The organism is Pseudomonas sp. FG29, from assembly GCF_057809355.1.
Window position 1 is genome coordinate 284199 of the sequence record NZ_JBMDJU010000002.1, and the last position, 57671, is coordinate 341869.

A 57671-nucleotide genomic window follows, 5' to 3' on the forward strand; every position below is an offset into this window, starting at 1 on the left:
GCGATCACCGGCGACCGTATCGGCCTTGATGTCACGGTGAACGATGAGAACGGGGAACTTGAGGTCTTTGTACATGCTGACATCCTGAACGGGAGCAGGCGTTGCCTGCCTATCGACTCAGGTTAGAGGCTCCTTACTGCAGGCGGAACCCCCGATGCATCAGGCTGTACGAAAAGGTCGCAAAGAAGCAGCTACCCGCTTCAAGCGGCAAGCCCCAAGTGAGAGCAAGGACAAAAGGCGCCTTGCTGCTTGAGGCGTGCAACCGGGTTACTGCTGCTCTTCCAATTGCGCCCAGAGCGCCGAACCACCGGCGGATTTTGCGATGGCAGCCAGGCGCACAGCGTGCGCAGCCAATTCATCGGCACTGGCGCGGATCACCCGGGTGCGCGTCCGGTTCGGGTCGAGCCGGCGAATCGGCGTCGCCTGCTGGCGACCACTGCCATCTCCATCACCCTCTTCGCCCGCCAGCGATAGATGGGTCTGCCCACCAGTCATCGCCAGGTAGACGTCGGCCAGAATCTCCGAGTCGAGCAAGGCGCCGTGCAGTTCGCGGTTGGAGTTGTCGACGCCGTAACGCTTGCACAGCGCATCCAGGCTGTTGCGCTGCCCCGGATGACGCTCACGCGCCATCATCAGGGTATCGAGCACGCTGCAGTAGTCGTTGACGTCGGCTCGTTCACTCTGCCCCAGCAAAGCGAATTCGTTGTTGATGAAGCCAACGTCGAACGCCGCGTTATGGATGATCAGCTGCGCGTCCTTGATGAACTCGTAGAATTCATCGGCCACATCGCGGAAACGCGGCTTGTCGGCCACGTATTCATTGGTAATACCGTGAACCGCGATGGCGCCTTCGTCGATCTCGCGATCCGGATTGAGGTAGACATGAAAATGTCGGCCGGTCAGACGCCGGCCGAGCAGTTCGACGCAGCCGATCTCGATGATGCGGTGGCCGTCGGTGACTGGCATACCGGTGGTTTCGGTATCCAGCACGACCCGTCTGATGACGCCGTTTTCTGTACTCACGCTCACACTCTCTCTTGAAACTCGGGGGCCGCTGCCGGCGCCGGCATATTACCGCAGCCCGACACGCCGCCCCAATGACTCACTGCCCGCGGACTTCGTCGACGCCGCGGTTGGCCAGTTGATCGGCCCGTTCGTTACCGGGATGGCCGGTATGCCCGCGCACCCACTGCCAGGTGACCTGATGGCGATTCACCTCTTCGTCGAGCTTGCGCCACAGATCGGCATTCTTGACCGGTTCCTTGCTTGCGGTTTTCCAGCCGCGCTTCTTCCAGTTGGGCATCCACTCCTGGATTCCCTTCATGACATATTGCGAGTCGGTGACCAGCTTCACCGCGCAAGGCCGGGTCAGGGCGACCAGCCCGGCGATAGCCGCCATCAGCTCCATGCGGTTATTGGTGGTACTCGGATCGCCGCCCCACAACTCCTTCTCGGCGCCCTTGTAAACCAGCAAAGCGCCCCAGCCGCCAGGGCCGGGATTGCCCTTGCAGGCACCATCGGTATAGATCACGACTTGATCGGTTTCAGACATTCACAGGCTCTGTACACAATTGACCAGCGAGGGCGCAGCTGGATCAGCTATCGACATCACGCCGACTGATCTTCGCCACCGGCAGTGGCAGCAGCTTGCCCATGGGCTCGCGCCGCGCTTGCCGTAGCGGGCGCAGCCCCACCACCAGCTTGCGCGCGACCAGCAGATAAAAGCCGGCCCCCGGCAATTGCCAGGAATCGCCCCAGCGCTCGAGTCGGCGCAGGCGCGTTTGCCAGGCAAGCGACGCGAGCGGCGGACGATAGCACCCGAAGCGACGTTTCTCCAACGCGAAACCCAGCAGCGTCAGCCAGTCCCCCACCCGACTGGGAGCGATGCACCGCGCCTGACTGAGGCCATCCTGCGCGAACAGGCGACGCGCGCCCCAGGCACTCCAGGGATGGATGCCGAGAATCAGCAGGTGCCCACCAGGGCGGACACTGCGCGCGGCTTCACGCAGCAGGCCATGCGGTGAAAGACTGAAATCCAGCCCATGCTGCAGCACCACCACATCGGCGGCGTGCTCGCCCAACGGCCAGGATTGCTCTTCGCAAACGATCTGCACACCGGGCATGGGCGGCCCCAGACGTACGTTGTGTTGAATCTGTCCCGCTCTGGGCGGCCCCTCGGCACCCGGGCCATAGCTGACCAGATAACCGCCGAAGAAACGCGCCAGCTCGTCCTCCAGCAGACGCCGTTCCTCTTCCAGCAGGAGCTGACCCAGCGGCCCGGCCAGCCAGTCACGCGCATCGTCCATCAGCTTGAGCCATTGCGGGTCGGCCTGGACGCTTGGCTGATCGCTCATCGCGATTCCTCCCTTGCGGGCAATTGCATGATCGCCAGGGCGTAGCGACGCCGCCAGCGGAGGTGTTACAGCCTGAGGGGTTGCCGTCACGGGCTGCTCTTATAAGATGCACCTTTATTGCCGGCTTAGCGACCCACGATGATCCAGACAGATGCCCTGCCCGCCTTCAACGACAACTACCTCTGGCTGCTCCAGGATGCCGATAGCCGCCGCTGCGCGGTGGTCGACCCGGGCGACGCCGCGCCGGTTCTGGCCTGGCTGCAGGCACACCCCGGCTGGCAGTTGAGCGATATCCTCGTCACCCACCACCACTTCGACCATGTCGGTGGTGTCGCCGAACTCAAGCAGCTTACCGGGGCGCGAGTGTACGGCCCGGCCACGGAAAAGATTCCCGAGCGGGACATCGGCCTCGCCGGTGACGAAAACATCAAGGTGCTCGGACTGGATTTCCAGGTCATCGCGGTTCCCGGCCACACCCTGGGTCATATTGCCTATTACCAGGCCGAGCAGGGCTTGCTGTTCTGTGGCGATACGTTATTCGCTGCCGGCTGTGGCCGCTTGTTCGAAGGCACGCCGCAACAGATGCATGCCTCGCTACAGCGCCTGGCTGCACTGCCAGAAGTTACACAGGTGTATTGCACCCACGAATACACCCTGAGCAACCTGCGTTTCGCCCACGCCGTAGAGCCCGGCAACCCGCAGGTCGAGGCGCGCCTGCAACAGGTCAGCGCATGGCGCGAAACGGGCCGTATCAGCCTGCCTTCGACCATCGCACTGGAGAAAGCCAGTAACCCCTTCCTGCGCACGGCGGAGCCCGAAGTGGTCGCCAGCGCCGAGCGCAACGATGGCACGCGGTACGACGATGCACAGGACGTATTCGCCAGCTTGCGGGCCTGGAAGGATCGCTTCTGACAGCCGGTAGACGGCAGTAGCCGAACCGCGGCCCGCGCCCTTCTGGCCGGGCCAGCCAGAGGGAAACAGGTCACAAAAGCCTGGTGAAAACTTGACCGCCCCCGGTTCGCTTCCTAGAATCGCCCGAACTTTTTCCCGGGGAAAACCTCTCACCCAATGCCTTTACCTACGCGCAAGCCATTGAATCTTAAGGCATTGGCGCAGAGTGCACGGTTGTCCGCGCTGCTCTGCTGCGTAACCCTGGCCGGCTGTCAGAGCCTGTCGCCCTCCGCCACCGACGACAGCGTCGGCCCGCAGCGCGCGGTAGGGCTCGAGCGAGAGCCAGAATGGCTCAATACCGACGCCCTCGCTCGCGAATACGCTGACATCTGGGAACGCCTGCGCGACGGCTACAAGCTGCAGGATGAAATCGGCACCAACCCGCGCATCGAGCGACAGCGCCTCTGGTTCGCCAGCAATCCGCGTCATGTCGACACCGTCAGCGAACGAGCCGCCCCCTACATTCACTACATCGTCGAACGCCTGGCCGAACGCGACATGCCAATGGAGCTGGCGCTACTGCCAGTCATCGAGAGCGCCTACGACCCACAGGCCTACTCCCCTGCCCAGGCCGTTGGTCTTTGGCAATTCATCCCCTCCACCGGTCGCAACTACAACCTGCGCCAGACCAACTGGTACGACGGCCGACGCGACGTCACCGCCTCCACACGGGCCGCACTCGATTACCTGAGCCGCCTGCACGAGATGTTCAACGGCGACTGGCTGCTTGCGCTGGCGGCCTACAACGCAGGCGAAGGTCGCGTCAGCCGCGCCATCGAGCGCAACGAGAAGCTCGGCTTGCCCAGCGATTACTGGAACCTCTCGCTGCCCAAGGAAACCGAGGAATACGTACCCAAGCTGCTGGCGTTGTCCCAGGTGATCATGACCCCTGAGGCGTATGGCGTCACTCTGGCGCCCATTGCCAACGAACCCTATTTCGAACAGATCGCCATCAAACAACACATGGATCTGTCGCGCCTGGCGCAGATGGCCAATCTCGACGAGAGCGAGCTGTTGCAACTGAACCCGGCCTACAAGCGTGGCGTCACGCTCGATGGCCCGCAACACCTGTTGGTGCCCACCGAAAAGGCGGAGATGCTCAATGCCAGCCTGGCGATGATGAAGCCTCAGGATCTGGTCGACTGGCAGACTTATCAGGTACGCAGCGGCGACAGCCTGAACAGCATTGCCAACCGCTACCACCTGAGCGTAAGCATGCTGCGCGAAGTCAATCAGCTCAGCGGCAATCGACTCAGCATTGGCCAGGAGCTGACCATCCCGACCAAACCGGGCGACCCGCCCAGCGAGCCGCTACACCAGCGCATGGTCGCCCAGGCTGCGCCCGGCAGAAGCGGCAGCGGCGCTCGCACCTATCAGGTGAAAAATGGCGACAACCTTTGGCAGATCGCCCGCGCCCACCAGGTATCGGTGCAGGAACTGCAACGCTGGAACAAGCTGCAGAATCACCAGCTCACGGTCGGGCAGACCCTGCGCATGGAATCCGAGCCCGCGCAGGCCAGCAACGCGCCCGTTCGCACCTCTTCTCGCGATAGCCGTGACAAGGCCACCTACTACCGGGTGAAGAAAGGCGACTCGCTCTATGTCATCGCCAAGCGCTTCAATATCGACACCAAGACGCTGCAGACCTGGAACAGCCTGGAGAGCCACGCCCTGCAACCAGGCCAGATGCTGACGCTTTACCTTCCATAGCTCGGCTGGCGTCAGCGCTTGCTCAACGCCCCCAGGCAGCGCCCCGCCAGCAAGGTGAAGCGCTGAAACGCAACGAACTGCTCATGCCGTAGCGCGCGGCCCGATACGCGGCAATCAGCGTAAAGCACACCGACTTCTCGATTGCCCGCCATCAGCGGCGCGATGAAGAACATTCCGGTGCCCAGACTCTGACGAATGGGCAGCGTCACCAGTTCATTGAGGCTGTAGGTCGCCGGCACGCCCATCCAGATCGCCTCACGATGGCGCAGCGCATAACTGAAGATATGTGGCTGCTCGACCTGTATGGCCGGCAGCACGAATTCCCTCAACCACTGCTCGCTCTGTTCACCCAGCACTCGCTTGACCTTGAAACAACGCTGCTCGTCGGCCAGCACAGCCAGCATCACCCGCTCCAGCCCCGCGCCGCGGTGCAAACCCTTGAGCAGGGTATCGAGGATGAGGTCTACATTGCCACGCTGATTGGCCATCAAGCCCAGATCCTGCAGGGCCTGCTGCATCACCAGCAGATCTGGCTGCAGCAGGCTGGCCTTGCGTGCCTGCTGCTGACCGACAATCTGCTCGGGGTCGGTGCTGGGGATCAGCCGGCAGAGCTTTCCAGCACCAAAGGTCGAGGCCACCTTGACCGCTTCCTCGGCACTGGCAAGCACCTGCTGCAACGCCTCTTCGGCGTTGAGGCCGATGAACGGCGCAACCTTGCCCAACACGGCTTCCATCTCCGACGATCCCCAGCCCTGCAACGCTGCTTCGCTGATGCGAACGCCCAGTTGCACGGCCCTGAGTGCGGGATCGGCATGCGAAGAGCCGGCATGCGCGAGACTGACCAGTTCACCCAGCCCCCAGCTCTTGGCCAGCCCCTGAGTCAGTTGCCGAAAGCTGGTGCCCAGCACGCCGCGCACCGCCTCGTCCTCATCCACGCCAGGCACTTCCAGCGCCGCCGTCAATTCATCGACCTGAGCGCCACCGCAACTCCAGAACGCCAGTTCGCCGAGGTGATGGAGCAGCGCCGCGATGAATACCTCTTCGGCATGATTGCCGAGCACATAGCCGCCCAGGTTGCGCGCCTGGACAGCGGCATGGAACGAGCGCGCCAGCAACTCCAGTAGCTGCTGACGCGGGGCCTGGGTCAGCAGGCCATCGATCAGACTGACCGACAGACTGATCAGGCGCACGTTATCGAAGCCGATCAACACGATCGCCCGCGAGATGGTGCGGATGCTTTCTTGCGAAGGGTTGTAATAGACGCTGTTGGCGACGCGCAGCACCTTGGAGGTCAGGGTCGCATCACGCAACAGAATGTCGGCCAGTTGCTGCACTGACGCGTCAGAGCGCTGCGAGAGGTGCTGCAGATCTCGCACGACGGAGGTCAGTGCGGGCAATTCGGCCTGGCTCAGACGGTCGATCCATGACTGCACACCATGACTGCGTTCGACCAAGTTTGCATCCTCATCGTTTTCGTCAGTGTATGCCAAAGTGCCGCTATCGTGCGCCGCAGGTTGCAACCGGGTGCCGAGCCACCCGGCGTTGCAAGCACCGCTCTTTTTCCTGTACGGACAAGCTGTTACTGTACCCGGCCATATAAGCCCCACAGCAGCCAAGGATCGGATTTCACCGCCGATGCGTTTTCTCTCCCTACTGTTCCTCTGCCTGGTCTTTAGCGTTACCGCCTCTGCGGCCATCAGCGAAAGCCACGGCTATGCGCAGTTCGGAACGCTGAAGTATCCGGCCAGCTTCAGTCACTTCGACTGGGTCAACCCTGACGCCCCCAAGGGCGGCACGCTGCGCGTCATGGCATCGGGCACCTTCGACACGCTCAATCCCTACACCCTCAAGGGCAGCAGCCCCATATCCACTGCGCATTTCCTGCAGTACGGCGCCAACGAGCTGAACGAACCGCTGATGGTCGGCACGGGCGCCTACGACCCCTCCGGTGACGAGCCGGCATCGAGCTATGGCCTGATCGCCAAGAGCGTCGAGTACAGCGAGGATCGCAGTTGGGTGGTGTTCAACCTGCGCCCCGAAGCCCGCTTCCATGATGGCAAACCCATCACGGCCTACGACGTCGCCTTCTCCTACCGCCTGTTGCGTAACGAAGGCCATCCGCAGTACCGCACCAACCTGCAGGAAGTGAAGCGCGTAGACATCCTCAACCGTCACCGCATCCGCTTTGTCTTCAAGCGCGCCGACAACCCGCTGCTGATCCTGCGCCTGGGTGAAATGCCCGTACTGCCCCAGCATTACTGGAAAGGCCGCGATTTTCGCGCCACCACCTTCGAGCCGCCTCTGGGCAGTGGGCCCTATCGCATCGTGCAGGTCGTCCCCGGGCGACGCTTGGTGTTCGAACGGGTGAAGGACTGGTGGGGCAAGGATTTGCCTGTCAATCGCGGCAAGTACAATTTCGATCGAGTCGAAGTGGAGTTCTATCGCGATAGCAACGTCGCCTTCGAGGCGTTCAAGGCTGGCGAATTCGACTTCTACATCGAAAACCAGGCGAAGAACTGGGCCAACGGCTATCGCTTCCCGGCCGTGACACGGGGTGAGGTGATCCGCGCCGAGATCCCGCATCAAATTCCAACGCAGACCCAGGCGCTGTTCATGAACACGCGCCGCGCCCTGTTCAGCGACCGGCGTGTGCGTGAAGCCCTGGGGTTGATGTTCGACTTCGAATGGACCAACCGCACGCTGTTCAATAACTCCTACGTCCGCGCGGCCAGTTACTTCCCCAATAGCGAGTTTTCCGCGACGGGCAAACCGGAGGGCGCCGAGTGGCTGTTGCTCTCGCCCCATCGGGACACGCTACCTGCCAAGCTGTTTACCCAGGCTCCGGATCAACCGGTAACCGATGGCCGCGGCATCCCCCGCGAAACCCTGCGGCGGGCTCTCGGTCTATTGGCCGAAGCCGGCTGGAAGCCCGTCGGCCAGGAGCTGCGCAACGCCCGCGGCGAACGCCTCGAATTCGAAATCATGCTGGTCAACCCGAGCCTCGAACGCATTCTTCAGCCCTATACCGCCAACCTGGCGAGCATTGGCATCAACGCCAATCTGCGCACCGTTGACCGCGCGCAATACAAGCAGCGCCTCGACCAGTACGACTACGACATGATCCTGCTGACTCTGCCCCAGACCCTGAGCCCGGGCCTGGAGCAACGGCTGTATTTTCACTCCAGCCAGGTTGGCGTTCGCGGCGGCAAGAACTACGCCGGCGTCAACGACCCGGTGGTGGACGAGATGATCGATCGCCTGATGTCCGCCAAGACCCGTGACGAACAGATCGCAGCCACCCGCGCACTGGATCGAGTGCTGCTCTGGCAGTACTACAGCATTCCCAACTGGTACATCAATTATCACCGCCTGGCGTACCGCAACCGGTTCGCCTTCGTCACCACGCCGCCCTATACCCTGGGCCTGCGCACCTGGTGGCTGAAGCCCTCGGAGAACGCCCGATGACAAACCCGCTGCGCAGCTGGCTGCTTCATGGCAGCAGCCTCATCCTGCTCGGTCTGTCCAGCCTGACCTTCGCCGCGCCCCAGCATGCGGTCACGCTGTACGACGAAGCCCCCAAGTATCCGGCCAACTTCCAACATTTCGCCTATGCCAACCCCGATGCGCCCAAGGGCGGCACCTTCCGCCAGGCCGGCTTTGGCGGTTTCGACAGCCTCAACCCCTTCATCAACAAGGGCGTGCCAGCGGACGATGTCGGCCTGATCTACGACACCCTCACCGTGCAGAGCATGGATGAGCCCTTCACCGCTTACGGCCTGATCGCAGAAAAGATCGAGAAGGCGCCGGACAACGCCTGGGTGCGGTTCCACCTGCGTAAGATCGCTCGCTTCCACGATGGCACCCCCATCACCGCGGACGATGTGAAGTTCAGCTTCGACACGCTGATGAAGAAAGGCACGCCGATGTACCGCGGCTACTATGCCGACGTCGAGCGGGTCGAAGTGGAGTCGCCACACAGTGTGCGCTTCGTCTTCAAGCACGCCGGTAACCGCGAGCTGCCGCTGATCCTCGGGCAACTGCCGGTTCTGCCCGCGCACTGGTGGAATGCCCTCGATGACAGCCAGGCCGAGCAGCAGCCACTGCTTGGCGACGAGCGAATCAGTGCCGCGATCAAAGCCGAGGACGAAGGCCACTCCGTGATCGTGCGTCTGCAGGACGAACCACACCTCGAAGGCGGCAAAAGACTCGATCTGGACACCCTGCGCCGCAATCTGCAGGTCGCCATCGAAAAGACCAGCCAGGACAAATCTCCTCTGGCGGCGATCACGGCCCTCGACGAAGAAGACACCCACAGCCTGCGCCTGAAACTGCGCAGCAGCGCCGACGATTCGCTGCTCGAAGCACTGCGCCAATTGCGCGTGCTGCCCTTCAAGCGTGACTTCAGCAAAGGCAATCTGGACGCCCCCCTGGGCAGCGGCCCCTATCAGGTCGGCGAGGTTCAGGCCGGGCGCAGCATTCGCTACGAACGCGTCCCGGACTGGTGGGCCAGGGATCTCCCAGTCAGCCGCGGCTTCTACAACTTCGACAGCATTCAGATCGACTACTACCGCGACAACACCGTTGCCCTGGAAGCCCTGAAAGCCGGTCAGTTCGACTACTGGCTGGAAATCAGCGCGAAGAACTGGGCGACCGCCTACAGCACGCCAGCGGTTGCCAATGGCCAGTTGATCAAGGAAGAAATTCAGAACCACAACCCCACAGGCATGCAGGGTTTCATCTTCAACATCCGCAAACCGGTGTTCCAGGATCGTCGGGTACGCGAAGCCCTGGGCCTGCTGTTCGACTTCGAATGGGCCAACAAGCGCCTGTTCAACGGCGCCTACACGCGCACACGCAGCTACTTCGACAATTCCGAGCTGGCCTCCAGCGGCCTGCCGAACGAAGCCGAGCAGAGCATCCTCGAACCGCTGCGTGGCAAGATCCCCGCCGAGGTCTTTAGCGAAGAGTTTCGGGTACCGGTCACCGATGGCAGCGGCATCATCCGCGAGCAACAACGCCGCGCCTACCAGTTGCTGCAGCAGGCAGGCTGGCGCGTCGACGGCGACCGCATGCTCGACGCCAATGGCCAACCGGTAAGCTTCGAGTTCCTCCTGGCCCAGACCGAGTTCGAGCGCATACTGCTTCCCTTCAAGCGCAACCTGGCGGATTTGGGTATCGATATGGTCATCCGCCGCGTTGACGTTTCGCAGTACATCAACCGTCTGCGCTCACGCGACTACGACATGATCGTCGGCGGTTTCGGCCAATCGAATTCGCCCGGCAATGAACAACGCGAATACTGGCACTCCTCCAGCGCAGACAACCCGGGGAGCCGCAACTACATCGGCCTCAAGGATCCGGCCATCGACCAGTTGGTCGAAGGCCTGATCAACGCCGACTCACGGCAAAGCCTGATCGACCATACCCGCGCACTGGATCGCACCTTGCTGTGGGGCTATTACGTGATTCCCAACTGGCACATCAAGACTTGGCGCGTCGCCTACTGGAACCGTTTCGAACATCCGAAGGTGACGCCGCTCTACGACATCGGTGTGCACACCTGGTGGGTACGCAAGGATCTTCCCACAGAACCGGTGAGCACGGAGGCAGCGCAATAAGATGCTGGCCTATATCTTCCGCCGCCTGCTGCTGATCATCCCGACCCTGTTCGGCATCCTGCTGATCAACTTCATCATCATCCAGGCAGCTCCCGGCGGCCCGGTGGAGCAGATGATCGCCAAACTCGAGGGCTTCGATGGCGCCACCAGCCGCATCGCCGGCGGCGGCGCCGAGGTCTCGGTGGCAGGCTCCAACTACCGTGGCGCGCAAGGCCTGGATCCGAAGCTGATCGAGGAAATCGAGAAGATGTACGGCTTCGACAAGCCGGCACCGGAACGCTTCTGGATCATGCTCAACAACTACCTGCATCTGGATTTCGGCTCCAGCTTCTTCCGTGATGCCAAGGTACTCGACCTGATCATCGAGAAGATGCCGGTGTCCATCTCGCTGGGTCTGTGGAGCACCCTGATCATGTACCTGGTGTCGATCCCGCTGGGTATCGCCAAGGCGACCCGCCACGGCAGCGCCTTCGACGTCTGGACCAGTTCGGCCATCATCATCGGCTACGCCATCCCCGCCTTCCTCTTCGCCATCCTGCTCATCGTGCTGTTCGCCGGCGGCAGCTACTGGGACTGGTTTCCGCTACGCGGCCTGACCTCGAACAACTTCGATGACCTCAGCCTCGGCGGCAAGGTTCTCGACTATCTATGGCACCTGGTGCTGCCAGTCACGGCGCTGGTCATCGGCAACTTCGCCACCCTCACCCTGCTGACCAAGAACAGCTTCCTCGACGAGATCGGCAAGCAATACGTGACCACCGCCCGCGCCAAGGGCCTGAACAATCGGCGCGTGCTCTACGGGCACGTGTTCCGTAATGCCATGCTGCTGATCATCGCCGGCTTCCCGTCTGCCTTCATCGGCATCTTCTTTACCGGCTCCCTGCTGATCGAAGTGATCTTCTCCCTCGACGGCCTGGGTCTGATGAGTTTCGAGGCAGCGATCAACCGTGACTACCCCGTGGTGTTCGGCACCCTGTTCATCTTCACCTTGTTGGGACTGGTCGTGAAACTGATCGGCGACATCACCTACACCCTGGTCGATCCACGTATCGACTTCGAAAGCCGGGAGGGTTGAGCATGAAACTGTCTCCGCTCAACCAACGTCGCCTCGCCCGCTTCAAGGCCCACAAACGCGGCTGGTGGTCGCTGTGGCTGTTCCTCATCCTCTTTGGCCTGAGCCTCGGCGCCGAACTGATCGCCAACGACAAGCCCCTGGCGGTGCGTTACGACGGGCAGTGGTATTTCCCGGTGCTCAAACGCTATCCGGAAACCGTGTTCGGTGGCGAATTTCCGCTGCAGGCCAACTACAAGAGCCCCTACATCCAGGATCTGATCGCGGCAAAGGACGGCAAGATGATCTGGCCGCCGATCCCGTTCAGCTATTCGAGCATCAACTACGACCTGGCGGTGCCTGCCCCCGCGCCGCCCTCGTCGCAGAACTGGCTGGGCACCGACGATCAGGGCCGCGATGTACTGGCCCGGGTCATCTACGGTTTTCGCATTTCCGTGCTGTTCGCCCTGACCCTTACCCTGGCCAGCTCGGTGATCGGTGTGATCGCCGGTGCCCTGCAAGGCTTCTACGGCGGCTGGGTCGATCTGATCGGCCAGCGTTTCCTGGAAATCTGGTCAGGCCTGCCGGTGCTCTACCTGCTGATCATCCTCGCCAGCTTCGTGCAGCCGAACTTCTGGTGGCTGCTGGGCATAATGCTGCTGTTCTCCTGGATGAGCCTGGTCGATGTGGTACGTGCCGAGTTCCTGCGTGGTCGCAACCTGGAGTACGTGCGCGCCGCCCGCGCCCTGGGCATGAACAACGGCGCCATCATGTTCCGCCATATCCTGCCCAATGCCATGGTCTCGACCATGACCTTCATGCCCTTCATCCTCACCGGCGCCATCGGCACCCTGACCGCCCTGGACTTCCTCGGCTTCGGCCTGCCACCCGGCGCACCGTCGCTCGGTGAGCTGGTCGCCCAGGGCAAGAGCAACCTCCAGGCGCCCTGGCTGGGTATCAGCGCCTTCGCCGTACTGGCGATCATGCTAAGCCTGCTGGTGTTCATCGGCGAAGCCGCCCGCGATGCCTTCGACCCGAGGAAATGACATGAGCCAAGCTGAAATCCTGCTGCAGGTACGCGACCTGGCCGTCGAATTCGTTACCGGCGATCACGTCCAGCGCGTCGTGGAAAACGTCAGCTTCGACATCCGCAAGGGGGAAACCCTGGCCCTGGTCGGCGAAAGCGGCTCGGGCAAGTCGGTCACCGCACATTCCATCCTGCGACTGCTGCCCTACCCGCTCGCCCGCCACCCAGTCGGCAGCATCGACTATGCCGGCGAGAATCTGCTCAAGCTCGGCGAGGGCCGCCTGCGCGGCATCCGTGGCAACCGTATCGCCATGGTCTTCCAGGAGCCGATGACCTCGCTAAACCCGCTGCACAGCATCGAGAAGCAGATCAACGAGGTGCTCGCACTGCACAAAGGACTGCGCGGCAAGGCGGCCAGTGCGCGCACGCTGGAACTGCTGGAACTGGTCGGTATCCCAGAACCAAAGAAGCGCCTCAAGGCCTATCCGCATGAACTTTCCGGCGGCCAACGTCAGCGGGTGATGATCGCCATGGCGCTGGCCAATGAACCGCAACTGCTGATCGCGGACGAGCCAACTACCGCACTGGACGTCACCGTACAGCTGAAAATCCTCGAGTTGCTCAAGGATCTGCAGGCGCGTCTGGGCATGTCATTGCTGCTGATCAGCCACGATCTCAACCTGGTACGCAGAATTGCGCATCGCGTATGTGTCATGCAGCGCGGTCGCATCGTCGAACAGGCGTCGTGTGAACAATTGTTCCAGGCACCGCAGCATCCCTATACCCAGGAATTGCTCGGTGCCGAACCCAGCGGCGAACCTGCGGCCAACCCTGCAGGCGATACCATGCTGGCGGTCGACGATCTGCGTGTCTGGTTCCCGATCAAAAAGGGCCTGCTGCGCAAGACCGTGGATCATGTGAAAGCCGTGGACGGCATCAACTTCACCCTGCCTCAGGGTCAGACCCTGGGTATCGTCGGTGAAAGTGGTTCCGGCAAGTCCACACTGGGCATGGCGATCCTCAGGCTGCTCGGCAGTCAGGGCGATATCCGTTTCCAGGGCCAGTCGCTGCAGGGGCTTTCGCAGAAAGAGGTTCGCCCTCTGCGGCGGCAGATGCAGGTGGTGTTTCAGGATCCGTTCGGCAGTCTCAGCCCACGCATGTCGGTGGCTCAGATCGTCGGCGAAGGCCTGCGCATCCATGGCATCGGCACCGATGCGGAACAGGAACAGGCGATCATCGACGCACTTCTGGAGGTAGGGCTGGATCCGCAGACGCGGCACCGCTACCCCCATGAGTTTTCAGGCGGGCAACGGCAGCGGATTGCCATTGCTCGGGCACTGGTGTTGAAACCGGCGCTGATCCTGCTGGACGAGCCCACTTCGGCGCTCGACCGAACGGTTCAGCGTCAGGTGGTGGAACTGTTGCGCGGCTTGCAGGCCAAGTACAACCTGACCTATCTGTTTATCAGCCACGACCTGGCGGTAGTCAGAGCACTGAGTCACCAGTTGATGGTGGTCAAGCAGGGCAAGGTGGTCGAACAAGGCTCGGCGGACGCGATCTTCAAGTCACCGCAACACCCTTATACGCAGCAGTTGCTGGAAGCCGCCTTCATGGCTCCAACAACGGCTCACTGATCCTTGAAACAGGAAGAGGAATAGCACAATGGGTTTTCTAACCGGTAAGCGCGTACTCATCGTTGGCGTCGCCAGCAAACTGTCCATCGCCTCGGGTATCGCCGCCGCCATGCACCGCGAAGGTGCCGAGCTGGCTTTCACCTACCAGAACGAGAAGCTCAAGGGCCGCGTCGAAGAGTTCGCTGCAGGCTGGGGCTCCAGCGCCGACCTGTGCTTCCCCTGCGATGTAGCCAGCGACGAGGAAATCGCCGCTGTATTCGACGCACTGAGCAAGAAGTGGGACGGCCTGGACTGCATCGTCCACTCGGTCGGTTTCGCCCCGGGTGACCAGCTCAACGGCGACTTCACCGACGTCACCACCCGCGAAGGCTTCAAGATCGCTCACGACATCAGCGCTTATAGCTTCGTCGCCCTGGCCAAGGCTGGTCGCGAGATGATGAAAGGCCGCAACGGCAGCCTGCTCACCCTCTCCTACCTGGGTGCCGAGCGCACCATGCCCAACTACAACGTCATGGGCATGGCCAAGGCCAGCCTGGAAGCAGGCGTGCGCTACCTGGCCGGCAGCCTCGGCCCGGAAGGCACCCGCGTCAACGCCATCTCCGCCGGTCCGATCCGTACCCTGGCCGCCAGTGGCATCGCCAGCTTCCGCAAGATGCTGGCCGCCAACGAGCGCCAGACTCCGCTGCGTCGTAACGTCACCATCGAAGAAGTCGGCAACGCCGGTGCCTTCCTCTGCTCCGACCTGGCTTCAGGCATCAGCGGTGAAATCATGTACGTCGACGGCGGCTTCAACACCACCGCGATGGGCCCGATGGAAGAGTAATTTTCCCGAGCCAATAAAAAACCCGCACCTGGTGCGGGTTTTTTATTGCTTGCCGTTCGGCACGGCACCTCGAAAGGTGCCGCCTACAATCAGAAGCGATCGATGTCGGCCTTGGCTTCCAGCTGCTTGCGGTAAGCAGCAAAGTCCTGCTGGCCTTCGCGCGACGCCAGGAAGTTGCGATACATCCCCAACTCCTGCTCACTCAACGCAGCTTCCGGCACGCTGACGCCATCCAGACGCAGCACCACATAGTCACCATTGTTCAGCACGACACCTGCGAAGGACGGTGCATCCTTGGACTCCGGCTTGGGCATGCGGAACAGGGCCTGCAGCACCTTGGGCTCGACGCCCTCCTGACTGCGAGTGACCGCTTCCTGCACCGACCAATCCTTGCGCGGGTTCTCGCCGGCCTTGGCAGCCGCGAGCAAGCGCTCACCCTCTGCCTTGGCTGCAGCACTGGCGCGCTCTTGCTGCAGATGGCCACGAATGCTCTCGGCCACCTGCTCCAGAGGCAACTGCTCGGGCTTGAGGTGCTGCTTGGCACGAATGACAACCACGGTGCTCGGGTCGAGTTCGATGGTCGAGCTGTTGTTGCCGTCTTCCAGAACCTCGGGGCTGAACGCCGCCTGCAGTACCTGACGGTTGGCGGTGATGCCGCTGGCGCCACCTTCACGACCGAAGGGCTCGGTCACCTGAACCTTCAGCCCCAGCTCCTGAGCCGGTTGAGCCAGATCCGACGCCTCGAACGCGGCATCCTCGAGCTGCTTGCTCAGCTCTACGAAACGCTGCTCGACCTGCTGCGCCTTGTAATCACGCGCCAGCTTTTCCTTGAGGCTGTCGAAGCTAGGCACTTCTGCGCCCTGAACACCGAGCAGCTTGATCAAGTGCCAGCCGAACGCGGTGTGAACGGGCTGGGAAACCTGATCGGGCTTGAGCGCATACAGGGCTTCCTCGAACGCCGGATCGTAGACCCCCTGCCCGGCATAACCGAGGTCGCCACCGTTGGCAGCAGAGCCTGGATCCTGAGAAAACTCCTTGGCCAATGCCGCAAAGTCTTCACCGGCATCGATGCGCGCCTTGATCTCCTCGATCTTCTTCTTCGCCGCGTCGTCATCGCCCTCGATGAGGATGTGTGCGGCCTGACGCTGCTCGGAAAGATTGGCAATCTCGCTCTGATACAGCGGCTGCAGCTCTTCGTCGGTCACATCGACGGAGTCGAAGAGGCTGTCCTTGTCCAGCTGGACATACTCGAGCACGACTTGCTCAGGGCTCATGAACTCGGCGGCATGTTCGTCGTAGTAGGACTTCACGTCCTCGTCAGAAACCTTCGTCGCTGCGCTATCAGCCTTGATCACGAGGCTGGCGAAGTCACGCGTCTGACGCTCCAGGCTGGCGAAGGCGCGTGCCTGATCTTCGGTCACGAAACTGCTGGCACCCAGGCCTGCACGCAACTGACCAATCAGCATTTCCTCTTCAAGCATCTGACGGAACTGCAGACGCGTGTAGCCCATCTGGCGGATCACCTGATCGAAACGCGCAGGATCGAAGCGCCCTTCGGTCTGGAACTCGGGCGTCTTCAGGATGACCTGATCCAACGCAGGCTGCGAGAAGGCGAACCCGGCATCACGAGCGCCTTGCAGCAAAAGCTTGCGATCGATAAGGCCCTTGAGCGAAGCCTCACGCAGCAATTTTTCGTCGAGCAACGAGGCATCGAAGTCACGCCCCAGTTGCTGCAGCAGTTGACGACGCTGCATCTCGACTGCCTGGCCCAACTCGTTGAGCGTGATGGTGTCACCATTGACCTTGGCCGCGTTGTTGCGGTTGCTGGTGCCCGTGACGATGGCTTCGAAACCGGTAAAGGCCATCAGCATCACGATGAGGCCGATAATGGTTTTGGCAATCCAACCGCGTGAATTGTCCCTGATGTTTTGCAGCATGCTTCCCCCAGAACGACCGTACAGAGTCACCAGTCGCGCAGTGTGGGTAATGTCCAGATAGAAGAAAGGCGCATCCGTGGATGCGCCTTCTCGTAACGTGCCGGCAGGTCAGTGCAGAAGTGTCGGTGACGACTCGCTCCCTACTCCTCCCGGCGACCATCGAACCAATAGCCCGATGGCGAGGCAAACCCGGAAGACGCTTAGTTGACGGCGTCTTTCAGAGCCTTGCCAGCTTTGAAGCCCGGGATCTTGGCAGCAGCGATGTTGATCGGCTTGCCGGTCTGCGGGTTACGGCCGGTGCGAGCAGCACGCTCTTTGACAGCGAAGGTACCGAAACCAACCAGTACTACGGAATCACCAGCCTTCAGAGCGCCAGTGACGGATTCAATCACTGCATCCAGCGCGCGGCCAGCAACAGCTTTCGGGATATCAGCAGATGCAGCGATAGCATCGATCAGTTCCGACTTGTTCACTCTAAGTCCCCTTATTTCTGTTTAGTTTGTTTCTTGATTTTTAGTGTAAGCAAAGCGGGCGCTGGATGGCCTGCTGACACAATAAGAGCCGCTTTATATCAAGGGCTCAAAAATTGTGTCAAGGAAGCCATCTGGCTAATGCGTGCTGATTCGCTCCTTGGAATCAGACTCGCGTTTGTCATCCGTTGCAACCATCTCGGGAGCCGCATCGGGCAAGGGCTCCGGCGCGTATTGCAGCGCAATTTGCAGGACCTCGTCAATCCATTTAACCGGTTTAATCTGCAGGTCTTGCTTAATATTTTCCGGAATTTCCTTCAGGTCGCGCACATTTTCTTCGGGAATGATCACAGTTTTGATCCCCCCTCTGTGAGCAGCCAGAAGTTTCTCCTTGAGCCCGCCAATGGCCAGTACTTGGCCACGCAGGGTGATCTCGCCAGTCATTGCCACATCGGCGCGCACGGGAATCTGCGTCAGCGCAGAAACCAGAGCGGTGCACAAACCGATGCCTGCACTGGGCCCATCCTTGGGCGTGGCACCTTCCGGCATATGGATGTGAACGTCGCGCTTCTCGTTGAAATCAGCCGGGATCCCCAGACTCTTGGCGCGACTGCGCACCACGGTCATGGCGGCGGTCATGGACTCGGCCATCACGTCCCCCAGCGAACCGGTCTTGATCAACACACCCTTGCCGGGCACCACTGCGGTCTCGATGGTCAGCAACTCGCCGCCCACTTGAGTCCAGGCCAGCCCGGTCACCTGACCGATCTGATCCTGCTGTTCGGCAAGGCCATAACGGTGCTTGCGCACACCCAGAAAATGCTCGAGCGAGTCAGCGCTCACGGCCACCTGGAAACGCTTCTCGCCAATGTGCTCCTTGACCGCCTTGCGGCAGACCTTGGCAATCTGCCGCTCCAGGCTGCGCACACCTGCCTCGCGGGTGTAATAGCGGATGATGTCGCGAATAGCCGCCTCGTCGAACTCCAGCTCGCCCTTCTTCAGGCCGTTGGCCTTGATCTGCTTGGGCGCCAGGTACTTGATAGCGATATTGACCTTCTCGTCCTCGGTGTAGCCCGGCAGACGGATGATCTCCATCCGATCCAGCAAGGGGCCGGGGATGTTCATCGAGTTGGCGGTGCAGAGGAACATCACATCCGACAGGTCATAATCGACCTCGAGGTAGTGATCGTTGAAATTGTGGTTCTGCTCTGGATCGAGCACTTCCAGCAGCGCAGAGGCAGGGTCGCCACGCATGTCCTGCCCCATCTTGTCGATTTCATCGAGGAGGAACAGCGGGTTGCGCACACCGACCTTGGTCATCTTCTGAATCAGACGCCCCGGCATCGAGCCGATATAGGTACGACGATGTCCACGGATCTCGGCCTCGTCACGCACGCCGCCCAGCGCCATACGCACGAACTTGCGGTTGGTGGCAGTGGCGATGGACTCGGCCAGCGAGGTTTTGCCTACGCCGGGCGGGCCTACCAGGCACAGCACCGGCCCCTTGAGTTTCTTCACCCGCTTCTGCACGGCGAGATACTCGAGGATGCGCTCCTTGACCTCTTCCAGGCCGTAATGATCGGCATCGAGAATGCTCTCGGCGCGCGCCAGGTCGAGGCGCACCTTGCTCTCGGCCTTCCACGGCACGTTCACCAGCCAATCGATGTAGGAACGCACGACGGTGGCCTCGGCGGACATCGGCGACATCTGCTTGAGCTTGTTCAGCTCGGCATTGGCCTTGGTCAGCGCCTCCTTGGACAAACCTGCGTTATCGATGCGCTTGCGCAGCTCGTCGAGCTCGTTGTGGCCTTCGTCAATGTCGCCGAGCTCTTTCTGAATGGCCTTCATCTGCTCATTCAGGTAGTACTCGCGCTGACTGCGCTCCATCTGCTTCTTCACCCGGCCACGGATACGCTTCTCGACCTGCAGCAAGTCGATCTCGGCATCCAGCAGCGCCAGCACGTGCTCGACGCGGGCGGACAGCGAGGTGATTTCGAGAATTTCCTGCTTCTGCTCGATCTTCAGCGCCATGTGAGCGGCCATGGTATCCACCAGGCGGCTGGGCTCATCGATGCTGTTGAGCGAGGACAGCACTTCGGCCGGTACCTTCTTGCCCAACTGCACGTACTGCTCGAACTGACTGAGCAGACTGCGGGTAAAGACTTCCGACTCACGCTCGGCCGTTTCACCCTCTTCGATCAGTTGCACCTCTGCACGGCAGTGTTCTTCGATCTCGAAGATGCGCTCGATGGCACCGCGCTGCTCACCCTCGACCAGAACCTTGACCGTGCCATCGGGCAGCTTCAGCAGTTGCAGCACGGTGGCAACGGTACCCACGTGGTAAAGATCCTGATCGCTCGGATCGTCCACTGCCGGGTTTTTCTGGGCCACCAGCAGAATCTGCTTGTCGCCCGTCATCGCTGCCTCCAGGGCTTCGATGGATTTCTCGCGCCCGACGAAAAGCGGGATGACCATGTGCGGATAGACCACTACATCGCGCAATGGCAGGAGAGGCAATTCGATGGTTGTCTTCATGATTTCGGCTCAGCAGCGGCCATGAGGCCGTAAACAGGCGGGATTACCCTTGGCTTTTAAGATGGGGGTAGCTCCCGTAAAAAACAAGCGCAATGTCCAGAAAAGCGAAGGGGCCCAAAGGGGCCCCTTCTTTGCAACGTGTGACAGCCATCAGGCGTCTGGCGCGGCCTTGGCCTGAGGCTCGCTGTTCTCGTAGATCAGCAGCGGCTTGGAGGAACCTTCGATGACACTTTCGTCGATCACCACCTTGCTCACGTCTTGCTGGGACGGAATCTCGTACATGGTGTCCAACAAAATGCCTTCGAGAATCGAACGCAGACCACGCGCGCCGGTCTTGCGCTCCAGCGCCTTCTGCGCCACGGACTTCAGCGCGTCGGAGCGGAACTCCAGATCCACACCTTCCATTTCGAACAGCTTGGCGTACTGCTTGGTCAGCGCATTCTTCGGCTCGGTGAGAATCTGCACCAGCGCAGCCTCATCCAGCTCTTCCAGCGTTGCGATCACCGGCAGGCGACCGACGAACTCGGGAATCAGGCCGAACTTGACCAGGTCATCCGGCTCGACCTCACGCAGCGACTCACCGATCTTCTTGCCTTCCTGCTTGCTACGTACTTCCGCACCGAAACCGATGCCGCCCTTGGTAGAGCGCGCCTGGATGACTTTCTCCAGGCCGGCAAACGCGCCGCCGCAAATGAACAGGATGTTGCGCGTGTCGACCTGCAGGAACTCCTGCTGCGGATGCTTGCGCCCGCCCTGCGGCGGAACCGAGGCCACCGTGCCTTCGATCAACTTGAGCAATGCCTGCTGCACGCCCTCGCCCGATACGTCGCGAGTGATAGACGGGTTGTCGGATTTGCGCGAAATCTTGTCGATTTCGTCGATGTAGACAATGCCCATCTGGGCCTTCTCGACATCGTAATCGCACTTCTGCAGCAGCTTCTGGATGATGTTCTCGACGTCCTCACCCACATAACCGGCTTCGGTCAGGGTGGTGGCATCAGCGATGGTGAACGGCACATTGAGCAGGCGGGCCAGCGTTTCCGCCAGCAACGTCTTGCCGGAACCGGTTGGACCGATCAGCAGAATGTTGCTCTTGCCCAGCTCGACATCGTCTTTCTTGTCACGCTGATTGAGACGCTTGTAGTGGTTGTACACCGCCACCGACAGCACCTTCTTGGCGCGCTCCTGACCGATCACATACTGATCGAGGATGCCGCTGATTTCCTTGGGTGCCGGGAGTTTATGCGCGCTGCTCTCGGCCTGGGCTTCCTGCACCTCCTCACGGATGATGTCGTTGCACAGGTCGACGCATTCGTCGCAGATGAAGACGGAAGGACCGGCGATCAACTTGCGCACTTCATGCTGGCTTTTGCCGCAGAAGGAGCAATAAAGCAGTTTGCCGTTGTCCTCACCGTTACGGGTATCAGTCATTCGATCAATCCAATACGGTAGGCTTGAAACACAAGATGAAGGCAAATGCGGGCATTTTCAAGGGCGCAGCTAGCGTCAATGAAGAATGCCCGCACGCAGTGCCTTATCTAGACCGGCATTTGACGCTTTTCGTGCACGGCATCGACGAGACCATATTCCACGGCGCGCGAAGCGCTCATGAAATTATCGCGATTGGTATCACGCTCGATGGTTTCCAGACTCTGACCGGTGTGCTGAGCCAGCAGCTCGTTGAGGCGCTCACGAATGAACAGGATTTCCTTGGCATGGATCTCGATATCCGAGGCCTGCCCCTGGAAACCACCCAGCGGCTGGTGAATCATCACGCGCGAATTCGGCAGGCAGAAACGCTTGCCTTTGGCGCCGCCAGCCAGCAGGAACGCACCCATGCTGCAGGCTTGGCCGATGCAGGTGGTGGATACGTCGGCCTTGATGAACTGCATGGTGTCGTAGATCGCCATGCCAGCAGTCACCGAGCCACCTGGCGAGTTGATGTACAGGTGGATGTCCTTGTCCGGGTTTTCTGCCTCCAGGAACAGCAACTGGGCGCAGATCAGGTTGGCCATGTAGTCCTCGACCTGGCCAACCAGGAAGATGACGCGCTCCTTGAGCAGGCGCGAGTAGATGTCGTAGGCACGCTCGCCACGAGCGGATTGCTCGATGACCATCGGCACCAGGCCGCCAGCGGCCTGGATTTCAGGCATGTTTTGCATAAAAGGATTGCGGGACATGTCTTGCGCTCACTCCCTAACTGTCATGTCTCAAATACGCATAAGCCAGCACGGAGGCTGGCTTATGGTGGTGTGCTCGAACGAGGCTACCAGATCAGTCGGCTTTAGGAGCTTCCGCCGGCTTGACTGCGTCTTCGTAGGAAACCGCTTTATCGGTCACGTTGGCCTTCTGCAGAACAGTATCTACAACTTGCTCTTCCAGTACAACCGAACGCACTTCGTTCATCTGCTGGTCGTTCTTGTAGTACCAGGCAACCACTTGCTCAGGCTCCTGGTAAGCCGAGGCCATCTCTTCGATCAGCTCGCGCACGCGAGCATCGTCCGGCTTCAGCTCGAATTGCTTGACGACCTCGGCGACGATCAGACCCAGCACGACACGGCGCTTGGCTTGCTCTTCGAACAGCTCGGCCGGCAGTTGATCAGGCTTGATGTTGCCACCGAACTGCTGAACGGCCTGCACGCGCAGACGGTTCACTTCGTTACCGATCAGCGCCTTCGGCACTTCGACCGGATTGGCAGCCAGCAGGCCGTCCATTACCTGGTTCTTGACCTTGGATTTGATGGCCTGACGCAGTTCACGCTCCATGTTCTTGCGAACTTCGGCGCGGAAGCCTTCCAGACCGCCTTCCTTGATACCGAACAGGGCGAAGAACTCGTCGTTCAGATCAGGCAGTTGCGGGGCGGAAACACTGTTCACGGTAACGGTGAACTCGGCGGTCTTACCAGCCAGATCGAGATTCTGATAATCCTCGGGGAAGGTCGGGTTGATCACGCGTTCTTCGCCAGCCTTGGCACCCACCAGGGCATCTTCGAAGCCTGGGATCATGCGGCCGGAGCCCAGCACCAGCTGAGTGCCCTTGGCGCTACCGCCAGCGAAGGCTTCGCCATCGATCTTGCCAACGAAGTCGATGTTCAGTTGGTCGCCATTTTCGGCGGCGCGCTCGACAGCTTCGAAGCGGGTATTCTGCTTGCGCAGGATATCCAGCATGTTGTCGACGTCGCTGTCGACCACTTCAGCCTGCAGGCGCTCGATGGCGATGCTGTCGAGGCCAGTCACTTCGAACTCGGGGAAAACTTCGAAAGTGGCGACGTACTCCAGATCCTTGCCTTTCTCGAAGGACTTCGGCTCGACGGCCGGAGCACCAGCCGGATTCAGCTTCTGCTCGACCACGGCTTCGTAGAAGGTAGCCTGAATCAGGTCACCCAGCGCCTCTTGGCGAGCAGCGTCTTCGTAGCGCTGACGGATAACGCTCATCGGCACTTTACCAGGACGGAAGCCAGGAACCTTGGCACGACGGGCAGTCTGTTGCAGACGCTTGTTGACTTCGGTCTCGATGCGCTCGACGGGTACGCCGACGGTCATGCGGCGCTCAAGAGCAGAAGTGCTTTCAACAGAAACTTGCATGGATATTCCTCGTTGCACAGACAAAAGCCGGCTCGAGCCGGCCCCGAATTCAAGGCCAAGCATTCTAGAGGGTCAATATTAAGAAGTCACCCTAGAAGCAGGCGGCAATGCGGGGGGATTTGTAAGATGGTGCGGACGGAGAGACTCGAACTCTCACACCTTGCGGCGCCAGAACCTAAATCTGGTGTGTCTACCAATTTCACCACGTCCGCGTGGCTTTGCAGCTTAAAACAAAAACGCCAGGCTTTTGGCCTGGCGTTCTGGAATATGGGGTGGACGATGGGAATCGAACCCACGACACCAGGAGCCACAATCCTGTGCTCTACCAACTGAGCTACGCCCACCATATTGCATTGCTACTCAAATTGCCTGACCGCCAAGTGGCGCACCCGGCAGGACTCGAACCTGCGACCATCCGCTTAGAAGGCGGATGCTCTATCCAGCTGAGCTACGGGCGCTTATCCATCCGCCTGAGCAGACTTACAAGCTTTCGACTCCAGCTTTACCGCAAGGGCTTAGCTTTTGCCGTCTCACCCAGCGAGTGGCTGTTCCTGAGAAGCGGGGCGAATGTTATAGACGCCCCCCGAACCCGTCAACATAAATTTTCAAAAAAATTCAGCGATATAAAGGAGTTACGCGAAAACGACGGCAGGCGCCTTTGCCCACGTGAGCACCCATGCGAGAATGCGCGTCCTTTTTTCATCCCTATTAATGGTTACCCAGCGCAATGACCGCACAACTGATCGACGGCAAGGCAATCGCCGCCAGCCTCCGCCAGCAGATTGCCCAACGTGTCGCCGAGCGTCGCCAGCAAGGCCTGCGAGCACCGGGCCTGGCCGTGATCCTGGTTGGTACCGATCCCGCCTCCCAGGTCTATGTGTCCCACAAACGCAAGGATTGCGAAGAGGTCGGCTTTGTTTCCCGAGCCTATGATCTGCCGGCTGAAACCAGCCAGGCCGACCTGCTCGCGCTGATCGACGAACTCAATGAAGACCCGACCATCGACGGCATTCTGGTACAGCTACCGTTGCCGGAGCATCTGGACGCCTCGCTGCTGCTCGAACGCATTCGCCCGGATAAGGACGTGGACGGTTTCCACCCCTACAACATCGGTCGCTTGGCCCAGCGCATGCCGCTGCTGCGCCCCTGCACGCCCAAGGGCATCATGACCCTGCTGCACAGCACCGGGGTCGATCTGTATGGCCTGCACGCGGTGGTTGTCGGCGCCTCCAATATCGTCGGTCGCCCGATGGCCATGGAGCTGCTGCTGGCCGGCTGCACCGTCACCGTCACCCACCGCTTCACCAAGGATCTGGCCTCTCACGTCAGTCAGGCCGACATCGTCGTGGTTGCCGTCGGCAAGCCGGGGCTGGTCAAGGGTGAGTGGGTCAAGGAAGGTGCCATCGTCATCGATGTCGGCATCAATCGCCAGGAAGATGGCAAGCTGGTTGGTGACGTGGTGTACGAGACCGCCCTGCCCCGCGCTGGCTGGATCACTCCGGTTCCGGGTGGCGTAGGCCCGATGACTCGCGCCGGGTTGCTGGAGAACACCCTGCATGCGGCCGAGCACCTGCATAAATAAGCAAGACGCCTGAATGAAAAACGGCACCCTAGGGTGCCGTTTTTTTATCGCCGCTGAAGCGTAATGCCGCCAACCGCTCCTACATGGGACTTCCGCTCTTTATAGGAAGGGTTTTGGCCGCCAGTACGCCCGAGCGACTCACTTGCGTGCCTGCTCCCAGGATTTCAGCAGCTCGTCATAAGCGATGGTTTCACCCTTGGGTTTCTCGTTGGCCAGCTTGGGCTTGGGTGCGCCCGGCTGGTCGAACCAGTACTGCGGGTCACGCGGTTCATTCAGCTTCGGCCCGCACTCCCCCAGCACACCGGAGCGCTCCAGGCGACCGAGCATGGTGTCCTGCGCCGCAGCCAGGCCATCGAGCGCCTGTTGCGGGGTCTTGTCGCCACTGGCCGCCTCGGCGATGAACTGCCACCACAACTGGGCCAGGCGCGGGTAGTCCGGCACGTTGGTGCCGGTCGGCGTCCACTGCACGCGCGCCGGGCTGCGGTAGAACTCCACCAGCCCACCCAGCTTGGGTGCAACGTCGGTCATGGCCTGCGAGTTGATGTCCGAGTCGCGAATCGGCGTCAGGCCGACCAGAGTCTTCTTCAACGACACAGTCTTGGAGGTGACGAACTGCGCGTAGAGCCAGGCGGCCAGACGCTGTTTCTCCGGCGTGGATTTGAGGAAAGTCCAGGAACCGGTGTCCTGATAGCCGAGCTTCATGCCCTCCTCCCAGTACGGTCCCTTGGGCGACGGCGCCATGCGCCACTTCGGCGTGCCGTCCGCGTTGACCACCGGCAGGCCCGGCTTGGTCATGTCGGCGGTAAAGGCGGTGTACCAGAAGATCTGCTGGGCGATGGCGCCCTGCGCGGGCACTGGACCGGCCTCGGAGAAGGTCATGCCCTGGGCTTCCGGCGGCGCGTACTGACGCATCCAGTCGACGTATTTCTGTGTGGCAAACACTGCAGCCGGACCATTGGTATCGCCGCCACGGGCAACGCTGGAGCCCACCGGACGGCAGCCATCGACGCGAATGCCCCACTCGTCAACCGGCAGGCCGTTGGGCAGGCCCTTGTCGCCACCACCGGCCATGGAGAACCAGGCATCGGTGAAGCGCCAGCCGAGCGACGGATCCTTCTTGCCGTAATCCATATGACCGTAGACGCGCTGACCGTCGATTTCCTTGACGTGCTTGGAGAAGAACTCGGCGATGTCTTCATAGGCCGACCAGTTGACCGGCACGCCCAGCTCGTAGCCGTAGATTTCCTTGAACTTGGCCTTCAGCTCCGGGCGCTCGAACCAGTCGGCGCGGAACCAATAGAGGTTGGCGAACTGCTGATCGGGCAGTTGATAGAGCTTGCCGTCCGGCCCTGTGGTGAAGGAAATACCGATGAAGTCTTGGAGATCCAGGGTCGGCGACGTGAAGTCCTTGGCCTCACCCTTGATCATGTCGCTGATGGCCATGGCCTTGCCATAGCGCGCGTGCGTGCCGATCAGGTCGGAGTCGTTGACCCAGCCGTCGTAGATGTTCTTGTCCGACTGCATCTGCGTCTGCAGCTTCTCGACCACGTCGCCTTCCTGCAGCAGATCATGGCGCAGCTTGATGCCGGTGATCTCGCTGAAGGCCTTGGCCAGTACCTTGGACTCGTACTCGTGGGTGGTGATGGTTTCCGACACCACACTGATGTCCATGCCACGGAATGGTTCGGCGGCCTTGATGAACCATTTCAGCTCTTCGAGCTGCTGCTCGGGCGTCAGGGTCGAGGGGTTGAACTCATCAGCGATCCATTTCTTCGCGGCTTCTTCATAGGCATCCGCCCAGGCCGCACCGCTCAAACCGGACAACGCCAGCAAGGCAGCCAATGCCATGCTATGTCGGGTCTTGTTGTTATTGTCGAACATAGAGACCTCCATCTCAGGATATGGGGAGAGGCATACCGGCGGCAGCCCGGCTCAGCCCCAGCGCATGACTGCGCACAACCACAACAGCGATAGCAACGACGCTATCCACACGCTCCAGTCGGTCACGCCGATTACCAGCAAATGCAGGTAGGCGCTGCCGAGCAGACCGATGAACAGCCGATCACCCCGGGTGGTGGTGATCGGCAGAAAACCCTTGCGCTCGACGCACGGCCAGCGCAGCTCGACCAGCGTCATGCCGGCCAGCAGCACGGCGATGCCGGCGAAGAACAGCGCGGTCGGCAGAGTCCAGGCCATCCAGTTCATGACGAACCTCCCTTACACGCGACCAAGGGCGAAGCCCTTGGCCACATGGTTGCGAACGAACCAGATCACCAGCATCCCCGGCAGGATGGTCAGCACCCCGGCAGCGGCGAGCACGCCCCAGTCGATACCCGAGGCCGACACGGTACGGGTCATCACCGCCGCGATGGGCTTGGCGTCCACCGAGGTCAGGGTGCGCGCCAGCAGCAGCTCGACCCAGGAGAACATGAAGCAGAAGAAGGCTGTGACGCCGATGCCGGAGCGAATCAGCGGGATGAAGATCTTCACGAAGAATTTCGGGAAGCTGTAGCCGTCGATATAGGCCGTCTCGTCGATTTCCTTGGGCACGCTGGACATGAAGCCTTCGAGGATCCACACCGCCAGCGGCACGTTGAACAGGCAGTGCGCCAGCGCCACGGCGATATGGGTGTCGAACAGGCCGATGGACGAATAGAGCTGGAAGAACGGCAGCAGGAACACCGCCGGTGGTGCCATGCGGTTAGTCAGCAGCCAGAAGAACAGGTGCTTGTCGCCAAGAAAGCGATAGCGCGAGAAGGCATAGGCAGCCGGCAGCGCCACGCTGAGCGAGATCAGGGTATTGAGGCTGACGTAGTACAGCGAGTTGAGGTAACCCTCGTACCAACTACGGTCGGTGAAGATCACCCGGTAGTTGTCCAGGATGAAACTCTGCGGCCACAGGCTGAGGCCACCGAGAATCTCGGTATTGCTCTTGAACGACATGTTCAGCAGCCAGTAGATCGGCACCAGCATGAACAGGAAGTAGATCAGCAGTACCAGGCGTTTGCGTAGCGTCATGGTCGGCCTCAGCGGGTTTTGTCGTCGTGGGTCATGGCGGTGTAGAACAGCCAGGACACCAGCAGGATGATCAGGAAGTACACCAGCGAGAACGCCGCCGCCGGGCCCAGGTCGAACTGGCCGATGGCCATTTGCGTCAGGGTCTGGCTGAGGAAGGTGGTGGCGTTGCCCGGCCCGCCGCCGGTGAGCACGAAAGGCTCGGTGTAGATCATGAAGCTGTCCATGAAGCGCAGCATCACCGCGATCAACAGCACGCTTTTCAGCTTGGGCAACTGGATATGGCGGAACACCGCCCAGTTCGACGCGCGGTCGATGCGCGCCGCCTGGTAGTAAACATCGGGAATAGCGCGCAGCCCCGAGTAGCACAGCAGCGCCACCAGCGAGGTCCAGTGCCACACATCCATGACCAGCACCGTCACCCAGGCATCCATGGTGTTGGCGGCATAGTTGTAGCTGATACCCAGACTGTTCAGCGCCCAGCCCATCAGGCCGATGTCGGCCCGGCCGAAGATCTGCCAGATGGTGCCCACCACGTTCCACGGGATCAGCAGCGGAATGGCCATCAGGATCAGGCACAGCGAGGCCCAGCGCCCGCGTGTCGGCATGCACAGGGCGATGGCGATGCCCAAGGGAATCTCGATCAGCAGCACGCAGGCGGAGAAGATGAACTGGCGCAGCAACGAGTCATGCAGGCGTGGATCCTGCAGCACCTGGCGATACCAGTCGACGCCGACGAAGTAGCGCGTGGCCGGGTCGAAGATGTCCTGCACCGAATAGTTGACCACCGTCATCATCGGCACGATGGCGCTGAACGCCACCAGCAGGAACACCGGCAGCACCAGCCACCAGGCCTTGTTGTTCTGCACCTTCATGGCGCCACCTCCACCAGATAGTCGTCGACATAGAGCATCAGCCACTGCGCCGGGAAGCTCAGGTAGACCTGCTCGCGCGGCACGGGCTGATCCTCCTGCAGGCGCGCCTTGAGCACGTGGCCATCGAGGTCGAAGGTGAGGATCTTGTAGGTGCCAAGATCCTCGACGTGCAGCACCCGGCCACACAACGCATCTTCGTAGGCGCCGTCCCAGACGTGTACGAACTCGGGACGAATGCCCACCTGCAGGCGCTTGCCATCTAGTTCGGCCAGACGCTGGTTGAGCGCGTCGGAGAGCGGCAGCACCGTATCGGCGAAGCGCACCCCGCCCGCACAGCGCTGTACGTCGATCAGATTCATCCCTGGGCTTCCGATGAAATAGCCGACGAAGGTATGGCCGGGGCGCTCGAACAACTCGCGCGGGGTGCCGAACTGGACGATCTGTCCGCCGTACATAACCGCGATCTTGTCGGCGAAGGTGGAAGCCTCCAACTGGTCGTGGGTGACGTAGACCATGGTGATATTGAACTGCTCATGGATCTGCTTGAGCTTGCGCCGCAGCTTCCACTTCAGATGCGGATCAATCACCGTCAGCGGCTCGTCGAAGAGAATTGCCGATACGTCGTCGCGCACCAGGCCACGGCCCATGGACACTTTCTGCTTCTCGTCGGCGGTGAGGTTGCGCGCCTTCTTGTGCAGCAACGGATGCAACTCCAGCACCTCGGCGATCTCGTGCACCTTGCTCATCACCCGCGCCTCATCCATGCCCTGGTTGCGCAATGGGAAGGCCAGGTTGTCGAACACCGTCATGGTGTCGTAGACCACCGGAAACTGGAAAACCTGGGCGATGTTGCGCTCTTGCGGCGACAGCGTGTTGACCGCCTTGCCGTCAAACTGCACCTCACCCTGGGACGGGCTGAGCAGCCCGGAGATGATGTTGAGCAAGGTGGATTTGCCGCAGCCCGACGGCCCCAGCAGCGCATAGGCACCACCCTGCTGCCAGATGTGGTTCATCTCGCGGATTGCGTAATCTTCCGGCGCTTTCGGCGTGCCGCTGTAACTGTGCGCGAGGTTGTGCAAGCGAATCTCGGCCATCAGGCGGCCCTCCCCTGACGACGACTGGGCGCCTGCACCAGTTGCCCATCGGCGGCGAAGACGAAGAGTTTGTGGGTGGGGATGTAAATGAGGATCGGCGTGTCCACCGCGTACTCGTGCACCCCCGGCAGGTGCAGCACCAGCACGAACTGCTCGTTGCGCACATGGAGGAAGGTTTCCGAACCACTGATCTCGGCCAGCTCGACGGTCACGGCCAGCTCCAGATCATCGTCGTTGGATGGCACCAGGCCGATATGGCTGGGACGCACGCCAAAGCGGTACTCGCCCTCGGCGATACCGCGCAGATCGGGGTTGAGCGGAAAGTGCACGCAATCGGCGAAGCTCACCTCGGAGCCGCTGATGCGCCCCGGCATCAGGTTGATCGCAGGTTCCGAGAACAGCTCGGCGGCCAGCACCTGCTGCGGGCGGTGGTAGACCTCGGCGGTCTTGCCACTCTGCACCACCCGCCCCTCGTGCAGGATGGTGGTGGTGCCGCCCAGGGCCAGCGCCTCGTTGGGCTCGGTAGTGGCATAGATGGCGATGGTGTGGCGCGCCTGGAACAGCTCGCGCATTTCCTGGCGCAGCTCTTCGCGCAGCTTGTAGTCGAGGTTGACCAGCGGTTCGTCGAACAGGATCAGCGAGGCATCCTTGACCAGCGCCCGCGCCATGGCCGTGCGCTGCTGCTGGCCGCCGGACAGTTCCAGCGGATAACGCGACAGCAGTTTCTCGATGCGCAGCATGCGCGCCGTGGCCTCGACCTTCTCGACGATCTGCTCCTTGGCCACACCGGCCTGGCGCAGTGGCGAGGCGATGTTCTCGAACACCGTCAGGGTTGGGTAGTTGATGAACTGCTGATAGACCATCGACACATTGCGCTGGCGCACCGGCACGCCGGTGACATCGGCGCCGTTCATCAGCACCCGGCCACTATTGGGCCGATCCAGCCCGGCCATCAGGCGCATCAGGCTGGTCTTGCCGGCCAGGGTACGGCCGAGCAGAACGTTGAAGGAGCCGGGTTCGAAACTGAGGCAGGCATCGTCGATATGCACCTGGCCGTCGACGATACGGGTGACGTGTTCGAGCTTGAGCGACATGGCCTGTCCTTTTTCTTGTCGTGCCATTCGATTGCGAACATCGATAGCGACAAGCGTGCCAGCCCCACAAAAAACAACGTATCTCTTTGATCAGAATCGAAAAAGCCGCCAAAGAACGGTGCAGCAACGGTTTCTCACTGAACACTTTTGAACAGTCGAATGTGAACAACTGAACAATTCGTTCGTTGACTTTGAACAGGCTTGAACGAAACTGGATTGATCGCGGCGCAGATCGCGAACCAACAAGAAGAGATCGCACCATGACCGACGCTGCCCGCGCCCCGGCGCACGATGCCATCATCCAGGAGTCCTGGTCGCGCTGCCGTGACTACGGCCTGACCCACCAGAGCGCGCCTCGCTTCGACCCTCCGGCACCTGGCGATTTATCGGCGCTGCTGGAAAGCCGCCAGGCCCTGGTGCAGACCACGCACCAGGAAGTGCTGCCCTACTACGGCACCATCCTCTCCAACTCCAACTGCCTGATCATGCTCGCCGACGAGCAGGGCCGGCTGCTGCAATCCTGGGGCGACCAGCGCTTCATCGAGCCGCGCCAGGCCGCCGGTTTCGTCGCGGGCGCCAGCTGGCTGGAGCGCTACACCGGCACCAACGCCATCGGCACCGCGCTCAGTTGCGGCCAGGCCGTGCATATCCAACACGACGAGCACTTTCTCAAGGCCAACCGTTTCATGACCGGCTCAGCCTCGCCGATCTTCGACGAGCAACGGCGCATGATCGCCGTGCTCGACGTATCCAGCGACAGCTACCTGCCACCGGCGCACACTCTGGGCATGGTCAAGATGATGAGCCAGTCGGTGGAGAACCGCCTGATCCTCAAGCTGTTCGCCGACCAGTACCACCTGCTCAGCCTCAATACCAGCCTGGACAACCTCGACAGCCCCTGGGCCGGCCTGGTGGTGTTCGACGACCAGGGCCACGTGGTGTCGGCCAACCGCCGCGCCGACAATCTGCTCGGCCAGCCGCTGACCTACGGCGCCATCGAGCAACTGTTCGACGTACCGCTGCAGCAGTTGCTCAACCAGCCGGACGGCCAGCCGTTCAACCTGCGCACCAGCGGCCACTTTCGTTTTCACGCACGGGTACGCCGCCCTGCCCGACCAGCCCCCATCCAGCCTCGCGATTTCCGACCACAGAGCACTGCGAGCACGCCACAAGAGCCTCATCTGCATGCGCTGAGCCTGGGTGACGCACGCATGGACAAGGCCATCCGCCAGGCCGAACGCCTGCTGGAAAAGGACATCCCGATCCTGGTGCAGGGCGAAACCGGTGCCGGCAAGGAGGTTTTCGTCAGGGCACTGCATCGCGCCAGCTCACGCGCCGATCAACCCTTCATCGCGGTCAACTGCGCAGCCATTCCGGCGGAGCTGGTGGAGTCGGAATTGTTCGGCTACGAGAAAGGCGCCTTTACCGGCGCCAGCCAGAAAGGCCATATCGGGCTGATACGCAAGGCGCACAAGGGCACCCTGTTTCTCGATGAGATCGGTGATATGCCGCTGCGTGTGCAGGCGCGGCTGCTGCGCGTGTTGCAGGAGCGCTGCGTCCAGCCACTGGGCAGCAGCGAGCTGCATCCGGTGGATGTACGTCTGGTCTCTGCCACCAACCGCCCACTGCGCCAGGACGTCGACAGCGGCCAGTTCCGCGCCGACCTGTATTACCGCATCAGCGGCCTGAATCTGGAACTACCGCCACTGCGTGAGCGCAGTGACAAGCAGGCGCTGTTCCAGAAACTCTGGGAGCAGCATCGCGAACCCCAGCAGCTTGCAGGCATCAGCCGCGAGGTGCTGGAACTGTTCCAGCATCACCCCTGGCCGGGCAACCTGCGCCAGCTCAGCAGCTTGCTGCGCGTGGCGCTGGCCATGGCCGACGACCAGCCCATACGCGCCGAACACCTGCCGGACGACTTCTTTCTCGACCTGCCCACGGATGCCCACCTACCTGCGCATCCCGAGCCGGAAAGTGAAGACCTGGCCAGCCAGTACCAGGCCTGCGGCGGTAATATCTCCTACCTGGCCCGCCACCTGGGTCTGAGCCGCAACACCCTCTACAAGCGCCTGCGCGAGCAAGGCGTCCGCCCCTGAACCTTTGTTCGAAGAATTGGCCCAAGCCATACATTTGCCATCGCACTCGCCCATCGAGCAGCACAGGCGTCGTCTCGCCACGAAAGGAACTCAGCATGCGCCACCTTTACCGTCCACTTTTCGCAGCCCTGGCGCTGCTGGCCGCCAGCCACGCGCCGGCCGCGCCTTCACTGAAAACACAGGTGGACGCCGCTGCGAAGTCGATGATGCAGACCTATGCCATTCCCGGCATGGCCATCGCCATCAGCCACAAGGGGCAGTCGCATTTCTTCGAATACGGCGTCGCATCCCGTGAAAACGGCCAGGCAGTGGATCGCCATACCCTGTTCGAGCTGGGCTCGATCAGCAAACTGTTCACCGCAACCCTCGGCGCCTACGCCGAAGCGCGTGGCACGCTGAACCTCAGTGACAACGCCAGCCAGTATCTGCCGGCCCTGCAGGGCAGCGCCTTCGATCACATCAGTTTGCTGGATCTGGCCACTTACACCTCGGGTGGCCTGCCGCTGCAATTCCCCGATGCAGTCGGTAGCGAACAGCAAATGCTCGATTACTACCGCAACTGGCAGGCGGTGTATCCGCCGGGTACCCAGCGGCTGTATTCCAACCCCAGCATCGGCCTGTTCGGCCACCTGGCAGCGGCCATTCTGGCCGAGCCGTTTCAGCAGTTGATGGAGAAGGATTTGCTGCCGCAACTGGGCATGCAGGAAAGCCACGTCCGCATACCGACCGAGCAGATGGAGCACTATGCCTGGGGCTACCGCGACGACAAGGCGGTTCGCGTGACTCCCGGCGCACTGGATGCCGAAGCCTACGGGCTTAAATCCAGCGCCACCGACATGCTGCGCTTCATCGACGCCAACCTGCACCCGGATCAACTACCCGCACCACTGCGCCAGGCGATCAGCGCAACACATCGTGGCTACTACCAGGTCGGCGACATGACTCAGGCGCTGGGCTGGGAGCGCTACGCCTACCCCATCAGCCTGGAAAAACTACAGGCTGGCAACTCAGCAGAAATGGCGCTGCAACCGCAGCCCGTGGAGCGTTTCACTGCGCCCAGACCTGCCGAGGGCGACCTGCTGCTGAACAAGACCGGCTCGACCAACGGCTTCGGCGCCTACATCCTGCTACTACCGGCGCGCGATACCGGCCTGGTGATCCTCGCCAACCGCAACTACCCCAATGCCGAGCGTGTGCGCCTGGCGCTGCAGTTGCTCGAGGCCGTCGAGCCATAAGCGTACCGGTCAGTTAGGCAAACTCAGCACTTCGAGCCCCAGAAACGACAAAGGCCGCTTTCCAGCGGCCTTTGTCGTTGAGCCTCAGCCTTACTCGGCCAGACGCCAGGTAGTGCCGCCCTTGCCATCTTCCAGCACCACGCCCATGGCCGTGAGCTGGTCGCGGATGCGGTCGCTTTCTGCCCAGTTCTTGTCGGCGCGAGCCTGCAGGCGCGCAGCGATCAGCGCTTCGACTTCGGCGGCATCGACTTTGCCGGCAGCACCGGCCTGGAGGAATGCCTCGGGCTCAAGCTGCAGCACGCCGAGTACGCTGGCCAGTTGCTTGAGCTGCGCCGCCAGACCAGCAGCGGCCTGCACGTCCGACTCACGCAGGCGGTTGACCTCGCGAATCATCTCGAACAACACCGCGCAGGCTTCCGGCGAGTTGAAATCGTCGTCCATCGCTGCACCGAAGCGCTCGACGAAGGCTTCGCCACCGGCAGGCGCCGCTTCCGGCAGACCTTTGAGGCCGTTGTAGAAACGCTCCAGGGCGCCCTTGGCTTCCTTGAGGCTCTCTTCCGAGTAGTTGATCGGGCTGCGGTAGTGGCTGGACACCAGCAGGTAGCGCACCACCTCCGGCTGGTACTTCTCCAGCACCTCGCGAATGGTGAAGAAGTTGCCCAGGCTCTTGGACATCTTCTCGCCATCCACACGCACCGCGCCGGCATGCATCCAGGCATTGGCGTACTGCTTGCCGGTGGCCGCCTCGCTCTGCGCGATCTCGTTCTCGTGGTGCGGGAACACCAGATCCGGGCCACCGCCATGAATGTCGAAGGTCTCGCCCAGGCAGCAGGTGGACATCACCGAGCACTCGATATGCCAGCCCGGACGCCCCTTGCCCCAGGGCGACTCCCAGCTCGGCTCACCCGGCTTGGCGCCTTTCCACAGGACGAAGTCCAGCGGGTCTTCCTTGATTTCATCGACTTCGATGCGCGCGCCGATCTTCAACTCGTCGATCTTGCGGCGCGACAGCTTGCCGTAGGTCTCGAACTTGGTGACGCGGTAGTACACGTCGCCATTGCCCGGCGCGTAGGCGAAGCCCTTGTCGATCAGGGTCTGGATCATCTGGTGCATGCCGGCGATATGGCCGGTGGCGCGCGGTTCGATGTCCGGACGCAGCACGCTCAGACGCGCCTCGTCTTCGTGCATCGCAGCGATCATGCGCTCGACTAGCGCCTCGAACGGCTCGCCGTTCTCGTTGGCCCGGCGGATGATCTTGTCGTCGATGTCGGTGATATTGCGCACGTAGGTCACGTCATAGCCACGCTGACGCAGCCAACGGGTGACCACGTCGAAGGCGACCATCACCCGGGCATGACCGATATGGCAGAAGTCATAGACAGTCATGCCGCATACGTACATACGCACGCTGTTACCGATCAGCGGCTTGAACGGTTCCTTGACCTTGCTGAGCGTGTTGTAGATCGACAGTGCCATTACTGCCCCCAGGAATCGCGCAGGGTGACGGTGCGGTTGAACACCAGCGCCTCGGCGGTCGAGTCCTTGTCGAGGCAGAAGTAGCCTTCGCGCTCGAACTGGAAGCGGTCATCGGCAGCAGCCTTGGCCAGCGACGGCTCGGCGCGGCAACCGGTGAGCACCACCAGCGATTCCGGGTTGATGTTGTCGAGGAAGCTACCACCCTCTTCCGCTTTCTCGGGGTTGGCCGAGCGGAACAGGCGATCGTACAGACGCACTTCGCACTCGACGCTCTCGGCCGCCGGCACCCAGTGGATCACGCCCTTTACCTTGCGGCCTTCCGGATTCTTGCCCAGGGTGTTCTCGTCATAGCTGCAGCGCAGCTCGACGATATTGCCGGCGGCGTCCTTGATGGCTTCGTCAGCGCGGATCACGTAGCTGCCGCGCAGACGCACTTCGCCGCCGGGGATCAGGCGCTTGAAGCCGTCCGGCGGGGTTTCCTCGAAGTCGCTGGCGTCGATGTAGATCTCGCGGGAGAACGGCAGCACGCGCACGCCCATGTCCTGCTTGGGATGGCGCGGCAATTCGAGGTTCTCGACCTGGCCTTCCGGGTAATTGGTGATCACCACTTTCAGCGGCTTGAGCACGCACATGGCGCGCGAGGCGTTGGCGTCCAGATCGTCACGGATGGCGAACTCGAGCATGCCGATATCCACAAGACCGCCGGCGCGGTTGACGCCGATCATGTCGCAGAAGGCGCGGATCGAAGCCGGGGTATAGCCACGGCGACGGTAGCCGGACAGGGTCGACATGCGCGGATCGTCCCAGCCATTGACGTGCTTCTCGTCGACCAGCTGCTTGAGCTTGCGCTTGCTGGTGATGGTGTAGTTCAGGTTCAGGCGGGCGAATTCGTACTGACGCGGCTGCGCCGGCACCGGCAGGTTGGCCAGGAACCATTCGTACAGCGGGCGGTGATCTTCAAACTCCAGGGTGCAGATCGAGTGGGTGATACCCTCGATGGCGTCCGACTGACCGTGGGTGAAGTCGTAGCTCGGGTAGATACACCACTTGTCACCGGTCTGGTGGTGATGAGCGTGGCGAATGCGATAAAGGATCGGGTCGCGCAGGTTGATGTTCGGCGAAGCCATGTCGATCTTGGCGCGCAGCGAACGGGCGCCATCGGGGAACTCGCCGGCTTTCATACGGGCGAACAGGTCGAGGTTTTCCTCGACACTACGTTCGCGGAACGGACTGTTCTTGCCAGGCTCGGTCAGGTTGCCACGGTATTCGCGCATTTCCTCGGCATTGAGGTCGCAGACGAAGGCCTTGCCGGCCTTGATCAGCTCGATGGCCCAGGCATGCAGCTGGTCGAAATAATTGGAGGCGTAGCGTTCCTCACCGGCCCACTTGAAACCCAGCCACTCGACGTCGGCCTTGATCGCGTCGATGTATTCCTGGTCTTCCTTGGCCGGGTTGGTGTCGTCGAAACGCAGGTTGCACTGGCCGCCGAACTCTTCGGCCAGGCCGAAGTTCAGGCAGATGCTCTTGGCATGGCCGATGTGCAGGTAGCCGTTGGGCTCCGGCGGAAAGCGGGTCACGATCGTGGCGTGCTTGCCGCTGTCCAGGTCTGCCTGAACGATGGGACGCAGGAAGTTGGCAGCTTTTTCGACGGTAGGCTTGCTCATGGTGTCCTTAACAATACTGGCGCGGCACAGGGTAGGCCGCTTCGGGCAAAGTCCGTATCATAACCAACCTGTCAAGCCCCTGACAGGGTGCATGCCACCCTGTTAGCAGGCTGTTGAAAAACTACCTGCGTTGGCAATACTGCGTTAAAAACAGCCTCAAAATGCTCATTTACAGCACGTAAACTGCGCTTTTTCGGCTTTTTTTGCCTTGTCTTGCCTGCCTCGCCGACGTTTTTCAACGGCCTGCTAGGGCTGTTCACCTCGGGGCCACTGGCCTGAATCTGCCTCATCACGGATACGATCATGATCAAACTGCACACCAACCACGGCGTCATCACCCTGAACCTGTTCGCCGACAAGGCCCCGGAAACCGTGGCCAACTTCGAGCAATACGTGAAGGAAGGTCATTACGACGGCACCGTTTTCCACCGTGTGATCGGCAACTTCATGATCCAGGGCGGCGGTTTCGAGCCGGGCATGAAGCAGAAGCCGACCCGCGCACCGATCAAGAACGAGGCCAACAACGGCGTGGCCAACAAGGTCGGCACCATCGCCATGGCGCGCACCATGGAGCCGCATTCGGCCAGCGCACAGTTCTTCATCAACGTCGCCGACAACAGCTTCCTCAACCACAGCGCGCCGACCGTTCAGGGCTGGGGCTACGCCGTATTCGGTGAAGTGGTCGAAGGCATGGACGTGGTCGAGAAGATCAAAGGCGTCGCCACCACCATGAAATCCGGCCACCAGGACGTACCGGTGGAAGACGTGATCATCGAAAAGGCTGAAATCGTAGCCGAGTAAGTCGATGATCCTGCTGATCTCCGATCTGCACCTCGAAGAGAAACGCCCGGACATCACCCGGGCGTTTCTGCATTTTCTCGCCACCCGCGCGCGTCAGGCCGAGGCGCTGTACGTCCTCGGCGACTTCTTCGAAGTCTGGATCGGCGACGACGGCATGACGCCCTTCCAGCACGAGATCGCCCGCGCCCTGCGCGAGCTGAGTGATGCCGGCACGCGTATCTACCTGATGCACGGCAATCGCGACTTTCTCATCGGCAAGCGCTTCTGCCGCGAGGCGGGTTGCACCCTGCTGAAGGATCCGACCCTGGTGCATTTGGGTGGCGAGCCGGTGCTGCTGATGCACGGCGACAGTCTGTGCACCCTCGACGTCGGCTATATGAAACTGCGCCGCTGGCTGCGCAATCCGCTCAGCCTGCTGATCCTGCGCAACCTGCCGCTCGCCACCCGGCAGAAGCTGGCGCGCAAGCTGCGCAACGAAAGCCGCGCACAAACGCGGATGAAGGCCAGCGATATCGTCGACGTCACGCTCGAGGAAGTGGTCAGGGTAATGGCCGAGCACGGCGTGCGCACGCTGATCCATGGCCACACCCACAGGCCGGCGGTGCATGAACTGGAAGTCAACGGCCAAGCGGCGCGGCGCATCGTGCTGGGGGACTGGGATCGCCAGGGCTGGGCGCTGCAGATTGACGGCGCGGACTGGCAGCAGGCGCCCTTCCCGCTCAGTTGATCACGGCTAGGATCTGTTGACGCTTCGCTCGCGGTCGCGCCGAAACGTCAACAACCCCTAACCCACGCGATATTGCGGGCTTTCCTGGATGGTCTGTGCCAGGCGCCGGGCGGCCTCATTGACCTGATCGGCGACAAACAGGGTGATATCCGTCGCGGGCAGCCCAGGCAGGGTTTCGATCACCCGCAGATCCGGCTCCAGGGTCGAACGTGGCACGATGCCTACCCCTATCCCGGCACGCACCGCAGCCAATACCCCGGCGCGGCTTTGGCTGGCAAAGGCGATGCGGTAAGGAATGCCGGCTGCGGCGAGTGCCAGGCAGGCCGAGTCACGGTGCAGGCAACCCTCGACGAATACCGCCAGCGGCAAGGGCGTACGCTCGTGGAGCGCATGGGCATCGGTGCGCACCCAGACCAACTGATCGCGAAACAACCGGTTCCCGCCGCCGGAAGCCACGGACATCTCCGCCAACGCCAGATCCAGCTTGCCCTCTGCCACGCGTGCCGCCAGGTATTCGGGGCGATGATCACAGAGCACCTCCAGGCTGGCCTCGGGATAACTCAGCACGAAGGCTTCCAACAGCGGCGTGAGCGTGCGCGTGGCGTACTGGTCATGGGTGCCCAGGCGCACCCGCCCACCCACATCGGCATGGCGAAAGCTTCCCAGCACGCGGTCATGCAGGTTGAGCAATTGCTGGGCGTGGGCTTTCAACTGCTCCCCGGCATGCGTCAGCCGCACGCCGTACTGCCCACGCTGCAGCAACTCGGTCGCCACCAGGGCCTCCAGACGGCTGAGTTGCATGCTGATGGTCGACGGGGCGCGATGCAGGCGCAAGGCCGCACTGGTCAGGTTGAGCGTCTCGGCGACCACCACGAAGGTACGCAGCAGGGCTATGGGCAGGTCGCGCATCGCAGAATTCAGCTTTGTTGAAGGCGGCGATCAATATTTATCGTTTCCGCGAACTCTGGCAAGTCTCTATGTTAGGCACCATCCGCTGCCTGCGGATGCCCAGCCAACCTTCTCGGAGCCAGAATCCATGCGGATGCCCGCCACGTTCGCCTTGAACCAGATCGTCAGCCATGGATTCGGCATGTTCCTGTTCGCTGCCGTACTGCCCTTCATGGGGGCATCGATCGGCTTCAGTGCCTGGCAACTGGCGACCATCGGCGCCCTCACCCAGTTGGCCTATCTGGGCGGCGCCCTGCTGCTGGGCACGCTTGGCCATCACCTGGGCACCAGCCGCCTGGCACTGCTGACCGGCATCATCAGCAGTTGCCTGCTGTTCATGATGTCGCAACTGCGCGCCCCCATCGTCATCAGCTTGGTGCTGACCTGCCTGGCGGCCAGCGCTGCGATCAGCTGGGGCTGCATCGTCGAGATTCTGAGCCGCTGCGCCCGCCCCGAGGATCGCGCCACCTACCTCTCCTGCGCGTCCAGCGGTACGGCCTGGGGGTATGCCATCAACGGCCTGCTGATACTGCTGGTGGTACCGGCGCTCGGCTGGCAGATGAGCTGGCAGCTCGCCTCGCTGTTCGGCGCGCTGGTGGTGTGCCTGACCTGGCACCTGCTGCGGCACCTGCCGAAGATGCAGGGAGCGCAGCAGGACAATCACGAGGCGATGCTTGCGCCCCGCCGCCTGCTGGCTGCCATCCTCGGTGAGCGCACCGCCCTGATCGCCTGCCTGATCTGCCTGCTGGTCGGGTTCACCACCATGCCCTTCTCCTACTGGCTCAACACCTATCTGGATGAACTCGGCTTGCCAGCCACGCTGGGCGGTTATACCTGGGCGATGGTAGGCGGCACCGGCATGCTCGCCGGCCTGATCATTGGCAGACTGGCCGACCGCAAGGGCCATGGCATGGCACTGCTGGTGATCTTCAGCATTTTTGCACTGGGCCTCTGGGCCTTTGCCCAGGATCCAGGGCGCTGGGCACTGGCGGCGGGCTTTGGTTATGGCCTGATGTATTTCCCGATGTGGGGCATCGTCGCCGGCTGGGTCAATCGCCGCTACGCATCCACAGCCACCATGCAGATCAGTGGTATCTGCATGGTGACTTTCGGCCTGGGCGGAGCATTGGGCAATCTGCTGACCGGCTATGTGCGCGACACCACCGGTTCACTGGAAAGCGTGTTCTTCGCTCTGGCCGGCATTTCCTCGCTGCTGGTGCTACTGGCGTTGCTCATCCTGCGCGGGGACAAGGCCTCGCTGGCGCCGCCGACAGCGGCGGGTACCTGCTGATGTAGAGCGCTAAAGGGGTATGCCACTGTGGAAACGGAACTGCTCATCCGGCGAGGTGATCAGTTCCTGCTCCACCGCACGCACCACCTCGATACGCGCATCCACGTCAGCGGCGTCACCATACAGATAGGCAAGCTTGAGATAGCCGCGGTAGTGGCGCCCTTCACTCTCCAGCAAGCCGGCGTAGAACTTGGCCAGCTCGGCATCCAGACGCGGCACCAGCGCGGCGAAGCGCTCACAGGAACGCGCCTCGATGAAGGCACCGACCACCAGCACGTCCACCAGCCGCTCCACCTCGCCACCGCGCAACAAGGCCCGCAGGCCGGCGGCGTAGCGCGAGGCCGAAACATGGCGAACCTCGATACCACGCCCGCGAATGATCTTGCTCACCTGCTCGAAGTGCACCAGTTCCTCACGGGCCAAACGCGACATTCTCGCGGTCAATTCGGTCTTGGTCAGGTAACGCCCCATCAGACTCAGGGCCGTTTGCGCGGCCTTGTATTCCAGGTTGCGGTGGTCGAGCAGAAGGATTTCCTGCTGGCGCAGGGCCTCGTCCAGCCAGGCGTCGGGGGTAGCAACGCCACCGAGAAACGCGAGAATTTCCTGCAGAATAGTGACAGGTTCCTCGGTATTACTCGGAACATGCTGGGCATTTGACATCATGATTGAAGCGCTCTCGGTGCTGGCGAGGTTGAACATGGCGGGCCATTATACGAGTGGCAGGCCACACGACCAGCGCGCTTGATACAGGTCAAGAAGTCGCTGGCGACGACGCACCTATAGTTGAACGATCGATGTTCATTCTCAGGGAGACGATCATGCAAGCGATCCGTAGCATTCTGGTGGTGGTGGAGCCCCAGCATCCCGAAGGCCTCGCCCTGAAGCGGGCAAAACTGATAGCAGGCGTCACCCAGTCGCACCTGCACCTGCTGGTCTGTGACAAGAAGGGCGATCACAGTGCCCTGCTCAACGACCTGCGCAGCAACCTGGCCCAGGAAGGCTTCAGCGTCACCACCCAGCAAGCCTGGCATGACAACCTGCACCAGACCATCATCGCCATCCAGCAAGCCGAAGGCTGTGGCCTGGTGGTCAAGCAACACCTGCCGGACAACCCCTTGAAGAAGGCGATCCTCACCCCGGAGGACTGGAAACTGCTGCGCTACTGCCCGGGCCCGGTGCTGATGGTCAAGACCGACACGCCCTGGACCGGCGGCATCATTCTCGCCGCCGTCGACGTCGGCAACGCCGACAGCGAGCACCGCACGCTGCATGCCGGCATCATCAGTCATGGCTACGACATCGCCGGCCTGGCCAAGGGCGATCTGCATGTGATTGCCGCTCACCCATCGCCGATGCTCTCCGCTGCCGACCCAACCTTCCAGCTCAAGGAAACCATCGAGGCTCGCTACCGTGAGCAATGCAAAAGCTTCCAGGCCGAATACGACATCAGCGACGAACGCCTGCATGTCGTGGAAGGCCCGGCAGACGTCCTGATCCCGCAGGTCGCCCATCAACTCAAGGCGGCGGTCACGGTAATCGGTACGGTCGCTCGCACCGGCCTTTCCGGTGCGCTGATCGGCAACACGGCGGAAGTGGTGCTGGATTCGCTGGAAAGCGATGCCCTGGTGCTCAAGCCAGATGAAGTCATCGCTCACCTCGAAGAACTGGTGGCACAGCGCTGACCCATGCCGGAAACGAAAATGCCGCTCAGCAACGAGCGGCATTTTTCTTTATCCAGAAAGCGGACTAGACCCGCAGCTCCAGCCCTTCGCGGAGAAACTTTGGCGCGATATAGCGCTCATAATGCGCCTCGGACAACAGGAAGAACTCGCGGTCGATGGCATCGCGCAGCTCGGTTAGTGCCCAACCGCGAAACTCCGGCAGCAGCACCATGCCATAGGCCTCCAGTTGATTGATCATCCGCGCGCCGCGCGCAATCAACTGGTAAGCCCAGCAGTAAGGGGACTGCTGCGGCAGGAAGCGGATCTGCCGCTGCTCGAGCTGCGTCCGCAGGCGCCCCTCATCGAAGACCTCCAGCTTGGCCGTCATGACCTGCACAAGGAGCGCCTCGAGACGAGACCAGACCGCACGCTTCTCTTGCTCGTCATAGCTGTTCCAGTTGATCACTTCGTGATGGAAACGCTTGCATCCGCGGCAGACGACATCGCCGTAGACGGTCGAGCAAAGACCTACGCAAGGTGTCTTGATACGCTGATTGGACATGGCAGGGCGATACGAAAGGCAGAACGGCCCCGCATCTTAGCCCTTTGTCTAATCCAGTTCACCCCTGGCGAGCGCTGGACATCGGCTTAACTTTATCTGCGCTTTCCAGTAGAATCGGCCCGCCTTTTAAGGCGCCAATGTCCGTTGGAAGCTGTTTTCAAAGCGTCACGAGCACAGTCGATCCTTGTAGGTACGATGGCGATGCAGCCGTTTGGAGTCCCCCCGAACGTCTGCATCGACCAGCAACGCTACCGTCCTACAGGCGTAAAACTTTGAAAGCAGCTTCTGGAAGAAACTCGTGAAACCTCGGCTGCTCGGCCCATAAAGCCGAAATGCGCTTGGTTCATGGCTTTCTGGATCGCGTCCCGGACAACCCTTTGGGACCACTGATGAGGGTAATACTGTGCTTGAAGCCTATCGCAAACACGTAGAAGAGCGTGCCGCCCTGGGAATCGTTCCCCAGCCGCTGAACGCCGAGCAGACTGCTGGCCTGGTCGAACTGCTGAAGAACCCGCCGGCTGGCGAAGAAGAATTCCTGCTGGATCTGATCACCAATCGCGTGCCGCCAGGCGTCGACGAAGCCGCCTACGTCAAGGCCGGTTTCCTCTCCGCTGTCGCCAAGGGCGAAGCCTCCTCCCCGCTGATCAGCAAGGCCCGTGCCGTCGAACTGCTGGGCACCATGCAGGGCGGCTACAACATCGCCACCATGGTCGAACTGCTGGACAGCGCCGAACTGGCCACTGTTGCCGCCGAGCAACTCAAGCACACCCTGCTGATGTTCGACGCCTTCCACGACGTCGCCGAGAAAGCCAAGGCTGGCAATGCCAACGCCAAGGCCGTGATGCAATCCTGGGCTGACGGCGAGTGGTTCAAGGCCCGTCCGGCCATCGCCGAGAAGTACACCCTGACCGTGTTCAAGGTGCCTGGCGAAACCAACACCGACGACCTGTCCCCTGCCCCGGACGCCTGGTCGCGCCCTGACATCCCGCTGCATGCCCTGGCCATGCTGAAGATGGCCCGTGACGGCATCGAGCCCGAGCAGCCGGGTTCGGTTGGCCCGCTGAAGCAGATCGAAGCCGTTCGCGCCAAAGGCTTCCCGGTTGCCTACGTCGGTGACGTGGTCGGTACCGGTTCTTCCCGTAAGTCCGCCACCAACTCGGTGCTGTGGTTCTTCGGTGACGACATCCCCTACGTGCCGAACAAGCGCGCTGGTGGCTTCTGCTTCGGCACCAAGATCGCCCCGATCTTCTACAACACCATGGAAGATGCCGGCGCCCTGCCGATCGAATTCGACTGCACCAACCTGGCCATGGGCGATGTCATCGACGTCTACCCGTACAAGGGCGAAGTTCGCCGTCATGGCAGCGATGAGCTGGTCACCAACTTCGAACTGAAAACCGAAGTGCTGCTCGACGAAGTCCGCGCTGGCGGCCGTATCCCGCTGATCATCGGCCGTGGCCTGACCGAGAAGGCTCGTGCCGAACTGGGCCTGGGCGCTAGCGACCTGTTCAAGAAGCCGGAAGCACCGGCTGACAGCGGCAAAGGCTTCACCCTGGCACAGAAGATGGTTGGTCGCGCCTGCGGTCTGCCGGAAGGCCAAGGCGTACGTCCGGGCACCTACTGCGAACCGAAGATGACCACCGTCGGCTCGCAAGACACCACCGGCCCGATGACCCGCGACGAGCTGAAAGACCTGGCGTGCCTGGGCTTCTCCGCCGACCTGGTGATGCAGTCCTTCTGCCACACCGCCGCCTATCCGAAGCCGATCGACGTCACCACCCACCACACCCTGCCGGATTTCATCCGCACCCGTGGCGGCGTATCCCTGCGTCCGGGCGACGGCATCATCCACAGCTGGCTGAACCGCATGCTGCTGCCGGACACCGTCGGCACCGGCGGTGACTCGCACACCCGCTTCCCGATCGGCATTTCCTTCCCGGCCGGTTCCGGCCTGGTGGCCTTCGCCGCTGCTACCGGCGTCATGCCGCTGGACATGCCGGAATCGGTGCTGGTGCGCTTCAAAGGCAAGCTGCAACCAGGCATCACCCTGCGTGACCTGGTACATGCCATTCCTTACTACGCCATTCAGCAAGGCCTGCTGACTGTCGAGAAGAAAGGCAAGAAGAACATCTTCTCCGGCCGCATCCTGGAGATCGAAGGTCTCAACGAGCTGACCGTCGAGCAGGCTTTCGAGCTGTCCGACGCCTCCGCCGAGCGTTCCGCTGCCGGTTGCACCATCAAGCTGCCGGAAGAATCGATCGCCGAGTACCTGAAGTCCAACATCACCCTGCTGCGCTGGATGATCAGCGAAGGCTACGGTGATCCGCGCACCCTCGAGCGCCGCGCCCAAGCCATGGAAGCCTGGCTGGCCAAGCCAGAGCTGCTGGCTGCCGACGCCGATGCCGAGTACGCCGCCGTGATCGAGATCGATCTGGCCGACGTCAAGGAGCCGGTACTCTGCGCGCCGAACGACCCGGACGACGCCCGTCTGCTGTCCACCGTCGCTGGCGACAAGATCGACGAAGTGTTCATCGGTTCGTGCATGACCAACATCGGTCACTTCCGTGCTGCCGGTAAGTTGCTGGACAAGGTCAAGGGCGGCATTCCGACCCGTCTGTGGCTGGCCCCGCCAACCAAGATGGACGCTCACCAACTGACCGAAGAAGGCTACTACGGCATCTACGGCAAGGCTGGCGCGCGCATGGAAATGCCAGGCTGCTCGCTGTGCATGGGTAACCAGGCGCGCGTACAGACCGGTTCCACCGTGGTCTCCACCTCGACCCGTAACTTCCCGAACCGCCTGGGCGACGCCACCAACGTCTACCTGGCTTCGGCTGAGCTGGCCGCAGTGGCTTCGATTCTCGGCAAACTGCCGACCGTCGAGGAGTATCTGCAGTATGCCAAGGACATCGACAGCATGGCTGCCGACGTCTACCGCTACCTGAGCTTCGATCAGATCGCCGAGTTCCGCGAAGCCGCCGAAAGCGCCAAGATCCCGGTCGTTCAGGCCTGATCCTCTAGCGTTTGAAAAGAGCCCCGCCCCGTGCGGGGCTTTTCATTTGTGCCTGCCTTGCTCGACCTCTACGGCCTGGCATAGGCATTGCTTCGTTGCGAGACATACGCCCTTCCAACGGTGGAAGGCGCTTTCGACAATGGCGTCGTTCTGGTGCATGCCTGCGCTACAGGTAGGTGCCGGTACGACGTTTTTTTATGGCTGACGCTTGGCCAATGAGCGGCGGCGGCAAGCTTGCAAGGACACCCAATGAGCGAACTCGACACCCCACGCGACGCTGACCAGGCCTGGGCGCATGGCAGCGGCGCCCCGGAAAAGCGCGTGTTGAACATCGGTTTCATGGCTTTGAGCGATTCGGCATCCGTGGTCGTCGCGGCCACTCAGGGCTTTGCCGAAAAGCACGGCCTTAGCCTGCGCCTGCAGCGCCAGGCATCCTGGGCCGCCTTGCGCGATCGCCTGATCAGTGGCGAACTGGATGCCGCTCACTGCCTCTACGGCTTGATCTATGGCGTACAGTTGGGGCTCGACGGTGGAATGCCGAGCAACATGGCGGTACTCATGGGCCTCAATCAGAATGGGCAGAGCATCAACCTGTCGCGAGCCCTGCAACAGGCCGGCGTGACCAGCGGTGAGGCACTGGCACAGCGCACGCACCAAAGCAGCGCACGCATGAAGTTTGCCCAGACCTTCCCCACCGGCACCCATGCCATGTGGCTCTACTACTGGCTTGCCAGCCAAGGCATTCACCCGCTGCAGGATGTGGACAGCGTGGTGGTGCCGCCGCCACAGATGATCGAGCACCTGAAAGCGCAGCGTATCGATGGCTTCTGCGTTGGCGAACCCTGGACCGCCAAGGCCGTAGAGGACGATCTCGGCTGCATGCTCACCACTACCCAGGCGATCTGGCCGGATCATCCAGAGAAAGTACTTGGCAGCACCCGCGCCTTCGTTGAGCAGTACCCCAATACCGTGCGCGCCCTTATCATGGCCGTCCTGGAAGCCAGCCAATTCATCGATGCCAACGAGGAAAATCGACGCAGCACGGCGCAACTGCTCAGCGGCAGCGAGTATGTCGATGCGCCGTTGTCCGCGATCCTGCCGCGCTTTCTCGGCCATTATCAGGACGGTCTCGGCAACGCCTGGCAAGACGCCCATCGCCTGCGCTTTCACGGCGAGGGCGCAGTCAACCTGCCCTACCTGTCCGATGCCATGTGGTTCATGACCCAGTTCCGTCGCTGGGGATTGCTGCGCGAGGATCCGGACTACCTCGGCATCGCCCGGCAGGTGCAACAACTGGAACTCTACCGACAGGCTGCAGAGGCACTGGGCATCGCCTGCCCCGGACCGATGCGCAGCAGCATGCTCAAGGACGGTCCACGCTGGGATGGCAGCGATCCGGCAGGTTACGCGCGCAGCTTCGCCCTGCATGCCATGACCGACCACCCCGCGCTCAGCGCCTGACGTGCAGGAGAGCCCATCATGCTGCGCATCCTGCTGATCGATGACACCCCGAAAAAAGTCGGCCGCCTGAAGAACGCGCTGATCGAGGCGGGCTTCGAGGTAATCGACGAATCCGGCCTGACCATCGACCTGCCCGCTCGCGTCGAAGCCGTGCGCCCCGACGTGATCCTCATCGACACCGAATCCCCAGGCCGCGATGTCATGGAACAGGTGGTGCTGGTCACGCGTGACCAACCTCACCCCATCGTCATGTTCACCGACGAGCACGACCCCGGCGTGATGCGCCAGGCGATCAAGAGCGGCGTCAGCGCCTACATCGTCGAAGGTATCCATGCGCAACGCTTGCAACCGATCCTCGACGTCGCCATGGCCCGCTTCGAAAGCGACCAGGCGCTACGCGCCGAACTTCAGGCGCGTGATGCTCAGTTGGCCGAACGCAAACGCATCGAACTGGCCAAAGGCCTGTTGATGAAGATGAAAAGCTGCGACGAAGAAGAGGCCTACACCCTGATGCGCCGCCAGGCCATGAGCCGCCAGCAGAAGCTGATCCAGGTGGCCGAACAGATCATCGCCATGCACGACATGCTCGGGGGCTGACTGTTACGCCTGCGCAGCGCCTGACTGTACTGGACAGCCCTATTCATCGCGAAGTATTGTCGGCGGCGGCTACAGCAGTGGCCAACGTCGCTCGGACGGTTCCGGGCGCTTACGTCTCTCGAGGAAATCATGGCTGATAACGCCAAGCGCCGCTTTGCGCGCATCGATCGTCTCCCCCCCTACGTTTTCAACATCACCGCTGAACTGAAGATGGCCGCACGTCGTCGCGGTGAGGACATCATCGACTTCTCCATGGGCAACCCCGACGGTGCGACTCCGCCGCACATCGTCGAAAAGCTCGTGCAGGTTGCCCAGCGTGAAGACACCCACGGCTACTCCACCTCCCGCGGTATTCCGCGCCTGCGCCGCGCCATCTCGCGCTGGTATCAGGAGCGCTACGCGGTGGAGATCGACCCGGAAAGCGAGGCCATCGTCACCATCGGCTCCAAGGAAGGCCTGGCCCATTTGATGCTGGCTACCCTCGATCATGGCGACACCGTGCTGGTGCCCAACCCCAGCTATCCGATCCATATCTATGGTGCGGTGATCGCCGGCGCGCAGGTGCGCTCCGTGCCGCTGGTGCCGGGTGTGGATTTCTTCAACGAACTGGAACGCGCCATCCGCGAGTCGATCCCGAAGCCAAAGATGATGATCCTCGGCTTCCCCTCCAACCCTACCGCGCAGTGCGTGGAGCTGGACTTCTTCGAGCGCGTGGTCGCCCTGGCCAAGCAGTACGACGTGCTGGTGGTGCACGACCTGGCCTACGCCGACATCGTCTATGACGGCTGGAAAGCGCCATCGATCATGCAGGTGCCGGGCGCCAAGGACATCGCGGTGGAATTCTTCACCCTGTCCAAGAGCTACAACATGGCCGGCTGGCGCATCGGCTTCATGGTTGGTAACCCGGAACTGGTCAGCGCCCTGGCGCGGATCAAGAGCTACCACGACTACGGCACCTTCACCCCGCTGCAGGTAGCCGCCATTGCCGCTCTGGAAGGCGACCAGCAATGCGTGCGCGATATCGCCGAGCAGTATCGCCAGCGCCGCAACCTGCTGGTCAAGGGCCTGCACGAGATCGGCTGGATGGTCGAGAACCCCAAGGCCTCGATGTACATCTGGGCCAAGATTCCCGAGGCCTATGCTCACCTGGGCTCGCTGGAGTTCGCCAAGAAGCTGCTGGCCGAGGCCAAGGTCTGCGTATCACCAGGCCTGGGCTTCGGCGATTACGGTGACGACCATGTGCGCTTCGCCCTGATCGAGAACCAGGATCGTACTCGTCAGGCACTGCGGGGCATCAAGGCCATGTTCAGAGCAGATGGATTGTTGCCGGCGAAAAAAGTCAAAGCCGATAACGAGTGAAACGAGGGCGCCGCACACAGACCGTGTGAAAACGTAGCGAGCGAAGGTCAGGCAAGGCAAAAAACGGCGAAAAAGCGCAGTTTACGAGCTGTAAATGAGCATTTTGAGCCGTTTTTTAACGCAGCATGGCCAAGCGTAGTAGTTTTCACACAGTCTGGCACAGGCGCCCTTTTCATTTCAGCCGGAATAATCCAAAGCCGTCCAATTGCGACTCAGCGCCTGAGACAACACGCACTGCGGGCTCTCCAGTGCCTCATTGAACACCAGGGTCGTTTCACCCTCGGCCTCGCCATGGCGCTCGGTGAGCCACTGCAACTTGCCGCAGTTAGGGGTCTCGATTACATAGCTGGCCGCCACGGCCGAGTGGTACCCAGGCAAGTGGATGACATCCAGCACCTTGCCCGCCTCTTCTATGCGCCGACCGTCGGAAACCAGGACGGCCCAGGCCTGCTCGCCGTCGATGACCAAATAGGCACCATTGGCCTGGGGGCGCTCGACCTGGGGTTGCGCGCACCCACCCAGCATCGCCAATAGCACAATCGTCATGAGCATCTGTTGCATTGCCTGTCACTCCTCTCATCAGGGCGCCCTTCAGGGATCGGGCGGGTCGATGTTGCTGCAGTGACCCAACTATTACTCGATACTGTTTATTTGTACAGTACTTTTAGTTTAGGCTTGAACGACAGATCAATGACCGTTTGCACAGGAGCATCAACATGCTGGACGTATTGCAGGTGAAGCATCAGGTGAACCGCATGCCGCTGGAACGAGTGCGTGGCATGGTCGAGGAACTGCAGCGAGAGGGCCTGGTAATGGAAGGCCGCACGCCCTTCAATCGCCTGCACTTCAATACCTGCTTCGCCGAGATCGAGGCCCTGCTGCAACGTGCCGGCTACCACCGGCAACTCGATGTGGTCGGCTATCAGGGGCAGGCCTATGCCTTGTTCGATCCCGCCCGCTGGGAGGCGGTCGAGGTGCTGCGATGGCTACGCGACTTCGTCGACGAGGCGCGCAGCGTGCCTGCTTCCTGAAAGCATCTGGAACCCGTCCGCAGCCAGAGGCGAACGCGAGCGTCCATCGCTTGCGCCTTCGAGCAGCTATTGGCCACTATCGAAGCGCTCTAAATCGGGCATGAGCAGCGGAACCAATCGCTTCGCTGAGACACGAAAGGGAGTTTCCGATCCTCAAGAAAGGCCCTCAGCGTGCTCGATCTCACCACCTGGAACCTGTCGATTCCAACCGACTCAACACCGACCACCATTAGCACCGAACGCCTGAACAATGGCTATCAAAGCCAGTATTTCAGGCGCAATGACGACGGTAGCGTCACCTTCTGGGCGCCGGTAACCGGCTCGACCAGCGAGGATGCCATCTACCCACGCAGCGAATTGCGCGAAACGCAAAGCGACGGTGCCCTGGACAACTGGCTCTACGCCGGTGCCGACAACTATCTCAGCGCCGTACTCACGGTCAATCAGATACCCAGCCGCAGCAAGGTCGTGGTGGGGCAAATCCATAGCACCGACGCTGCAGGGAGCCAGAACGATCCACTCGTCAAGCTGCAGTACTACCGCAACAGCGCCGGAGTCGGCCGCCTGGAAGCATTGCTGCGCCTACACCCGGGCGACACCGAGGTGAAGAACATCCTGATCGCAGACGGTATCGACCTGAACGAGCGCTTCAGCTACGAATTGCGCCTGACATCGAGCGGTCGCCTGGGCATTCGGGTCGAGAGCGCCGACGGCGACAAAGGCTCGTACTACCGCCAACTGAGCAGCGCCTGGAGCAATGATTTGCTGTATTTCAAGGCTGGCGCCTACATTCAGGACAACAGCGGCCCGAGCAACGAGGGTGGCCGCGTCACGTTTTATCACCTGAACACCTTGCACCGTTGAGCGTAGCGGCAGCTTACAATCGCCACTTTGCCCCGGATAAACCTGAACATGGCCCGTCTGACGCTGGACTTCCCCGAAGATCAATACTGCTACAGCACTCACCTCACCGTGCGGGTTACCGATATCAACGGCGCCAACCACCTGGGCAATGATTCGATGATCTCGATGATTTCCGAGGCGCGGGCGCGCTTTCTCTTCGAATTCGGCATCCGTGAGACCGATGGCAGCGGTACCGGCATCATCGTCACCGACCTGGCCACCACCTACCGCGCCGAAGCCCATGCCCGTGACCAGTTGCTGTTCGAGGTCGGCGTGATGGACTTCAACAAGTACGGCGGCGACATCACGTTTCGCATCAGTCGGCCAGCCGACGGCGCACTGGTGGCAATGGCCAAGTCGGGATTCGTCTTCTTCGATTACCAAGCCTCGAAGGTGGTGCCGATGCCGGAAACCTTCAGCGCCAAGTTCCCCAAGGTCAATCGCATAACGGGCTAAGCCACCGCTTGGCCTGACACTTGCTCCGGGGTGCCTGAACACATCAGCACAATGCTCGCCTGACAGGGGCGGGCTCCCTGGGAGCGACAGCAATGCCAGCCATGCGCAAACGAGCTCAACGTGCTGCCCTGATCGCCAGCCTGTCGGCCTGGCCGCTTCTCGTCCTGCCCCAGCCCACGCACGCAACCGCGACCGCCACCGGCAGCGCAACGGTGCAAGCGCAGCGCTGAGCGCCCCAATGCGGAGCAGAAGGCACCGCACATCGACGGCCTGCACATCCAGGAAACCCGCGCCAGCGGCGCTAGCATCTTCTGGCGCGCCTCTTGCTAGATTGGTTCCAAGGTAGCCAACGGCGGCCACCTTCCGCACGACAACGACGTCGCCTCACCCAGCCTCAGGGCTTGTGGTGGAGCGGCGTTTTTTGTGCCCGCCCCAATGCTCGGGGCTGGCGTCGGTCTCCTGATACGAGCCCTCGCCATTCGTTCGAACCTGCTGTGGCCCTGGCCACGAACTGCGCCAATACGCGTAGCTCAGCAGGCAAGGCCGCCGTGTCCACTCTCACGCGTCCCTGTCTGTCGGGCTCATCAAGCTGACGAGGTGATCGATGAACACGAGTTTCTGGAAGGCCGGCCATGCCCCAACCCTGTTTGCAGCATTTCTCTATTTCGACCTGAGCTTCATGGTCTGGTACCTGCTCGGCCCGCTTGCCGTGCAGATTGCCACCGACCTGCAACTGAACGCCCAGCAACGCGGCCTGATGGTGGCCACGCCGATTCTCGCCGGGGCGGTACTGCGCCTGCTCATGGGTTTTCTCGCGGATCGACTTTCGCCCAAAACCGCCGGGCTGATCGGCCAGGTGATGGTCATCGTGGCGCTGTTCGGTGCCTGGCGAATCGGCATCGGCAGCTATGAACAGGCCTTGCTGCTGGGGCTGTTCCTCGGCTTCGCGGGGGCTTCCTTCGCCGTGGCCTTGCCACTGGCTTCGCAGTGGTACCCGCCACAGCACCAGGGCAAGGCCATGGGCATCGCCGGCGCGGGCAATTCCGGCACCGTGCTGGCGGCGCTGTTCGCCCCGGGCCTGGCGACCCTGTTCGGCTGGCAGAACGTTTTCGGCTGGGCACTGCTACCGCTGCTGGTGACGCTGGTGGTCTTTGCCTTACTGGCACGCAACGCCCCCAACCGCCCCAAACCCAAAGCGCTCGCTGACTACCTCAAAGCCCTGGGTGATCGGGATAGCTGGTGGTTCATGTTCTTCTACAGCATCACCTTTGGCGGCTTCATCGGCCTGGCCAGTGCCCTGCCCGGCTACTTCAGCGACCAATACCAGCTCAACCCGGTGACTGCCGGCTACTACACGGCGGCTTGCGTCTTCGCTGGCAGCCTGCTGCGCCCACTGGGCGGCGCGCTGGCCGATCGCATCGGCGGCATCCGCAGTCTACTGATGATGTATGCCATCGCCTCGTCGTGCATTGCCATCGTTGGCTTCAACCTGCCCAGTTCAAACGCGGCACTGGCCTTGTTCGTCGTCGCCATGCTCGGCCTCGGCGCCGGTAATGGTGCAGTGTTCCAGTTGGTGCCACAGCGTTTCAGCAAGGAAATTGGCGTAATGACCGGCCTGATCGGCATGGCGGGCGGCATTGGCGGTTTCTTGCTGGCGGCCGGCCTGGGCGCCATCAAGCAGCATAGCGGTGACTATCAGCTCGGTCTGTGGCTGTTCGCCAGCCTGGGCGTGCTGGCCTGGGTCGGCCTGCATGGCGTCAAACAGCGCTGGCGCACCACCTGGGGCAGTGCCGCCCTCACCGCTGCGCGGGTGTGATGAGCAGCCTGCAACTGGCCACGGGCGAAGCCAGCGCCAGTGGCCCGCGCAGTGATAACCAGGACGCCCTGCGTGTGGTCACCCCGGCTCCCGCGCTGGCCGCCAGCAAGGGCTACCTCTGCGCACTGGCTGACGGCGTCAGTCAGTGCGCAGACGGTGCACTCGCCTCGCGCGCAACGCTGCAGGCGCTGGCGCTGGATTACTACGCCACGCCGGAAACCTGGCCGGTGCAGCACAGCCTGGATCGCCTGCTGCTGGCGCAGAATCGCTGGCTGCAAGCCAACGGCGGCGGCCAGCCGCTACTGACCACACTCACGGCACTGGTGCTGCGCGGACGGCATTACTTTCTTGCCCATGTCGGTGATTGCCGCGCTTACCTGTGGCGCGACGGCCAGTTGCTGCGCCTGACCGAAGAGCATGTGTGGGAGCAACCCGGCATGCAGCACGTGCTGACCCGCGCGCTCGGCCTGGATCAGCATTTGGTGGTGGACTACCGGGACGGCGAGCTGCAGCCTGGTGATGCCTTCCTGCTGCTCAGCGACGGCATCTGGGCCACACTCGGCGAACCGGCACTGACACGCGCACTGCAGCGCGAGGACGCGCCAGAGGCCATCTGCGCCAGCCTGGTCGAAGAGGCGCACCATGCAGGTAGTCAGGACAACGCCAGCGCTCTGCTGGTCAGGGTCGAACGACTGCCAGACGCCTCTCTCGCCGATACCCTGGCACAACTGGAACACTGGCCGCTGCCGCCCCCCCTGCGCGCTGGCCAGCGCTTCGAAGGCTGGCACATCGCGGGCCTGCTCAACGCCTCACGCCAATCGCTCATGTACCGGGTACGCGATGATCAAGGCCAGTCATGGCTGCTGAAGACGCTGCCCGTGGAACGCCACGAGGAGGCCGAAGCCGGGCCCGCCCTGCTGCAGGAGGAATGGTTTCTGCGGCGCATCGCGGGGCCGCATTTTCCACAGCTGCACGCCTTGCCACAGCGTCAGCACCTGTACTACGTGCAGCGTGAGTATCCAGGCCAAACCCTGGCGGCACGCCTGCACAGCCAGGGGCCTATGCAACTGGAGGACTGGCGCCTGCTGGCAGCGGATCTGATCAAGGCCATCGGGCTGCTGCACCGGCGCAACATCCTGCACCGCGACATCAAGCCGGAAAACCTGCTGCTCGGCGATGACGGCGTGCTGCGCGTGCTGGACTTCGGCCTGGCCTATTGCCCCGGCCTGTCGGCAGAAGACACTCATGGCGTGCCTGGCACGCCCAGCTATATCGCCCCGGAGGCATACGCAGGGGCGCCGCCGAGCATGGCCCAGGATCTCTACGCTACCGGCGTGACGCTCTATCAAGCGCTGACCGGACACTATCCACACGGTGAAGTGGAAGCCTTTCAGCGCCCGCGCTTCGGCCAGGCCGCGGCCGCCAGCCGCTACCGCCCGGATCTGCCCGCCTGGCTCGACGAAATCCTCGCCCGCGCCCTGGCCAATGACCCGGCCCAGCGCTTCGAAACCGCAGAGCAATGGCTGCTGGCCCTGGAGCAAGGCGAGCGCCTGTCGTTATCCGTGCGCCCGCGCCCATTGCTCGAACGCGAGCCGCTACTGGTCTGGCGCACACTGGCGCTCGTCTCGCTGCTGCTGAACATCATCCTGATCGTCACGCTGTTGCTTTAACCCTGGCGCCATTTCCGCGCACCAACTTAAAGCCAGAAGATCCGAAACGGTGCGCAGGTACCGCCAGAAAAATCTGCCAAAAGCATTCAAGGCCCGAAACAACCTGCTTTCGAAAACTTGGCACAAGCGCTGCATCACGACTGCTACAACCGATTAAAGCGCGCTTTCAACGAAGAGAGCGCACTGCCCGATAGTTCGGGATTTGGACAAAGGCGTCCTCGCTAGGCAACTGGCGGGACGCCTTTTTTGTTCCCGGCGGTTCCTGGCGGCAACCCTTTCTGGCTCGTCATTACGGCGACCAGGTTTCCGTGATTTTTCCTCCAGGAGACAGCCGGCATGCAAAAACTCAAGCTGGTGATGATTGGCAACGGCATGGCGGGTGTACGCACCCTCGAAGAGCTGCTCAAGCTTGCCCCCGATCTTTACGACATCACCGTGTTCGGTGCCGAACCGCATCCCAACTACAACCGCATCCTGCTCTCCCCCGTACTGGCTGGCGAGCAGACCTTCGAAGAGATCGTACTCAACGATCTGAACTGGTACGCCGATAACGGCATCAAGCTGCTGCTCGGACGCAAGGTGGTCAAGATCGACCGCAAGGCGCGCCGGGTGATCGCCGACGATGGCAGCGAGGCCGAGTACGACCGCCTGCTGATCGCCACCGGTTCCAACCCCTTCATCCTGCCGATTCCGGGCAAGGATCTGCAGGGCGTGATCGGCTACCGCGACATCGCCGACACGCGCATGATGATGGACACCGCCAAGACCCATAAGCATGCCGTGGTCATCGGCGGCGGCCTGCTCGGCCTGGAAGCGGCCAACGGCCTCAAGCTGCGCGGCATGGACGTCACCGTAGTGCATATCGGTGACTGGTTGCTGGAGCGTCAGCTCGACAGCACCGCCGGCAAGCTGCTGCAGAAATCCCTGGAAGATCGCGGCCTGAAGTTCCTCCTGCCCAAGCACACTGCCGAACTGCTGGACAATGGCGAAGGCCGCGTCTGTGCAGTGAAGTTCAAGGACGGTGAGGTCATTCCGGCCGATCTGGTGGTGATGGCCGCCGGCATCCGACCCAACAGCGAACTGGCTGAAAGCGCCGGCATCGCCTGCAACCGTGGCATCCTGGTCAACGACACCCTGCAGACCTTCGACCCACGCGTCTACGCCATCGGCGAATGCGCCAGCCACCGTGGTATCGCCTACGGCCTGGTGGCGCCGCTGTTCGAGCAGGCCAAGGTCTGCGCCAACCACCTGGCCCAGTTCGGCTACTCGCGCTACCAGGGCTCGGTGACCTCGACCAAGCTCAAGGTCACCGGCATCGACCTGTTCTCCGCCGGCGAATTCATGGGCGGCGAAGGCACCGAGACCATCACCCTCTCCGACCCCATCGGCGGCGTGTACAAGAAGCTGGTGATCAAGGACGACGTGCTGGTCGGCGCCTGCCTGTATGGCGACACCGCCGATGGCGGCTGGTACTTCCGCCAGATCCGCGAGGGCCACAATGTCAGCGAAATTCGCGACCACCTGATGTTCGGCGAGGGCGCCATCGGCG

48 protein-coding genes and 3 tRNA genes (2 of these 51 cut by a window edge) are annotated in these 57671 nt (G+C 61.8%); 25 read left to right on the forward strand and 26 right to left on the reverse strand.

Features of this window, described 5'->3' with window-relative positions:
- From ACODS1_RS04680 to ACODS1_RS04695, 4 genes are all read right to left on the reverse strand, one after another.
- Window positions 1–75, reverse strand: partial view of an Orn/Lys/Arg family decarboxylase gene (locus tag ACODS1_RS04680; RefSeq protein WP_489084732.1) — the start only. It extends 2169 nt beyond the left edge of the window; only the first 75 of its 2244 coding nucleotides appear in the window; it begins with the start codon at window positions 73–75; its stop codon lies beyond the left edge, outside the window.
- Between the two features lie 192 nt (window positions 76–267).
- On the reverse strand, window positions 268–1002 hold the full coding sequence (dnaQ, locus tag ACODS1_RS04685) for a DNA polymerase III subunit epsilon (RefSeq protein WP_489084810.1): 735 nt from the start codon (window positions 1000–1002) through the stop codon (window positions 268–270).
- A 100-nt stretch (window positions 1003–1102) separates the two neighbouring features.
- Entirely contained in the window at window positions 1103–1552 is a 450-nt protein-coding gene (gene rnhA / locus ACODS1_RS04690; protein ID WP_322977705.1) for a ribonuclease HI, read from the reverse strand.
- A 43-nt stretch (window positions 1553–1595) separates the two neighbouring features.
- Complete coding sequence (locus ACODS1_RS04695) at window positions 1596–2354, reverse strand: class I SAM-dependent methyltransferase (RefSeq protein WP_489084733.1); 759 nt, start codon at window positions 2352–2354, stop codon at window positions 1596–1598.
- 138 nt (window positions 2355–2492) lie between these two features.
- On the opposite strand from ACODS1_RS04695, the gene gloB reads away from it, so the two are divergent.
- Complete coding sequence (gloB, locus tag ACODS1_RS04700; protein ID WP_489084734.1) at window positions 2493–3266, forward strand: hydroxyacylglutathione hydrolase; 774 nt, start codon at window positions 2493–2495, stop codon at window positions 3264–3266.
- Window positions 3267–3422: 156 nt separating this feature from the next.
- Window positions 3423–5015, forward strand: coding sequence for a lytic transglycosylase domain-containing protein (locus ACODS1_RS04705; protein ID WP_489084735.1), 1593 nt, complete (start codon window positions 3423–3425; stop codon window positions 5013–5015).
- A gap of 11 nt (window positions 5016–5026) precedes the next feature.
- Here the strand turns inward: ACODS1_RS04705 and ACODS1_RS04710 are convergent, their stop codons facing one another.
- The gene (locus ACODS1_RS04710; RefSeq protein ID WP_489084736.1) at window positions 5027–6469 is read right to left on the reverse strand and encodes an HDOD domain-containing protein; all 1443 of its coding nucleotides are present in this window, start codon (window positions 6467–6469) and stop codon (window positions 5027–5029) included.
- Between the two features lie 181 nt (window positions 6470–6650).
- On the opposite strand from ACODS1_RS04710, the gene ACODS1_RS04715 reads away from it, so the two are divergent.
- The 6 genes from ACODS1_RS04715 to fabI are packed head-to-tail and all read left to right on the forward strand — an operon-like array spanning window position 6651 to window position 15168.
- A complete protein-coding gene (locus ACODS1_RS04715) occupies window positions 6651–8480 on the forward strand; it encodes an extracellular solute-binding protein (RefSeq protein WP_489084737.1) in 1830 nt (609 codons plus the stop codon).
- A gap of 8 nt (window positions 8481–8488) precedes the next feature.
- Window positions 8489–10633, forward strand: a complete 2145-nt coding sequence (locus tag ACODS1_RS04720) for an extracellular solute-binding protein (RefSeq protein WP_489084811.1) — start codon at window positions 8489–8491, stop codon at window positions 10631–10633.
- A gap of 1 nt (window position 10634) precedes the next feature.
- On the forward strand, window positions 10635–11708 hold the full coding sequence (locus tag ACODS1_RS04725; RefSeq protein WP_322977699.1) for a microcin C ABC transporter permease YejB: 1074 nt from the start codon (window positions 10635–10637) through the stop codon (window positions 11706–11708).
- 2 nt (window positions 11709–11710) lie between these two features.
- Window positions 11711–12730 carry an ABC transporter permease gene (locus tag ACODS1_RS04730; protein WP_489084738.1) on the forward strand — a complete coding sequence of 340 codons (1020 nt, stop codon included), beginning with the start codon at window positions 11711–11713 and terminating at the stop codon, window positions 12728–12730.
- A gap of 1 nt (window position 12731) precedes the next feature.
- Window positions 12732–14345, forward strand: a complete 1614-nt coding sequence (locus ACODS1_RS04735; protein ID WP_489084739.1) for an ABC transporter ATP-binding protein — start codon at window positions 12732–12734, stop codon at window positions 14343–14345.
- 28 nt (window positions 14346–14373) lie between these two features.
- Window positions 14374–15168, forward strand: a complete 795-nt coding sequence (gene fabI, locus ACODS1_RS04740; protein WP_322977696.1) for an enoyl-ACP reductase FabI — start codon at window positions 14374–14376, stop codon at window positions 15166–15168.
- Between the two features lie 89 nt (window positions 15169–15257).
- On the opposite strand, the gene ACODS1_RS04745 is transcribed toward fabI, so the two are convergent.
- The 9 genes from ACODS1_RS04745 to ACODS1_RS04785 all read right to left on the reverse strand — a co-directional run bounded on the left by ACODS1_RS04745 (window position 15258) and on the right by ACODS1_RS04785 (window position 24153).
- Complete coding sequence (locus tag ACODS1_RS04745) at window positions 15258–17105, reverse strand: SurA N-terminal domain-containing protein (protein WP_489084740.1); 1848 nt, start codon at window positions 17103–17105, stop codon at window positions 15258–15260.
- Between the two features lie 200 nt (window positions 17106–17305).
- Entirely contained in the window at window positions 17306–17578 is a 273-nt protein-coding gene (gene hupB, locus ACODS1_RS04750; RefSeq protein WP_003282502.1) for a nucleoid-associated protein HU-beta, read from the reverse strand.
- A gap of 135 nt (window positions 17579–17713) precedes the next feature.
- A complete protein-coding gene (gene lon, locus ACODS1_RS04755) occupies window positions 17714–20110 on the reverse strand; it encodes an endopeptidase La (protein ID WP_489084741.1) in 2397 nt (798 codons plus the stop codon).
- 150 nt (window positions 20111–20260) lie between these two features.
- On the reverse strand, window positions 20261–21541 hold the full coding sequence (clpX, locus tag ACODS1_RS04760; RefSeq protein ID WP_159971142.1) for an ATP-dependent Clp protease ATP-binding subunit ClpX: 1281 nt from the start codon (window positions 21539–21541) through the stop codon (window positions 20261–20263).
- 107 nt (window positions 21542–21648) lie between these two features.
- Entirely contained in the window at window positions 21649–22290 is a 642-nt protein-coding gene (gene clpP, locus ACODS1_RS04765) for an ATP-dependent Clp endopeptidase proteolytic subunit ClpP (RefSeq protein ID WP_024308001.1), read from the reverse strand.
- A gap of 94 nt (window positions 22291–22384) precedes the next feature.
- Entirely contained in the window at window positions 22385–23695 is a 1311-nt protein-coding gene (tig, locus tag ACODS1_RS04770) for a trigger factor (protein ID WP_489084742.1), read from the reverse strand.
- A 127-nt stretch (window positions 23696–23822) separates the two neighbouring features.
- A tRNA-Leu gene (locus ACODS1_RS04775) sits at window positions 23823–23907 on the reverse strand.
- A gap of 56 nt (window positions 23908–23963) precedes the next feature.
- Window positions 23964–24039 (reverse strand) — tRNA-His (locus ACODS1_RS04780).
- A 37-nt stretch (window positions 24040–24076) separates the two neighbouring features.
- A tRNA-Arg gene (locus tag ACODS1_RS04785) sits at window positions 24077–24153 on the reverse strand.
- A gap of 269 nt (window positions 24154–24422) precedes the next feature.
- Here ACODS1_RS04785 and folD point away from each other — a divergent pair.
- Window positions 24423–25277, forward strand: a complete 855-nt coding sequence (gene folD, locus ACODS1_RS04790) for a bifunctional methylenetetrahydrofolate dehydrogenase/methenyltetrahydrofolate cyclohydrolase FolD (protein ID WP_322977692.1) — start codon at window positions 24423–24425, stop codon at window positions 25275–25277.
- Between the two features lie 138 nt (window positions 25278–25415).
- Here the strand turns inward: folD and ACODS1_RS04795 are convergent, their stop codons facing one another.
- From ACODS1_RS04795 to ACODS1_RS04820, 6 genes are read right to left on the reverse strand one after another with little or no spacing between them, the layout of a single operon-like run.
- Window positions 25416–27158 (reverse strand): ABC transporter substrate-binding protein, encoded by a 1743-nt coding sequence (locus ACODS1_RS04795; RefSeq protein ID WP_489084743.1) that lies wholly within the window; start codon window positions 27156–27158, stop codon window positions 25416–25418.
- Between the two features lie 51 nt (window positions 27159–27209).
- Window positions 27210–27482 (reverse strand): DUF2160 domain-containing protein, encoded by a 273-nt coding sequence (locus ACODS1_RS04800; RefSeq protein WP_439748211.1) that lies wholly within the window; start codon window positions 27480–27482, stop codon window positions 27210–27212.
- A 12-nt stretch (window positions 27483–27494) separates the two neighbouring features.
- The gene (locus ACODS1_RS04805; RefSeq protein ID WP_489084744.1) at window positions 27495–28295 is read right to left on the reverse strand and encodes a carbohydrate ABC transporter permease; all 801 of its coding nucleotides are present in this window, start codon (window positions 28293–28295) and stop codon (window positions 27495–27497) included.
- Between the two features lie 8 nt (window positions 28296–28303).
- The gene (locus tag ACODS1_RS04810; protein ID WP_489084745.1) at window positions 28304–29167 is read right to left on the reverse strand and encodes a carbohydrate ABC transporter permease; all 864 of its coding nucleotides are present in this window, start codon (window positions 29165–29167) and stop codon (window positions 28304–28306) included.
- On the reverse strand, window positions 29164–30261 hold the full coding sequence (locus tag ACODS1_RS04815) for an ABC transporter ATP-binding protein (RefSeq protein WP_489084746.1): 1098 nt from the start codon (window positions 30259–30261) through the stop codon (window positions 29164–29166). Before ACODS1_RS04815 ends, ACODS1_RS04810 begins: the two co-directional genes overlap by 4 nt.
- Complete coding sequence (locus ACODS1_RS04820; RefSeq protein WP_179544747.1) at window positions 30261–31355, reverse strand: ABC transporter ATP-binding protein; 1095 nt, start codon at window positions 31353–31355, stop codon at window positions 30261–30263. Before ACODS1_RS04820 ends, ACODS1_RS04815 begins: the two co-directional genes overlap by 1 nt.
- A gap of 260 nt (window positions 31356–31615) precedes the next feature.
- Between ACODS1_RS04820 and ACODS1_RS04825 the strand changes: the two genes are divergently transcribed.
- Window positions 31616–33451 carry a sigma-54-dependent Fis family transcriptional regulator gene (locus ACODS1_RS04825; RefSeq protein WP_489084747.1) on the forward strand — a complete coding sequence of 612 codons (1836 nt, stop codon included), beginning with the start codon at window positions 31616–31618 and terminating at the stop codon, window positions 33449–33451.
- Window positions 33452–33546: 95 nt separating this feature from the next.
- The gene (gene blaPRC, locus ACODS1_RS04830) at window positions 33547–34686 is read left to right on the forward strand and encodes a PRC family class C beta-lactamase (RefSeq protein ID WP_489084748.1); all 1140 of its coding nucleotides are present in this window, start codon (window positions 33547–33549) and stop codon (window positions 34684–34686) included.
- Window positions 34687–34776: 90 nt separating this feature from the next.
- On the opposite strand, the gene cysS is transcribed toward blaPRC, so the two are convergent.
- Together cysS and ACODS1_RS04840 are read right to left on the reverse strand one after the other, a co-directional pair.
- Complete coding sequence (gene cysS, locus ACODS1_RS04835; RefSeq protein ID WP_489084749.1) at window positions 34777–36162, reverse strand: cysteine--tRNA ligase; 1386 nt, start codon at window positions 36160–36162, stop codon at window positions 34777–34779.
- Window positions 36162–37826: a glutamine--tRNA ligase/YqeY domain fusion protein gene (locus ACODS1_RS04840; protein ID WP_322977684.1), complete on the reverse strand. Its 1665-nt coding sequence runs from the start codon at window positions 37824–37826 to the stop codon at window positions 36162–36164. The genes cysS and ACODS1_RS04840 overlap by 1 nt, the downstream gene beginning before the upstream one ends.
- 303 nt (window positions 37827–38129) lie before the next feature.
- Here ACODS1_RS04840 and ACODS1_RS04845 point away from each other — a divergent pair, with 303 nt between their 5' ends.
- Complete coding sequence (locus tag ACODS1_RS04845) at window positions 38130–38627, forward strand: peptidylprolyl isomerase (protein ID WP_489084750.1); 498 nt, start codon at window positions 38130–38132, stop codon at window positions 38625–38627.
- 4 nt (window positions 38628–38631) lie between these two features.
- Complete coding sequence (gene lpxH / locus ACODS1_RS04850; protein ID WP_489084751.1) at window positions 38632–39354, forward strand: UDP-2,3-diacylglucosamine diphosphatase; 723 nt, start codon at window positions 38632–38634, stop codon at window positions 39352–39354.
- 57 nt (window positions 39355–39411) lie between these two features.
- Here the strand turns inward: lpxH and ACODS1_RS04855 are convergent, their stop codons facing one another.
- On the reverse strand, window positions 39412–40263 hold the full coding sequence (locus ACODS1_RS04855; RefSeq protein WP_489084752.1) for a LysR substrate-binding domain-containing protein: 852 nt from the start codon (window positions 40261–40263) through the stop codon (window positions 39412–39414).
- A 133-nt stretch (window positions 40264–40396) separates the two neighbouring features.
- Here ACODS1_RS04855 and ACODS1_RS04860 point away from each other — a divergent pair, with 133 nt between their 5' ends.
- On the forward strand, window positions 40397–41593 hold the full coding sequence (locus ACODS1_RS04860) for an MFS transporter (protein WP_489084753.1): 1197 nt from the start codon (window positions 40397–40399) through the stop codon (window positions 41591–41593).
- 9 nt (window positions 41594–41602) lie between these two features.
- Here ACODS1_RS04860 and ACODS1_RS04865 read toward each other — a convergent pair whose 3' ends face one another.
- Window positions 41603–42256, reverse strand: a complete 654-nt coding sequence (locus tag ACODS1_RS04865; protein WP_489084754.1) for a MiaE family protein — start codon at window positions 42254–42256, stop codon at window positions 41603–41605.
- Window positions 42257–42411: 155 nt separating this feature from the next.
- On the opposite strand from ACODS1_RS04865, the gene ACODS1_RS04870 reads away from it, so the two are divergent.
- Window positions 42412–43275, forward strand: a complete 864-nt coding sequence (locus ACODS1_RS04870; RefSeq protein ID WP_322977678.1) for a universal stress protein — start codon at window positions 42412–42414, stop codon at window positions 43273–43275.
- A 64-nt stretch (window positions 43276–43339) separates the two neighbouring features.
- Here ACODS1_RS04870 and ACODS1_RS04875 read toward each other — a convergent pair whose 3' ends face one another.
- Entirely contained in the window at window positions 43340–43816 is a 477-nt protein-coding gene (locus ACODS1_RS04875; protein WP_489084755.1) for a DUF1289 domain-containing protein, read from the reverse strand.
- A gap of 403 nt (window positions 43817–44219) precedes the next feature.
- Here ACODS1_RS04875 and acnB point away from each other — a divergent pair, with 403 nt between their 5' ends.
- The 4 genes from acnB to alaC all read left to right on the forward strand — a co-directional run bounded on the left by acnB (window position 44220) and on the right by alaC (window position 50246).
- On the forward strand, window positions 44220–46829 hold the full coding sequence (gene acnB, locus ACODS1_RS04880; protein ID WP_322977676.1) for a bifunctional aconitate hydratase 2/2-methylisocitrate dehydratase: 2610 nt from the start codon (window positions 44220–44222) through the stop codon (window positions 46827–46829).
- A gap of 249 nt (window positions 46830–47078) precedes the next feature.
- A complete protein-coding gene (locus ACODS1_RS04885; protein ID WP_489084756.1) occupies window positions 47079–48290 on the forward strand; it encodes a CmpA/NrtA family ABC transporter substrate-binding protein in 1212 nt (403 codons plus the stop codon).
- 18 nt (window positions 48291–48308) lie between these two features.
- Window positions 48309–48887, forward strand: coding sequence for an ANTAR domain-containing response regulator (locus ACODS1_RS04890; protein ID WP_322977674.1), 579 nt, complete (start codon window positions 48309–48311; stop codon window positions 48885–48887).
- Between the two features lie 129 nt (window positions 48888–49016).
- A complete protein-coding gene (gene alaC / locus ACODS1_RS04895; protein WP_489084757.1) occupies window positions 49017–50246 on the forward strand; it encodes an alanine transaminase in 1230 nt (409 codons plus the stop codon).
- Window positions 50247–50423: 177 nt separating this feature from the next.
- On the opposite strand, the gene ACODS1_RS04900 is transcribed toward alaC, so the two are convergent.
- Complete coding sequence (locus ACODS1_RS04900) at window positions 50424–50807, reverse strand: hypothetical protein (RefSeq protein WP_322977672.1); 384 nt, start codon at window positions 50805–50807, stop codon at window positions 50424–50426.
- A 155-nt stretch (window positions 50808–50962) separates the two neighbouring features.
- On the opposite strand from ACODS1_RS04900, the gene ACODS1_RS04905 reads away from it, so the two are divergent.
- From ACODS1_RS04905 to nirB, 6 genes are all read left to right on the forward strand, one after another.
- The gene (locus ACODS1_RS04905; protein ID WP_322977671.1) at window positions 50963–51277 is read left to right on the forward strand and encodes a transcriptional regulator; all 315 of its coding nucleotides are present in this window, start codon (window positions 50963–50965) and stop codon (window positions 51275–51277) included.
- 171 nt (window positions 51278–51448) lie between these two features.
- Complete coding sequence (locus tag ACODS1_RS04910) at window positions 51449–52141, forward strand: polysaccharide lyase family 7 protein (RefSeq protein WP_489084758.1); 693 nt, start codon at window positions 51449–51451, stop codon at window positions 52139–52141.
- Between the two features lie 48 nt (window positions 52142–52189).
- Window positions 52190–52636, forward strand: coding sequence for a thioesterase family protein (locus ACODS1_RS04915; protein ID WP_322977669.1), 447 nt, complete (start codon window positions 52190–52192; stop codon window positions 52634–52636).
- A 604-nt stretch (window positions 52637–53240) separates the two neighbouring features.
- Window positions 53241–54452 carry a nitrate/nitrite transporter gene (locus ACODS1_RS04920; protein ID WP_489084759.1) on the forward strand — a complete coding sequence of 404 codons (1212 nt, stop codon included), beginning with the start codon at window positions 53241–53243 and terminating at the stop codon, window positions 54450–54452.
- Window positions 54452–56122, forward strand: coding sequence for a bifunctional protein-serine/threonine kinase/phosphatase (locus ACODS1_RS04925; RefSeq protein ID WP_489084760.1), 1671 nt, complete (start codon window positions 54452–54454; stop codon window positions 56120–56122). Before ACODS1_RS04920 ends, ACODS1_RS04925 begins: the two co-directional genes overlap by 1 nt.
- A gap of 336 nt (window positions 56123–56458) precedes the next feature.
- On the forward strand, window positions 56459–57671 hold the start of the coding sequence (gene nirB / locus ACODS1_RS04930) for a nitrite reductase large subunit NirB (protein ID WP_489084761.1). It continues 1244 nt past the right edge of the window; only the first 1213 of its 2457 coding nucleotides appear in the window; the start codon lies at window positions 56459–56461; its stop codon lies off the right edge, out of view.

What these genes read in the sequence shown, in the direction of transcription:
- rnhA (WP_322977705.1), bottom strand. Translation starts at nt 1,552, where the DNA reads ATGTCTGAAACCGATCAAGTCGTGATCTATACCGATGGTGCCTGCAAG.
- ACODS1_RS04695 (WP_489084733.1), bottom strand. Translation starts at nt 2,354, where the DNA reads ATGAGCGATCAGCCAAGCGTCCAGGCCGACCCGCAATGGCTCAAGCTG.
- gloB (WP_489084734.1), top strand. Translation starts at nt 2,493, where the DNA reads ATGATCCAGACAGATGCCCTGCCCGCCTTCAACGACAACTACCTCTGG.
- ACODS1_RS04705 (WP_489084735.1), top strand. Translation starts at nt 3,423, where the DNA reads ATGCCTTTACCTACGCGCAAGCCATTGAATCTTAAGGCATTGGCGCAG.
- ACODS1_RS04715 (WP_489084737.1), top strand. Translation starts at nt 6,651, where the DNA reads ATGCGTTTTCTCTCCCTACTGTTCCTCTGCCTGGTCTTTAGCGTTACC.
- ACODS1_RS04725 (WP_322977699.1), top strand. Translation starts at nt 10,635, where the DNA reads ATGCTGGCCTATATCTTCCGCCGCCTGCTGCTGATCATCCCGACCCTG.
- ACODS1_RS04730 (WP_489084738.1), top strand. Translation starts at nt 11,711, where the DNA reads ATGAAACTGTCTCCGCTCAACCAACGTCGCCTCGCCCGCTTCAAGGCC.
- ACODS1_RS04735 (WP_489084739.1), top strand. Translation starts at nt 12,732, where the DNA reads ATGAGCCAAGCTGAAATCCTGCTGCAGGTACGCGACCTGGCCGTCGAA.
- fabI (WP_322977696.1), top strand. Translation starts at nt 14,374, where the DNA reads ATGGGTTTTCTAACCGGTAAGCGCGTACTCATCGTTGGCGTCGCCAGC.
- ACODS1_RS04745 (WP_489084740.1), bottom strand. Translation starts at nt 17,105, where the DNA reads ATGCTGCAAAACATCAGGGACAATTCACGCGGTTGGATTGCCAAAACC.
- lon (WP_489084741.1), bottom strand. Translation starts at nt 20,110, where the DNA reads ATGAAGACAACCATCGAATTGCCTCTCCTGCCATTGCGCGATGTAGTG.
- clpX (WP_159971142.1), bottom strand. Translation starts at nt 21,541, where the DNA reads ATGACTGATACCCGTAACGGTGAGGACAACGGCAAACTGCTTTATTGC.
- clpP (WP_024308001.1), bottom strand. Translation starts at nt 22,290, where the DNA reads ATGTCCCGCAATCCTTTTATGCAAAACATGCCTGAAATCCAGGCCGCT.
- tig (WP_489084742.1), bottom strand. Translation starts at nt 23,695, where the DNA reads ATGCAAGTTTCTGTTGAAAGCACTTCTGCTCTTGAGCGCCGCATGACC.
- folD (WP_322977692.1), top strand. Translation starts at nt 24,423, where the DNA reads ATGACCGCACAACTGATCGACGGCAAGGCAATCGCCGCCAGCCTCCGC.
- ACODS1_RS04795 (WP_489084743.1), bottom strand. Translation starts at nt 27,158, where the DNA reads ATGTTCGACAATAACAACAAGACCCGACATAGCATGGCATTGGCTGCC.
- ACODS1_RS04800 (WP_439748211.1), bottom strand. Translation starts at nt 27,482, where the DNA reads ATGAACTGGATGGCCTGGACTCTGCCGACCGCGCTGTTCTTCGCCGGC.
- ACODS1_RS04805 (WP_489084744.1), bottom strand. Translation starts at nt 28,295, where the DNA reads ATGACGCTACGCAAACGCCTGGTACTGCTGATCTACTTCCTGTTCATG.
- ACODS1_RS04810 (WP_489084745.1), bottom strand. Translation starts at nt 29,167, where the DNA reads ATGAAGGTGCAGAACAACAAGGCCTGGTGGCTGGTGCTGCCGGTGTTC.
- ACODS1_RS04815 (WP_489084746.1), bottom strand. Translation starts at nt 30,261, where the DNA reads ATGGCCGAGATTCGCTTGCACAACCTCGCGCACAGTTACAGCGGCACG.
- ACODS1_RS04820 (WP_179544747.1), bottom strand. Translation starts at nt 31,355, where the DNA reads ATGTCGCTCAAGCTCGAACACGTCACCCGTATCGTCGACGGCCAGGTG.
- ACODS1_RS04825 (WP_489084747.1), top strand. Translation starts at nt 31,616, where the DNA reads ATGACCGACGCTGCCCGCGCCCCGGCGCACGATGCCATCATCCAGGAG.
- blaPRC (WP_489084748.1), top strand. Translation starts at nt 33,547, where the DNA reads ATGCGCCACCTTTACCGTCCACTTTTCGCAGCCCTGGCGCTGCTGGCC.
- cysS (WP_489084749.1), bottom strand. Translation starts at nt 36,162, where the DNA reads ATGGCACTGTCGATCTACAACACGCTCAGCAAGGTCAAGGAACCGTTC.
- ACODS1_RS04840 (WP_322977684.1), bottom strand. Translation starts at nt 37,826, where the DNA reads ATGAGCAAGCCTACCGTCGAAAAAGCTGCCAACTTCCTGCGTCCCATC.
- ACODS1_RS04845 (WP_489084750.1), top strand. Translation starts at nt 38,130, where the DNA reads ATGATCAAACTGCACACCAACCACGGCGTCATCACCCTGAACCTGTTC.
- lpxH (WP_489084751.1), top strand. Translation starts at nt 38,632, where the DNA reads ATGATCCTGCTGATCTCCGATCTGCACCTCGAAGAGAAACGCCCGGAC.
- ACODS1_RS04855 (WP_489084752.1), bottom strand. Translation starts at nt 40,263, where the DNA reads ATGCGCGACCTGCCCATAGCCCTGCTGCGTACCTTCGTGGTGGTCGCC.
- ACODS1_RS04860 (WP_489084753.1), top strand. Translation starts at nt 40,397, where the DNA reads ATGCCCGCCACGTTCGCCTTGAACCAGATCGTCAGCCATGGATTCGGC.
- ACODS1_RS04865 (WP_489084754.1), bottom strand. Translation starts at nt 42,256, where the DNA reads ATGATGTCAAATGCCCAGCATGTTCCGAGTAATACCGAGGAACCTGTC.
- ACODS1_RS04870 (WP_322977678.1), top strand. Translation starts at nt 42,412, where the DNA reads ATGCAAGCGATCCGTAGCATTCTGGTGGTGGTGGAGCCCCAGCATCCC.
- ACODS1_RS04875 (WP_489084755.1), bottom strand. Translation starts at nt 43,816, where the DNA reads ATGTCCAATCAGCGTATCAAGACACCTTGCGTAGGTCTTTGCTCGACC.
- ACODS1_RS04885 (WP_489084756.1), top strand. Translation starts at nt 47,079, where the DNA reads ATGAGCGAACTCGACACCCCACGCGACGCTGACCAGGCCTGGGCGCAT.
- ACODS1_RS04890 (WP_322977674.1), top strand. Translation starts at nt 48,309, where the DNA reads ATGCTGCGCATCCTGCTGATCGATGACACCCCGAAAAAAGTCGGCCGC.
- alaC (WP_489084757.1), top strand. Translation starts at nt 49,017, where the DNA reads ATGGCTGATAACGCCAAGCGCCGCTTTGCGCGCATCGATCGTCTCCCC.
- ACODS1_RS04900 (WP_322977672.1), bottom strand. Translation starts at nt 50,807, where the DNA reads ATGCAACAGATGCTCATGACGATTGTGCTATTGGCGATGCTGGGTGGG.
- ACODS1_RS04905 (WP_322977671.1), top strand. Translation starts at nt 50,963, where the DNA reads ATGCTGGACGTATTGCAGGTGAAGCATCAGGTGAACCGCATGCCGCTG.
- ACODS1_RS04915 (WP_322977669.1), top strand. Translation starts at nt 52,190, where the DNA reads ATGGCCCGTCTGACGCTGGACTTCCCCGAAGATCAATACTGCTACAGC.
- ACODS1_RS04920 (WP_489084759.1), top strand. Translation starts at nt 53,241, where the DNA reads ATGAACACGAGTTTCTGGAAGGCCGGCCATGCCCCAACCCTGTTTGCA.
- ACODS1_RS04925 (WP_489084760.1), top strand. Translation starts at nt 54,452, where the DNA reads ATGAGCAGCCTGCAACTGGCCACGGGCGAAGCCAGCGCCAGTGGCCCG.